This is a genomic window from Fusibacter tunisiensis (assembly GCF_016908355.1).
Lineage (GTDB): Bacteria > Bacillota > Clostridia > Peptostreptococcales > Acidaminobacteraceae > Fusibacter_D > Fusibacter_D tunisiensis.
Map to the genome: position 1 here is coordinate 1 of NZ_JAFBDT010000004.1, position 57,671 is coordinate 57,671.

59 protein-coding genes, 2 pseudogenes and 2 other annotated features (1 of these 63 running past the window's edge) are annotated in these 57,671 nt (G+C 37.6%); of the genes and pseudogenes, 50 read left to right on the forward strand and 11 right to left on the reverse strand.

Annotation, left to right across the window (positions count from 1 at the left end; genetic code table 11):
- Positions 1-169: 169 nt before the first annotated feature.
- The 11 genes from murI to rsmI all read left to right on the forward strand — a co-directional run bounded on the left by murI (position 170) and on the right by rsmI (position 8,727).
- Positions 170-961, forward strand: coding sequence for a glutamate racemase (murI, locus tag JOC49_RS03640; protein WP_204662460.1), 792 nt, complete (start codon positions 170-172; stop codon positions 959-961).
- Complete coding sequence (locus JOC49_RS03645; protein ID WP_204662462.1) at positions 945-1,196, forward strand: hypothetical protein; 252 nt, start codon at positions 945-947, stop codon at positions 1,194-1,196. Before murI ends, JOC49_RS03645 begins: the two co-directional genes overlap by 17 nt.
- Positions 1,197-1,220: 24 nt before the next feature.
- Positions 1,221-1,416: a binding site (T-box leader), on the forward strand.
- Positions 1,417-1,474: 58 nt separating this feature from the next.
- Complete coding sequence (serS, locus tag JOC49_RS03650; RefSeq protein ID WP_204662464.1) at positions 1,475-2,749, forward strand: serine--tRNA ligase; 1,275 nt, start codon at positions 1,475-1,477, stop codon at positions 2,747-2,749.
- A gap of 12 nt (positions 2,750-2,761) precedes the next feature.
- Positions 2,762-2,917 (forward strand): hypothetical protein, encoded by a 156-nt coding sequence (locus JOC49_RS03655; RefSeq protein ID WP_204662466.1) that lies wholly within the window; start codon positions 2,762-2,764, stop codon positions 2,915-2,917.
- Between the two features lie 20 nt (positions 2,918-2,937).
- The gene (locus JOC49_RS03660) at positions 2,938-4,308 is read left to right on the forward strand and encodes an aminotransferase class I/II-fold pyridoxal phosphate-dependent enzyme (RefSeq protein WP_204662469.1); all 1,371 of its coding nucleotides are present in this window, start codon (positions 2,938-2,940) and stop codon (positions 4,306-4,308) included.
- Positions 4,309-4,313: 5 nt separating this feature from the next.
- Positions 4,314-4,874: a signal peptidase I gene (gene lepB / locus JOC49_RS03665; protein ID WP_204662472.1), complete on the forward strand. Its 561-nt coding sequence runs from the start codon at positions 4,314-4,316 to the stop codon at positions 4,872-4,874.
- A gap of 53 nt (positions 4,875-4,927) precedes the next feature.
- A complete protein-coding gene (locus JOC49_RS03670) occupies positions 4,928-5,251 on the forward strand; it encodes a cyclic-di-AMP receptor (RefSeq protein WP_204662475.1) in 324 nt (107 codons plus the stop codon).
- 11 nt (positions 5,252-5,262) lie between these two features.
- A complete protein-coding gene (locus tag JOC49_RS03675) occupies positions 5,263-6,144 on the forward strand; it encodes a DNA polymerase III subunit (protein WP_204662478.1) in 882 nt (293 codons plus the stop codon).
- Positions 6,141-7,049: a PSP1 domain-containing protein gene (locus JOC49_RS03680; RefSeq protein WP_204662481.1), complete on the forward strand. Its 909-nt coding sequence runs from the start codon at positions 6,141-6,143 to the stop codon at positions 7,047-7,049. The genes JOC49_RS03675 and JOC49_RS03680 overlap by 4 nt, the downstream gene beginning before the upstream one ends.
- Before the next feature lie 71 nt (positions 7,050-7,120).
- Complete coding sequence (locus JOC49_RS03685) at positions 7,121-7,897, forward strand: tRNA1(Val) (adenine(37)-N6)-methyltransferase (protein WP_204662483.1); 777 nt, start codon at positions 7,121-7,123, stop codon at positions 7,895-7,897.
- A complete protein-coding gene (rsmI, locus tag JOC49_RS03690) occupies positions 7,894-8,727 on the forward strand; it encodes a 16S rRNA (cytidine(1402)-2'-O)-methyltransferase (RefSeq protein ID WP_204662485.1) in 834 nt (277 codons plus the stop codon). The genes JOC49_RS03685 and rsmI overlap by 4 nt, the downstream gene beginning before the upstream one ends.
- Positions 8,728-8,773: 46 nt before the next feature.
- Here the strand turns inward: rsmI and JOC49_RS03695 are convergent, their stop codons facing one another.
- The 3 genes from JOC49_RS03695 to JOC49_RS03705 all read right to left on the reverse strand — a co-directional run bounded on the left by JOC49_RS03695 (position 8,774) and on the right by JOC49_RS03705 (position 10,003).
- A complete protein-coding gene (locus tag JOC49_RS03695) occupies positions 8,774-9,016 on the reverse strand; it encodes an AbrB/MazE/SpoVT family DNA-binding domain-containing protein (RefSeq protein WP_204662487.1) in 243 nt (80 codons plus the stop codon).
- Positions 9,017-9,110: 94 nt separating this feature from the next.
- A complete protein-coding gene (locus tag JOC49_RS03700; protein WP_204662489.1) occupies positions 9,111-9,557 on the reverse strand; it encodes a methyl-accepting chemotaxis domain-containing protein in 447 nt (148 codons plus the stop codon).
- A 62-nt stretch (positions 9,558-9,619) separates the two neighbouring features.
- The gene (locus tag JOC49_RS03705; RefSeq protein WP_204662491.1) at positions 9,620-10,003 is read right to left on the reverse strand and encodes a YxiG family protein; all 384 of its coding nucleotides are present in this window, start codon (positions 10,001-10,003) and stop codon (positions 9,620-9,622) included.
- Positions 10,004-10,154: 151 nt separating this feature from the next.
- Positions 10,155-10,366 (forward strand) — a binding site (T-box leader).
- Between the two features lie 51 nt (positions 10,367-10,417).
- On the opposite strand from JOC49_RS03705, the gene metG reads away from it, so the two are divergent.
- The 11 genes from metG (at position 10,418) to JOC49_RS03760 (ending at position 23,075) form a co-directional block, all read left to right on the forward strand.
- Complete coding sequence (gene metG, locus JOC49_RS03710) at positions 10,418-12,346, forward strand: methionine--tRNA ligase (protein ID WP_204662493.1); 1,929 nt, start codon at positions 10,418-10,420, stop codon at positions 12,344-12,346.
- Between the two features lie 83 nt (positions 12,347-12,429).
- Positions 12,430-13,197, forward strand: coding sequence for a TatD family hydrolase (locus tag JOC49_RS03715; RefSeq protein WP_204662495.1), 768 nt, complete (start codon positions 12,430-12,432; stop codon positions 13,195-13,197).
- A gap of 10 nt (positions 13,198-13,207) precedes the next feature.
- Positions 13,208-13,756 carry a ribonuclease M5 gene (gene rnmV, locus JOC49_RS03720; RefSeq protein WP_204662498.1) on the forward strand — a complete coding sequence of 183 codons (549 nt, stop codon included), beginning with the start codon at positions 13,208-13,210 and terminating at the stop codon, positions 13,754-13,756.
- Positions 13,749-14,624: a 16S rRNA (adenine(1518)-N(6)/adenine(1519)-N(6))-dimethyltransferase RsmA gene (gene rsmA / locus JOC49_RS03725; protein ID WP_204662500.1), complete on the forward strand. Its 876-nt coding sequence runs from the start codon at positions 13,749-13,751 to the stop codon at positions 14,622-14,624. Before rnmV ends, rsmA begins: the two co-directional genes overlap by 8 nt.
- Positions 14,621-15,178, forward strand: a complete 558-nt coding sequence (locus JOC49_RS03730) for a GNAT family N-acetyltransferase (RefSeq protein WP_204662502.1) — start codon at positions 14,621-14,623, stop codon at positions 15,176-15,178. Before rsmA ends, JOC49_RS03730 begins: the two co-directional genes overlap by 4 nt.
- Before the next feature lie 25 nt (positions 15,179-15,203).
- Positions 15,204-16,058 (forward strand): DegV family protein, encoded by an 855-nt coding sequence (locus JOC49_RS03735; RefSeq protein ID WP_204662504.1) that lies wholly within the window; start codon positions 15,204-15,206, stop codon positions 16,056-16,058.
- 28 nt (positions 16,059-16,086) lie between these two features.
- A complete protein-coding gene (locus tag JOC49_RS13430) occupies positions 16,087-17,286 on the forward strand; it encodes an HD domain-containing phosphohydrolase (protein ID WP_204662507.1) in 1,200 nt (399 codons plus the stop codon).
- A 313-nt stretch (positions 17,287-17,599) separates the two neighbouring features.
- Positions 17,600-18,826: a tyrosine--tRNA ligase gene (gene tyrS, locus JOC49_RS03745; RefSeq protein WP_204662509.1), complete on the forward strand. Its 1,227-nt coding sequence runs from the start codon at positions 17,600-17,602 to the stop codon at positions 18,824-18,826.
- Positions 18,827-18,844: 18 nt separating this feature from the next.
- Positions 18,845-19,609: a helix-turn-helix domain-containing protein gene (locus tag JOC49_RS03750; RefSeq protein ID WP_204662511.1), complete on the forward strand. Its 765-nt coding sequence runs from the start codon at positions 18,845-18,847 to the stop codon at positions 19,607-19,609.
- Positions 19,610-19,870: 261 nt separating this feature from the next.
- Positions 19,871-20,620, forward strand: coding sequence for a lytic transglycosylase domain-containing protein (locus JOC49_RS03755; RefSeq protein WP_204662514.1), 750 nt, complete (start codon positions 19,871-19,873; stop codon positions 20,618-20,620).
- 88 nt (positions 20,621-20,708) lie between these two features.
- Positions 20,709-23,075 (forward strand): ATP-dependent DNA helicase, encoded by a 2,367-nt coding sequence (locus tag JOC49_RS03760; RefSeq protein WP_204662517.1) that lies wholly within the window; start codon positions 20,709-20,711, stop codon positions 23,073-23,075.
- On the opposite strand, the gene pepV is transcribed toward JOC49_RS03760, so the two are convergent.
- Entirely contained in the window at positions 23,068-24,444 is a 1,377-nt protein-coding gene (pepV, locus tag JOC49_RS03765) for a dipeptidase PepV (protein ID WP_204662520.1), read from the reverse strand. The two genes, JOC49_RS03760 and pepV, sit on opposite strands and share 8 nt — an antisense overlap.
- A gap of 132 nt (positions 24,445-24,576) precedes the next feature.
- Between pepV and JOC49_RS03770 the strand changes: the two genes are divergently transcribed.
- Positions 24,577-25,740, forward strand: coding sequence for a class I SAM-dependent methyltransferase (locus tag JOC49_RS03770; protein WP_204662522.1), 1,164 nt, complete (start codon positions 24,577-24,579; stop codon positions 25,738-25,740).
- Positions 25,741-25,823: 83 nt separating this feature from the next.
- Positions 25,824-27,107, forward strand: a complete 1,284-nt coding sequence (locus JOC49_RS03775; RefSeq protein ID WP_204662525.1) for an adenylosuccinate synthase — start codon at positions 25,824-25,826, stop codon at positions 27,105-27,107.
- A 70-nt stretch (positions 27,108-27,177) separates the two neighbouring features.
- On the opposite strand, the gene JOC49_RS03780 is transcribed toward JOC49_RS03775, so the two are convergent.
- Entirely contained in the window at positions 27,178-28,161 is a 984-nt protein-coding gene (locus JOC49_RS03780) for an ATP-binding protein (RefSeq protein WP_204662528.1), read from the reverse strand.
- Positions 28,162-28,174: 13 nt separating this feature from the next.
- Positions 28,175-29,173: a DnaD domain protein gene (locus JOC49_RS03785; protein ID WP_204662531.1), complete on the reverse strand. Its 999-nt coding sequence runs from the start codon at positions 29,171-29,173 to the stop codon at positions 28,175-28,177.
- 173 nt (positions 29,174-29,346) lie between these two features.
- Between JOC49_RS03785 and JOC49_RS13340 the strand changes: the two genes are divergently transcribed.
- The 9 genes and pseudogenes from JOC49_RS13340 (at position 29,347) to JOC49_RS03825 (ending at position 39,457) form a co-directional block, all read left to right on the forward strand.
- Positions 29,347-31,017: a LysM peptidoglycan-binding domain-containing M23 family metallopeptidase gene (locus JOC49_RS13340; RefSeq protein ID WP_204662534.1), complete on the forward strand. Its 1,671-nt coding sequence runs from the start codon at positions 29,347-29,349 to the stop codon at positions 31,015-31,017.
- A gap of 87 nt (positions 31,018-31,104) precedes the next feature.
- Positions 31,105-31,803, forward strand: a complete 699-nt coding sequence (gene yycF / locus JOC49_RS03795; RefSeq protein ID WP_204662537.1) for a response regulator YycF — start codon at positions 31,105-31,107, stop codon at positions 31,801-31,803.
- 548 nt (positions 31,804-32,351) lie between these two features.
- Positions 32,352-33,077 (forward strand): annotated as a pseudogene (locus tag JOC49_RS13495) (sensor histidine kinase); the annotation flags it as partial.
- 165 nt (positions 33,078-33,242) lie between these two features.
- Positions 33,243-33,584: pseudogene (locus tag JOC49_RS13500) on the forward strand (sensor histidine kinase); the annotation flags it as partial.
- A 94-nt stretch (positions 33,585-33,678) separates the two neighbouring features.
- The gene (locus JOC49_RS03805; RefSeq protein ID WP_204662543.1) at positions 33,679-34,494 is read left to right on the forward strand and encodes a hypothetical protein; all 816 of its coding nucleotides are present in this window, start codon (positions 33,679-33,681) and stop codon (positions 34,492-34,494) included.
- 14 nt (positions 34,495-34,508) lie between these two features.
- A complete protein-coding gene (locus JOC49_RS03810) occupies positions 34,509-35,951 on the forward strand; it encodes a hypothetical protein (protein WP_204662546.1) in 1,443 nt (480 codons plus the stop codon).
- Positions 35,952-35,961: 10 nt separating this feature from the next.
- Complete coding sequence (locus tag JOC49_RS03815; protein ID WP_204662548.1) at positions 35,962-36,825, forward strand: two-component system regulatory protein YycI; 864 nt, start codon at positions 35,962-35,964, stop codon at positions 36,823-36,825.
- Between the two features lie 13 nt (positions 36,826-36,838).
- The gene (locus tag JOC49_RS03820) at positions 36,839-37,642 is read left to right on the forward strand and encodes an MBL fold metallo-hydrolase (RefSeq protein ID WP_204662550.1); all 804 of its coding nucleotides are present in this window, start codon (positions 36,839-36,841) and stop codon (positions 37,640-37,642) included.
- Positions 37,643-37,654: 12 nt separating this feature from the next.
- Positions 37,655-39,457: a serine hydrolase gene (locus tag JOC49_RS03825; RefSeq protein WP_204662552.1), complete on the forward strand. Its 1,803-nt coding sequence runs from the start codon at positions 37,655-37,657 to the stop codon at positions 39,455-39,457.
- Here JOC49_RS03825 and JOC49_RS03830 read toward each other — a convergent pair.
- Positions 39,447-39,959, reverse strand: a complete 513-nt coding sequence (locus JOC49_RS03830; protein ID WP_204662554.1) for a DUF1836 domain-containing protein — start codon at positions 39,957-39,959, stop codon at positions 39,447-39,449. The two genes, JOC49_RS03825 and JOC49_RS03830, sit on opposite strands and share 11 nt — an antisense overlap.
- Before the next feature lie 119 nt (positions 39,960-40,078).
- Between JOC49_RS03830 and trhA the strand changes: the two genes are divergently transcribed.
- From trhA to JOC49_RS03845, 3 genes are read left to right on the forward strand one after another with little or no spacing between them, the layout of a single operon-like run.
- On the forward strand, positions 40,079-40,714 hold the full coding sequence (gene trhA, locus JOC49_RS03835) for a PAQR family membrane homeostasis protein TrhA (RefSeq protein ID WP_243423587.1): 636 nt from the start codon (positions 40,079-40,081) through the stop codon (positions 40,712-40,714).
- A gap of 59 nt (positions 40,715-40,773) precedes the next feature.
- Positions 40,774-41,520, forward strand: coding sequence for a GNAT family N-acetyltransferase (locus JOC49_RS03840; RefSeq protein ID WP_204662558.1), 747 nt, complete (start codon positions 40,774-40,776; stop codon positions 41,518-41,520).
- Entirely contained in the window at positions 41,517-42,299 is a 783-nt protein-coding gene (locus JOC49_RS03845) for a CHAD domain-containing protein (protein WP_204662560.1), read from the forward strand. The genes JOC49_RS03840 and JOC49_RS03845 overlap by 4 nt, the downstream gene beginning before the upstream one ends.
- A gap of 40 nt (positions 42,300-42,339) precedes the next feature.
- On the opposite strand, the gene JOC49_RS03850 is transcribed toward JOC49_RS03845, so the two are convergent.
- Positions 42,340-42,492 carry a CDIF630_02480 family spore surface protein gene (locus JOC49_RS03850; RefSeq protein ID WP_204662563.1) on the reverse strand — a complete coding sequence of 51 codons (153 nt, stop codon included), beginning with the start codon at positions 42,490-42,492 and terminating at the stop codon, positions 42,340-42,342.
- Between the two features lie 60 nt (positions 42,493-42,552).
- Positions 42,553-43,239 (reverse strand): coenzyme F420-0:L-glutamate ligase, encoded by a 687-nt coding sequence (locus JOC49_RS03855; RefSeq protein ID WP_204662567.1) that lies wholly within the window; start codon positions 43,237-43,239, stop codon positions 42,553-42,555.
- A 102-nt stretch (positions 43,240-43,341) separates the two neighbouring features.
- Between JOC49_RS03855 and JOC49_RS03860 the strand changes: the two genes are divergently transcribed.
- The 6 genes from JOC49_RS03860 to JOC49_RS03885 all read left to right on the forward strand — a co-directional run bounded on the left by JOC49_RS03860 (position 43,342) and on the right by JOC49_RS03885 (position 47,989).
- A complete protein-coding gene (locus JOC49_RS03860; protein ID WP_204662569.1) occupies positions 43,342-44,094 on the forward strand; it encodes a pseudouridine synthase in 753 nt (250 codons plus the stop codon).
- A complete protein-coding gene (locus tag JOC49_RS03865; RefSeq protein ID WP_204662571.1) occupies positions 44,075-44,959 on the forward strand; it encodes a DMT family transporter in 885 nt (294 codons plus the stop codon). The genes JOC49_RS03860 and JOC49_RS03865 overlap by 20 nt, the downstream gene beginning before the upstream one ends.
- 82 nt (positions 44,960-45,041) lie before the next feature.
- Positions 45,042-46,022, forward strand: coding sequence for a metal ABC transporter solute-binding protein, Zn/Mn family (locus JOC49_RS03870; RefSeq protein WP_204662573.1), 981 nt, complete (start codon positions 45,042-45,044; stop codon positions 46,020-46,022).
- Positions 46,015-46,737, forward strand: coding sequence for a metal ABC transporter ATP-binding protein (locus JOC49_RS03875; RefSeq protein WP_204662575.1), 723 nt, complete (start codon positions 46,015-46,017; stop codon positions 46,735-46,737). Before JOC49_RS03870 ends, JOC49_RS03875 begins: the two co-directional genes overlap by 8 nt.
- On the forward strand, positions 46,721-47,548 hold the full coding sequence (locus JOC49_RS03880; protein ID WP_204662577.1) for a metal ABC transporter permease: 828 nt from the start codon (positions 46,721-46,723) through the stop codon (positions 47,546-47,548). Before JOC49_RS03875 ends, JOC49_RS03880 begins: the two co-directional genes overlap by 17 nt.
- A gap of 15 nt (positions 47,549-47,563) precedes the next feature.
- Positions 47,564-47,989 carry a Fur family transcriptional regulator gene (locus JOC49_RS03885; protein WP_204662579.1) on the forward strand — a complete coding sequence of 142 codons (426 nt, stop codon included), beginning with the start codon at positions 47,564-47,566 and terminating at the stop codon, positions 47,987-47,989.
- Positions 47,990-48,049: 60 nt separating this feature from the next.
- Here the strand turns inward: JOC49_RS03885 and JOC49_RS03890 are convergent, their stop codons facing one another.
- A complete protein-coding gene (locus tag JOC49_RS03890) occupies positions 48,050-49,606 on the reverse strand; it encodes a CAP-associated domain-containing protein (protein ID WP_204662581.1) in 1,557 nt (518 codons plus the stop codon).
- 144 nt (positions 49,607-49,750) lie between these two features.
- On the opposite strand from JOC49_RS03890, the gene JOC49_RS03895 reads away from it, so the two are divergent.
- Positions 49,751-51,097 (forward strand): MATE family efflux transporter, encoded by a 1,347-nt coding sequence (locus JOC49_RS03895; protein ID WP_204662829.1) that lies wholly within the window; start codon positions 49,751-49,753, stop codon positions 51,095-51,097.
- 64 nt (positions 51,098-51,161) lie between these two features.
- On the opposite strand, the gene JOC49_RS03900 is transcribed toward JOC49_RS03895, so the two are convergent.
- Positions 51,162-52,169: a calcium/sodium antiporter gene (locus JOC49_RS03900; RefSeq protein ID WP_204662583.1), complete on the reverse strand. Its 1,008-nt coding sequence runs from the start codon at positions 52,167-52,169 to the stop codon at positions 51,162-51,164.
- Between the two features lie 324 nt (positions 52,170-52,493).
- On the opposite strand from JOC49_RS03900, the gene JOC49_RS03905 reads away from it, so the two are divergent.
- The 7 genes from JOC49_RS03905 to JOC49_RS03935 all read left to right on the forward strand — a co-directional run.
- Positions 52,494-52,970 carry a class I SAM-dependent methyltransferase gene (locus JOC49_RS03905; RefSeq protein ID WP_204662584.1) on the forward strand — a complete coding sequence of 159 codons (477 nt, stop codon included), beginning with the start codon at positions 52,494-52,496 and terminating at the stop codon, positions 52,968-52,970.
- A 66-nt stretch (positions 52,971-53,036) separates the two neighbouring features.
- Positions 53,037-53,723, forward strand: coding sequence for an ABC transporter ATP-binding protein (locus tag JOC49_RS03910; protein WP_204662585.1), 687 nt, complete (start codon positions 53,037-53,039; stop codon positions 53,721-53,723).
- Positions 53,720-54,757, forward strand: a complete 1,038-nt coding sequence (locus tag JOC49_RS03915; protein WP_204662586.1) for an ABC transporter substrate-binding protein — start codon at positions 53,720-53,722, stop codon at positions 54,755-54,757. Before JOC49_RS03910 ends, JOC49_RS03915 begins: the two co-directional genes overlap by 4 nt.
- On the forward strand, positions 54,729-55,499 hold the full coding sequence (locus JOC49_RS03920) for an ABC transporter permease (RefSeq protein ID WP_204662587.1): 771 nt from the start codon (positions 54,729-54,731) through the stop codon (positions 55,497-55,499). The genes JOC49_RS03915 and JOC49_RS03920 overlap by 29 nt, the downstream gene beginning before the upstream one ends.
- 9 nt (positions 55,500-55,508) lie before the next feature.
- Positions 55,509-55,913: a hypothetical protein gene (locus JOC49_RS03925; protein ID WP_204662588.1), complete on the forward strand. Its 405-nt coding sequence runs from the start codon at positions 55,509-55,511 to the stop codon at positions 55,911-55,913.
- A gap of 110 nt (positions 55,914-56,023) precedes the next feature.
- Positions 56,024-57,163 carry an acyl-CoA dehydrogenase gene (locus JOC49_RS03930; protein ID WP_204662590.1) on the forward strand — a complete coding sequence of 380 codons (1,140 nt, stop codon included), beginning with the start codon at positions 56,024-56,026 and terminating at the stop codon, positions 57,161-57,163.
- A 13-nt stretch (positions 57,164-57,176) separates the two neighbouring features.
- Positions 57,177-57,671, forward strand: partial view of an electron transfer flavoprotein subunit beta/FixA family protein gene (locus JOC49_RS03935; protein WP_204662592.1) — the 5' portion only. 288 nt of this gene lie beyond the right edge of the window; the window shows 495 of its 783 coding nt (coding positions 1-495); its start codon is at positions 57,177-57,179; its stop codon lies beyond the right edge, outside the window.

The window sequence follows — 57,671 nt, forward strand, 5'->3', positions numbered from 1 at the left end:
ATGTTAAAATGTAGGAGTAACTACTTGAATTCTTCGTAGGTTCAGCGAAAATATCGATTTTTAATGGTTTTCGTAAAACGACGTAGAATTTAGGTATTATACAAAACTCTCTTTACGTTTACAACGGTTGTGTTATAATGATTCAAGATAAGAAATGGCGGTGACGTATATGGACAAATACAGTAAAATAGGGGTATTTGATTCCGGACTGGGCGGGTTATCGGTAGCGGATATGATTCGTACGATTTTGCCTGCTGAAGATTTAATTTATATTGGTGATTCTTTGCATGCGCCTTATGGTATCAAAACTAAAGAGGAAGTTGTTCAACTTTCTGAAAATGTTTGCAATCAGTTGCTTACAGAAGATGTAAAAGCAATTGTTATAGCCTGTAACACGGCTACAAGTGCTGCGGCGGATAGGCTTAGAGCCAAATATAACTTACCTATAATTGGAATGGAACCGGCAATTAAACCTGCCCTTTTAAATACAAAAGGACGCGTATTGGTTCTTGCCACTGAAATGACATTAAAAGAGCAGAAGTTCAATGCCCTTGCTGAAATGTTTGATGAAGCCCATCGTCTTTTAAGATTGCCCGTACCCGAGTGGGTCGAACTTGTGGAAAATGCGCTTTGGCAACAAGAACATGTAAAACAGGTTGTAACTTCTGTTTTGGACCGGATTAAAGTGCCAGTGGAAGCCGTGGTTTTAGGGTGCACACATTTTATTTTTCTAAAACCTTATATTGAAGCCTACTACAGTGGGCATGTTAAAATATTTGATGGAAATGAAGGGACTGTTCAACACCTCAAAAATGTTCTAATACAAAGAGATATGTTAAATGACCATACTGAATGGGGATGCCTCTCCATTGAAAATACAAAAGGTGCTGATTACCGAATTAAATCTGAAAATTTAGTGGCCTGGCTTGAAAAGGAGCGTCAAAATGAATTCAAATCCTGAATATATCGACCTTATAAATTCAAAATTAGAGGCTATACTTGAGGAAGCTGTTTTTGACGAAAGACAAGCGGCAATTTTTGTACGACATTATGGCATTCAACAACCAAGAATGGCCCCAAAAGATATTGCTAAAGCATTAAAAGTACCAAATAAAAAATTAAAAATTGAACTCGCTAAAATAGAGAACCGGGTATTCAATATAATGAAGAAAAATGATTGGATTGACGGTTTTTAAGATTTCATGTATAATGATTGAAACGAAATGGCGTTGATGAGACATAGTACATGTTATCAGCATTAAGAGAGCCGGTGTTTGGTGAAAATCGGTTGCAAGATGCATGGAATCCACCTCTGAGCTTTTGGGTAATACCAGACGTATTCAAGGCGTTAACTTGATTGAGTGGATGCTTTGCATCAATAAGGGTGGCAACGCGGGTTAACTTCTCGTCCCTAATTGGGATGTGAGGTTTTTTTGTTTTTTTGATTAAAAAAAGATCGGATAGGAGGGACGCTATGTTGGATTTAAAACGTATTCGGAATGAGTATGAAACAGTTGAAAAATTAGTGAGTCTAAGAGGGAAAGGGGATTATGGATTGCCTCAGATCCATGCCTTGGATGAAAAAAGACGTGCACTTATTGGGGAAGTTGAAGAACTTAAGAGTCAACAAAATAAAATGTCAAAAGAGATTCCAGCATTAAAAAAAGCAGGTGAAGACACAACAACACTGTTTGCTGAAATGAAGGCGCTTTCTGAAAAAATAAAAGGATTGGACGCGGATGTAAAAGGGGTGGAAGAAGAAATGAACACACTGCTTTTAGAAGTTCCAAATACCTTGAAAGAGGATACACCAGTTGGAGAAGATGATACTGAAAATCCCGTAGTACGTACATGGGGAACACCAAGAACTTTTGATTTTGACCCTAAAGGGCATTGGGATGTGGGCACTGATCTGGATATTTTGGATTTTGAGCGAGCGACTAAAATTACAGGGACACGGTTTACGGTATTAAAAGGAATCGGTGCACGGATGGAACGTGCCTTGATAAACTTTATGTTAGATTTGCATACTGAGACACATGGTTTTACTGAAATATTGCCACCTTTTATGGTGAATCGAGATTCTATGACGGGAACAGGGCAACTTCCTAAATTTGAAGATGATATGTTTCATATTCCTGCAAAGGACTTTTTCTTAATTCCAACAGCAGAAGTACCTGTAACGAATTTATATCGGGATGAAATTTTAGATGAATTGGCGCTTCCAATCTATCATACAGCTTACACACCTTGCTTTAGAAAAGAAGCGGGATCAGCTGGAAGGGATACCCGCGGTATCATCCGGCAGCATCAGTTCAATAAAGTTGAACTTGTTAAATTTGTGCGTCCTGAAACCTCATATGAAGAGCTTGAGCATTTGACAATGGCTGCTGAGGAAGTTCTAAAAAGACTTGAACTGCCTTATCGTGTTGTAAGATTATGCAGTGGTGATGTTGGATTTTCTTCTGCCATGACTTATGATATTGAAGTTTGGTTACCAAGCTACAATGCATATAAGGAAATTTCAAGTTGTTCAAATTTTGAGGATTTTCAAGCAAGACGCGCTAATATTCGGTATCGGGATGCAGAGACAAAAAAGGTTAACTTTGTGCATACATTAAACGGGTCTGGACTTGCAGTTGGAAGAACTCTAGCCGCGATTTTAGAAAACTATCAAAATGAAAATGGCAGCGTGACAGTGCCTGATGCCCTAAGACCTTATCTTGGTGGTAAAACTGTGATAGAATAAATGGAGTGGCAAATGTCTATTATTGAATGGGTTTTTGTAATCATGCTTGCTGCTTTGATGCTTGGGGTTATTTTCTACGTGACTTTGGATTTATTTAGAGATTTAAAATATTATAAAATGAAGCAAAAAAATGTAACATCAATTCAGTCACGCTCAAAACGGAAATAAGAATCAGAAAGGATACCAGGATGCGATTATTGAAAACCCTTGAAAAGATGAATCAAGACAATCTGATATCCTTTCATATGCCCGGTCATAAAGGTGGACGTTTAATTTCAAACTTACTGGAAGATTTTTTAAAGAAAGATATAACGGAAATACCAGGTGCAGACAATTTGCACAATGCCAGTGGGTGTATTTTGGAAACAGAAGCATCAATTTCAAGTTTATATGAATCACGTAGATCCAGACTTTTAGTGGGTGGGAGCACATCCGGTGTATTGGCATCAATACTTGGGATTGTGCCCCAAAATGGCCGGATTGCCATGAATCGAAATGCCCATCAATCCGTCTATAATGCTGTAGAAATTGGTGGACTGGAGCCTGTTTATATCGCCCCAACTTTTGACAATGAACGCGGTATTGTGACAGGCATTTCTCAATATATTTTGGAGCCGCTACTTGAGAATGTATCTGCGCTTATGTTGACTTATCCGACCTATGAAGGCATATGTTACCCCATAAAGCCGTTGATTGAGTGCGCTCATAAAGCCGGGATTCCTGTTATTGTAGATGAAGCACATGGGGCACATTTAAAATTTTTTGACACGTCACACGTATCGGCTTTGGATTTGGGTGCCGATCTTGTGATTCAAAGTTTTCATAAAACCTTACCGGCAATGACACAAACAGCCTGTTTACATGTTGGTAAAGATGCTTTATTGACAGACCATCAATTGGAAAATGTAATGTGGTATTTGGCATCTTTGCAAACAAGTAGCCCTTCTTATGTTTTAATGGCTTCAGTTGATGCCATGTTATCTGTAATGGAAACGAAAGGGGCATCGCTTGTTCAAGATTTGATAAATCGTTTGTCTAGCTTTTATGAAAAAATGTCCAGGCTTAAAGCGCTTGAGATCAAGAGGTTACCCAATCAAGAAATTACAAAGATTATAATTTTTTCAAAGTGGCTTTCTGGTAAAGCAATAGACTCAAAATTGCGTGTAGAATTCGGTATTCAATCTGAGTATGCTTCTGATCAAATTTGTTTATTAATGACAAGTGTGGCAACGACTTCTGAAGATTTGGATTTCCTTGAAAGTGCGCTTTTAGAAATTGATGCATCAATTTCTAAAGAAAAGCCTCAAGACACGGGACTTAATTTTGATGAAATTTACACCTTTATATCAAAAAAAGAACATAGAGTTTATAGTGCTTCAGAAGTTCGAATGATGGCCTGGGAGACGGTATCAAGTGAAACTGCACTTGGAAGAATCTCTAAAGATTATATAATTCCATATCCACCTGGAATTCCTATTGTGGTTCCTGGCGAAAAGATAACGGATGTGGTAATGCCACTTATACAAAAAGAAACACAAACGATTAGAATATTGAGGTGAAGCAGATGGGAAAATTAAAAAAGGAATTGTTTGAGTGGCTTCAAGCAATTTTGACAACAGTTGTGGTCTTTCTTGTGTTGAATATTTTCTTTGCCACAACGACTGTATACAGCACATCCATGTTTCCTACATTGGTGGAGAAGGACATGCTTTTCATGTTAAAAGTTGGTGAGATTGAAAATGGAGATATTGTATCTTTTAAGTCTCAGTTGACACTCACAGAAGCTGACTATGAGGGATTAAATGTCCTGCAAAAACTCCTTCATAAAGAAGGTGAACGTAAAAATTTAATAAAACGTGTGATTGCTGGTCCTGGCGATTCCATAGAAATAACTTCCGGAGTTGTTAAAGTTAATGGAGAAACTTTAGAGGAGCCTTATGTGAACAGCGAGACAACAAAAGATGTTCCCTATCAGGTTGTTCCAGAAAACAGTTATTTTATGATGGGTGATAATCGAATGGTAAGTTATGACAGCAGAGATTTAGGATTTGTTGTGGAATCAGACATCATAGGGAAAGTGTTGTTTCGATTCATGCCAATTCAAAAAATTGGAACTGTGAATTAAAGGTTAAATTTGTGGTATAATTATACTAATAAACTATAAAAGGGGGCATTACGATGAAACTCATTATAGCAATTGTACACGATGAAGACGCACATGCACTCGTAAAAAAACTCACTGCGAATGACTTTGGCGTAACAAAATTAGCGTCTACAGGTGGTTTTCTAAAATCAGGGAATACAACACTTATTATAGGAACACCAAAAGAGCGCGTTGAAGTTGCAACAAAAATTATTGAAGAGACTTGTCGAACTCGAAAAGAAATTACAACGACCACTTCATTAATGGGTGACAATAGTGTTATGGGGATGCCACTGGAAATTTCAGTTGGTGGTGCTACTGTATTTGTTGTTGATGTTGAAGACTACATCAAATTATAGGAGTGTGTCACATGCAAGCATACTCCGAACAGTTGTCTTTTTTAGTAAATGCACTTAAACAAGATAAACTGTCTCACAGTTATATTTTTTCAGGAACTGAGCATTTGGCTTTTGCCAGACAATTTGCAAAGATAATTTTATGTAAACAGGAACACACAGGTTGTGATTCCTGTTCGTCTTGTGTAAAAGTGAATTCTGACAATCATCCAGATTTAATGGTGGTTGAACCAGATGGTGCATCGATTAAGAATGCGCAAATTGAAGCTTTACAGGAATTTATGATAATCAAGCCTTTTGAAAACGAGAAAAAAATTGCCATTGTACATTTGAGTCATTTAATGACTGAATCTGCACAGAATCGATTGTTAAAAGTACTTGAGGAACCACCGGCGCATGCAGTTTTGATTTTTTTGACAAAGCACATGGAAGGCCTTTTGGAAACTGTTAAATCCAGATGTCAGATTGTAGGATTTAATGGTGAAATGGAAGTTGAAAGCAGTGACGTAGCATATGAAACGTTATTAAATCAAGCGGCGGATTTTGTACTAAGCTTGGAAAACAGAGATGTTGGACGTTTGCTGGCATTTGGTGTTTATGCCAAGCAGGAAAAGAAGCATTTTCCTATGTTTTTATCCATGGTGGCCGTTTTATTGAGGGATTTAATGATTTATCGTGAAACTGGAAATAAAGAATTGATTCATAAAGAGAATTTAACTATACTTGAAACAAGAGGACAATTGATGAAATCAAGTGGTCAACTCTCAAAGAAGGCCATGATTGATTTTATATTAACCATAGATCAAGTTGAACAAAAAATAAAAAACAACATGAATTTTGACCTTACTGTTGATAATTTATTGTTTCATTTTATAGAATATGAGGAGGGAAAATGATTCCTGTAATAGGTGTGCGTTTTAAAAAAGCTGGAAAAATATATTATTTTGATCCAGGTGATATAGATGTTGAAAAAGGACATCACGTTATTGTTGAAACAGCTCGTGGTATTGAGTATGGTGAATGCGTTATTGGGAAACGCAATATTTCTGAAAGTGAAATTGTAAGTCCGTTAAAACCGGTTGTAAGAGTTGCTAATGATACGGACGATGCCGTTCATTTGGAAAATAAGGCTAAAGCCAAAGAAGCTTTTGGTGTTTGTGAAGAAAAGATTCACGCACATAAGTTGGAAATGAAACTTGTGGATGTGGAGTATACTTTTGACAACAATAAAGTGATTTTTTATTTTACAGCAGAAGGCAGAATAGACTTTAGAGAATTGGTAAAAGATCTTGCGTCTGTCTTTAGAACGCGAATTGAACTAAGACAAATTGGTGTTCGAGATGAATCAAAAATGGTAAAAGGACTAGGTCCATGTGGCCGTGAAATCTGTTGTGGAAGTTGGCTTGGTGATTTTGCACCAGTTTCCATTAAAATGGCAAAAGATCAGAATCTTTCATTGAATCCTGTGAAAATATCAGGACTATGTGGACGTTTGATGTGTTGTTTGAAATACGAACATGACACTTATGTTCAAATAAGAGTAGGTATGCCAAATCGTGGAGACAGGGTTCAGACGCCTGACGGTCCTGCCTATGTATTTGACACCAATATTTTACTTGAGGAAATAAAAGTGCGCCATATACTTAAGGAAAAGCCGGAAGAACTGGGCGAAGATCTAATTGCCTATAAGAAAGACCAGATTGAAGTGGTACACATAAATCGCGGTTCTTCTAAGCATTCAAAATCAAACAATAACGATGAACCTGTTGATTTTCGTGAACTCAAGAAATTGGAAGATTAAAGAAAAACGCTTGACTTCAGTTGGAGTTCAAGCGTTTTTATTGTAAATTTGGATTAGAAATGGAGAAATAGATGGTTTTGGTACATGCACATGAACGCGTGGATGACCTCCAATTAGATGGATTAAAAGTCATTCAAGACCCTTCTGGTTTTTGTTTTGGCATTGATGCTGTTTTGTTAAGTAATTTTATTAAACTGAAAGCCAAGGATGTAGCGGTGGAGTTTGGAACAGGAACGGGTGTCATTCCAATTTTACTTTCAGGTAAGGCAACGTTTAGGAAAATTATGGCATTTGAAGTTCAATCACAAATGGCAGATATGGCAAATAGAAGTGTCCTTTTAAATAATTTGCAAGAACGCATAGAGATTGTAAATGCAAATTTAGTTGATTCACTGGACTATATAGGGGCGGGTAGTGTGGATGTTGTTTTTTCTAACCCACCTTATATGACGGGATCAGGCGGTCTTAAAAATCCGTCTGACTTAAAAGCAATTTCAAGACATGAAGTTTTGTGTACTTTGGAAGACATTGTGGATAAAGCCTCTAAGTTGTTGAAATTTAGAGGGAATTTCTATTTAATCCACAGGCCTTCAAGGTTAGTGGACATATTTGCTTTAGCACGGCAGTATGGCTTGGAGCCAAAGGTTCTGCGGATGATTCAGCCGTATGCCCATAAAAAACCTAATATTTGTTTGATTAAGTGTGTAAAAGGTGGAAATTCAGAACTAACTGTTTTGGAACCACTTGTGGTATACACGCCAGAAGGAAATTTCACAGATGAAATCTATGATATATATGGCATGGAAAATATAACCGCTTTTACAAAGGAAGAAGAGGGTACAAGATGAGTGGAAAAGTGATGCTTTGTGGAACCCCAATAGGCAATTTAGAGGATATAACATTACGCGTTTTGAATGCCCTTAAGGGTTGTGATGTTGTATACGCTGAGGATACCAGGCAAAGTTTGAAATTGTTGAATCATTTTGACATTAAGAAGCCTATTTACAGTTATCATGAACATAATAAAAGCATAGCTGGTCCTGAAATAATAGAAAAAGCTTTAAGTGGACAAAAAATTGCACTGGTAACAGATGCCGGTATGCCAGGTATTTCTGACCCAGGTGAAGATTTGGTGCTTCTTTGCATTGAAAAAAATGTACCTTTTGAAATTGTACCGGGCGTAACAGCTTTTTCAACAGCACTCGTTGGGTCTGGGTTTTCGACAGCCCAGTTTGTATTTGAAGGGTTTTTAAGTCGGGATAAACGCCAAAAGAAAAAACATATTGAAAGGCTTAAATTTGAACAGAGAACTTTAATTTTCTATGAATCCCCACATCGACTGAAAGAAACCTTGAAATTATTATTAGAGGGTATGGGGAATCGAAATGCTGTAGTTGCCCGTGAACTTACCAAACGCTACGAGACGTTTCGTAGAGGTTTATTGTCAGAACTAATCGACTTCTATGAGGGTGAAACAATTAAGGGCGAAATTGTCCTCTTGCTTGAGGGCAACTCCGAAAATGAAGAGAAAACGGAATCAAATTATACAGAGCTCAGTGTTCAGGAGCGTTATGACATGCTTCTTGCAGAGGGAATGGATCGAAAGAGTGCTATGAAAACAGTAGCCGCGGAGCGTCATTTGAAAAAAACGGAAGTGTATTCGATTTTAAACCGATAAAAAAAGTCCGAAACTCAGCAATTATCTGCTGGATTCGGACTTTAAATTATGCGTTTTTGATTTCATCCATACAAGCTGGACAAATATTTTTTCCTTTAATGTTTTTAACACCTTTTGCTTGACCACAAAAAACACATGCAGGTTCATATTTTTTAAGTATGATGGTATCGCCTTCCGTGAAGATTTCAAGTGCATCTTTTTCGCCAATTGCCAGTGTTCTTCTTAATTCAATTGGAATAACAACTCTACCCAATTCGTCAACTTTTCTTACAATACCCGTGGATTTCATAATTTCCTCCTTAGCTAAATACGCTTTACAAAATGTATCATAATATAAAATTTACCAAATGTCAATAAAAATGGTAGAATTAAACAATTAGAAATTATTTTGAATTCATGACGTCATCCACTTCGTCAACGACATCTTGAAAATCATTGACTTTACTCTTGAAATATTTGTCATAAAAAGCTTTGCCAAGGGCTACAGTGTGCATTGTTGAAGATAACGCCTCTACCATGCCTTTGTTTTCATTAATAGATGACGAGACAGAATGTGTGGTCTCTGCAATATTGTCTACAGTAGATCTAAATGCAGAAACATCATGTGCCACTTCTTCTGTTATGGATTCAACATTTTTGGCAAGTCCAGGGACAATATCCAGTGTCGCGTCAATGCTCTTTTGATTGGTTTCTACGATTTTGTTGACTTGCTTTACAATCAATAAAGCGCGTCTTAAAATCAGAATGACGTAAATGAGTAAGAGGACTAAACATCCCCATAGTACAAACACTAAAAAATCTTTCAGGGTGAAAATCATCTGGCTGTCCATTTGTGGCCTCCTCAGAATTCATGTTAGTGACATTATACCCTAAAAAAGATTTTGTAACAAGTTTAGCGAACGCTGAAAGCCTTATTGTTGATTCTAATTTTATGGGCATCAATGTACAGAGAGGAGTCGTTTAAATTAACTGCGAAATTTGGAATTGAGACGAAAATATCCTCGTCTGAATTTGTTTTAACAGTGGCAAACTCTCCAAAGCCCAAATCATCATAAGAGATGATGTTTAAATTTTCATTGGATATGTCAAGTTCGTTTTTAAGATCGTGATCTATATAATAAAATGCTTTAACGTCTTCAAAGATGATTTCAACAGGAATCAAATGGTCCTTGTTGCTAATGCCAACAGAAATTTTCTCAAAGTCAGTGTCAATGTTGATGGAATTGATTTTTCCTTTAGCATAAGCGTCTAAAACAGGATTTACGCTATGAGTCATGGGTCTCACCTCCTAAATGAATTTAGCAAGTATATTAATATCATAAAGTATAGACCCTTGCAACTGATTTTTATTAGAATTCATATTTCAATTAAAAAAGTTGCACTTCGTTCAAAGTTGTGTTACAATTTGCCTAAATTATTAAGGCATGTAAAAGGTTGTGAAAGGAAGAGTAACTACGGAGAAATCTATAGAGAGTCGACGGATGGTGAAAGTCGATGATTGAGAAGTAGTGAAGATGGCCCTGGAACTTCTTTGCTGAGCAAAAGCTAGGCAAAGACGTCTGTGCACGTTATCGCACATATGAGCGCTGCAGTTGCAGAATCTGGGTGGTACCGCGGAATTGTTACTTTCGTCCCTTTGGGATGGGAGTTTTTTTATTTTTTGAATTATTATAATAGAGGAGTGATCTAAATGGAAAAGGGAAAATTTTATTTAACGACGGCAATTGCATACACTTCAAAGATTCCACATATTGGGAATGTTTATGAAGCTATCTTATCAGATGCTTTGGTACGCTTCAAAAAAGAACAGGGGTACGAGACCTATTTTTTGACAGGAACCGATGAGCATGGGCAAAAAATTCAGCAGCAAGCAGAAGAAAGTGGGAAAACACCCAAGCAGCATGTTGATGAAATTGCTGGTGAAATCCAGAGAATTTGGGACCTTATGAATGTAAACTATGACCAGTTTATTCGAACAACTGATGAGAAACATGTTCGTACGGTTCAAAAAATTTTTAAAACCCTTTATGAAAAAGGCGATATCTATAAGGGTAAATATGAGGGACTCTATTGCACACCTTGCGAATCTTTTTGGACGGAGTCGCAATTGGTTGAAGGGAATTGTCCTGATTGTGGTAGACCTGTTGGAAAAGCAAGTGAGGAAGCCTATTTTTTAAAACTTTCAAAATATCAAAAGGCGCTTGAAGAACACATAGAAGCGAATCCTACATTTATTTGGCCGGAATCCAGAAAAAATGAGATGTTGAACAACTTTATCAAACCAGGCCTCCAAGATTTGTGCGTTTCAAGAACTTCTTTTTCATGGGGAATCCCTGTGGACTTTGATCCAGGACATGTGGTTTATGTATGGCTTGATGCGCTTTCAAACTATATTACAGCGATTGGATATGACCCAGAGGGTTCATCGGATCACTATAAAAAGTTGTGGCCTGCAGATGTCCATGTGATTGGAAAGGATATTGTACGGTTTCATACCATTTATTGGCCAATTATTTTAATGGGACTTGGAGAGCCACTTCCGAAACAGGTTTTTGGGCATCCTTGGCTTTTAACAGGCAAGGATAAAATGAGTAAATCTAGAGGGAATGTCATTTATACAGATGATTTGGTAGATTTGTTTGGTGTAGATGCGGTTAGGTACTATGTGCTTAGAGAAATGCCTTATGCTTGGGATGGCACAATTACCTATGAGATGATGATCAATCGTATTAATGCAGATTTGGCCAATGTTCTAGGCAATCTCGTGAATCGTACTGTTGCTATGGTAAAAAAATATTTTAATGGTGAAATTCAAAGACCGCTTAAAATGGAACCTTTAGATAGAGACCTAATTGAACTTGCACTTGGAACGCCAGAAAGAGTTGCTGAAAAAGTAAATGCTTATCACATAGCAGATGCTCTAGAAGAAATATGGGTCCTTCTTAGAAGGAGTAATAAATATATTGATGAGACAACGCCATGGATTTTGGCAAAAGATCCTGAGAACCATGAGAGATTGGGAACGGTTCTTTACAATTTGCTTGAAAGTATAAGATTTGCAGGTGTTCTATTAAAAGCCTTTATCCCTGAAACTGCCAATAAAATATTAGATCAAATCAATGCGGAAGCTAGAGCCTTGTCTTCTTTAGAAGGATTTGATGGTACACGATCTGGTAAATATGTTGGAGAAGCCAGTGTTTTGTTTGCACGACTGGATGAAAAGGAAATTATGGCTTCAGTAGAAAAAATTAAGGCAAGAGACGCGGTGGCAATGCCAGAACCCGAACCGCTTGTTATAAAACCTGAAATCACAATTGATGATTTTGCAAAAATAGACCTTAAAGTTGCAAAAGTTCTTTCAGCTGAAAAACATCCAAAAGCAGATCGATTATTGGTGTTACAGCTGGAAATTGGACCTGAAGTTCGCCAAGTGGTTTCAGGTATAGCTGGTGCCTATAAGCCTGAAGAATTAGTTGGTCAAAATGTAATTTGGGTGGCAAATTTGAAGCCGGTTAAACTTAGAGGGATAGAATCTCAAGGTATGATTTTGGCTGCAAGTGATTCTGATTCATTAAAATTATTGACTGTAGATATGAAAAGTGGCACTCAAGTGTCTTAAGACTTGGAACCGCATGTGAAAAGCATGCGGTTTTTTCTTTGATCTATGGTAAAATAAAGGTAATTGGAGATTTGGAGGAAAATATGCTATTTGATTCACATGCACATTTGGATGCATCACAATTTGATAAGGACCGTTCACAAGTCATTGAGAGAGCCCGGGAAAATGGCGTTGCATTTATAATGAATCCAGGAGCAGATTATGCATCAAGTGTGGCAGCGCTTGAGCTTGCAAAAACTTATGACTTTATATATGCTGCCGTGGGTGTTCATCCGCATGATGCGGAAACGGTAACCCCCGATCTTATGAAAAAACTTGAAGAATTGGCCCGCCATGAAAAAGTAAGGGCTATAGGCGAAATTGGTTTGGATTATTATCGAGATCTATCCCCTAGATCTATACAAAAAACAGTATTTAGAGAACAGATTCAGCTGGCGAAACGTCTTGGATTGCCCATTATCATACATGATAGAGATGCCAATCAAGATGTTCTAGAACTATTGAAGTTGGAAAGTGCATTTGATACGGGTGTGCTGATGCACTGTTTTTCAGGGTCTCATGAACTGGCTGTTCAGTATGTTAAACTTGGTGCTTTTATTTCCATTGCTGGCCCAGTTACTTTTAAAAATGCACGAAAGACGGTTGAAGTTGTAGAAAGAATTGGACTTGACCGTTTGATGATTGAAACGGATGCGCCATATTTAACACCGGAACCTAATAGGGGAAAGCGAAATGAGCCTGCATATGTGCGGTATACATGTTCAAAAATTGCGTCAATACTCAATGTTTCGGAAGAAAGTGTTGCGCAAAAAACATTAGAGAATGCAAAAAGATTTTTTTCAATAGAATAGGAAGAAGAATATGGAGAGAATTAAAGAAAGTATAGTAGTAGAAGGAAAAGATGACGAATCTGCTGTAAAAAAAGTAGTTCAGTGCGATTGTATTATTACACATGGTTTTGGCATACGCGAAAGCACGTGGAAACGCATTGAAAAAGCGGCGGCTACGGTAGGTGTCATTGTGCTTACAGATCCTGATTTTGCAGGTGAAACAATTCGAAAACGGATTAATGCTCGAGTTCCGGGGTGTAAACATGCTTTTATCAGTCGAGAGGACGCAAGGGCGGGTTTGGATATAGGGGTTGAAAATGCATCGCCTCAAATTATTATGGATGCCCTCTCAAAAGTTAAAACTGTAAACCCTTTAAGCGAAAATATATTTAGCCAAGCAGACTTAATCCGTGATGGTCTTAGTGGTTCGAATGATGCGGCAGAGAAACGTGCCAAAGTAGGAAAAATACTTGGAATTGGCTACTGTAATGCCAAACAATTTTTAAACAGATTGAATCACTATGGCATAACAAGAGAACTTTATGAAGATACAATTGTAAAGGTGGGTGAAAATGAATAAATTAACATCACCTAGAACCATCCGGGATATTATGGATCGTTACGGGTTTAAATTTAGCAAGCGTTATGGCCAAAATTTCATTATTGATGAACATGTTTTGGATAAAATAGTTGAGGGCGCTCATATTACAAAAGAAGATGCTGTGCTTGAAATTGGTCCAGGTATAGGGGTTATGACAAATACGCTCTGTGAAGCAGCAGGTCAGGTTGTTTCAGTTGAGATTGATAAGACACTGATGCCAGTTTTATCTGAAACAGTTGGACACCATGAAAATCTTCATATTATTGAAGGGGATATTCTCAAGATTGATATAAAGGATTTGTTCGAAAGGCATTTTAAGACTAAAAGGCCTAAACTTGTGGCAAATTTGCCTTACTATGTAACCACACCAATTATAATGAAATTTCTAGAAGAACATATACCCGTGACAGATTTGGTTATCATGATTCAGAAAGAGGTTGCAGATCGAATTTTGGCTTCTCCATCGACATCTGATTATGGTGCACTTTCAGTTGCCGTTCAATATTTTACAGAACCCTCAATTGTAACGCGTGTTTCCAGAGATTCTTTTATGCCAGCACCGAATGTGGATTCAACTGTACTTAGACTTAAGGTCAGAGATAAATCACCAGTAAAACTTGCAGATGAAACTGTATTTTTTATGACTGTAAAAGATGGCTTTGGGAAAAGACGAAAAACACTTCTGAATGCATTGACAGGTGGGTTTTTAGGACTCACAAGAGATCAGGCAAATGAGGCGCTCGCGTGTTCAGGAATATCACCTCAATTGCGGGCTGAAACACTTGGTATAGAAGAATTTGCAACTTTATCGAATTGTATTGTCGATGTTATTGGGGCACTCAAATGATCAAGCGGGTATATGAGACCGAACGGCTGGAACTCAGGGTTTTAACCCCTGAATTTGCAAGCGTAGTTTTAGAGTTTTACAAAAAAAACGAGCGTTTTTTAATGCCATGGGAATCTCAAAAACCACAAGGTTTTTATACAGACTCTTTTCAAACCAAGATGCTTGAACTTGAGGAGGATGCCTTTCTTAAAGGCCACATGGTACGCTATTGGCTCTTTCTAAAAAACAATTTGAGTTACGCTATAGGATCTGTTTCTCTTACAAATATTACTAGAGGTGCTTTTCAATCCTGTTATTTGGGGTATAAACTCGATGAAAACTGGACTGGAAAAGGGTATATGACAGAGGCACTTACACTTGTAACTGAAATAGCATTTAAGGCCTACGGGTTACACCGGATTGAAGCCACTGTTATGCCTAGAAATATTAAGTCATTAGCACTTTTAAAAAGATTGGACTTTAGGAATGAAGGCCTATCAAAGTCTTATCTTAAGATTAATGACGTGTGGGAAGACCATTATCGTATGGTCAAGTTAAATGAGAACATGTTATAATATATAAAAATGGGGGGAGGAATTTATGGCACTTAAAATCATAACAGACAGTGCTTCAGATTTACCGCAAGAATTGGCAAATAAACTAGGTGTTGAAATTTTACCTATTCTTGTTTATATAAACGGAGAAGAACATTTAGATTCAGTTACCATTAAACCCGATGATTTATATCATGCCATGCTCAAGGGTGCAGAAGTTAAGACAGCACAAATTCCATTGAACCATTTTATTGAGCATTTTGAAAAATTTGCTCAAACAGGAGATGAGTACATTTATTTGGCATTTTCATCAAATTTATCTGGTACATACCAAACATCAGTATTGGCATACGAAACTGTTAAGGCATCTTTTCCAAATTTCAATATGACAATTGTAGACACTAAGTGTGTTTCCCTAGGCCTTGGTGTTATTGTTGCAGAAGTTGCTGAAATGGTACAACAAGGTGAGACTTTTGAAGTGGTGATGGAAAAGATTAACAGAGATATTGTGCATATGAAGCATGTTTTTTCTGTGGATGATTTAAACTATTTGCTAAAAGGTGGCCGTGTGAGCAAGTCTCAAGCGGTATTTGGGAATCTTCTTAATATAAAACCAATTCTTAAAGTAGAGGATGGGTTTTTGGTGCCATTTGACAAAGCAAAAGGTAAAAAGAAAATGCTTTCTAAAATTTATGACTTTATTTCTGAAAATGGAAAAAATCTCGACCGGCAAACTGTGGGCATTGCACACACTTTAAATAGTGAGACAGCAAACGAAGTTAAAGCACATTTTGAAACGGTTTACGGAACGGGGAAATTTATAATTAACGCTTTAGGATGTGCCGTAGGTGCCCATTGTGGCCCGGGGATGATCACTATATTTTTCAAGGATGAAATTTAACGGATTGAGTATTGGATGGTGAACGATTGTGAAAAGACTCAGAACAGATCAACTGAAAAAAGGCATGGTTTTAGGAGAATCTATTATTGATGCCAGTGGTGTTGTTGAACTCTTGAGCAAGGGGACAGCACTTACAGACCGTCATATTGAATTGCTGAGCAATATGTCGTATGAATCTATTGTAATTTTGGAAGATCACGACGAGCTGGTTAAAACGGTGGACCTTGACGTCAACAAATTGAATTCTGAAGCTCGAAAAAATGGTGAAGCATTTGATATTGAAAAACTTCTTAAGGACCTTGAAGAAGTAGATGGTCATGTCTATGAACCCACTGAAAGAAGTGCCGTTAATCGAAATATGGAGATTCACGTTCTTACAGGAGAAGGCAATATTCCTATAGATGTGCGTCACGAAAAAACACTTGAATCTACCAAGGAGGTGTTTAAAAAACTCCAAGATACAGGGGATCTTGATTTAGACCAAATTAGAGAAAACGTTGAAGATATCTTGCCGGATATGATTCGAAATAACGATGTTCTGATGAGGTTGAATCAACTTAAGGCTTCCGATGATTATACGTTTCAACATTCACTTAGGGTGTCTATTTTAGCTGCGATGGTTGGAAAGTGGCTTGGGTACTCTCATGAAGAACTTGTTGAACTTGGCGAAGCGGGACTCTTATATGATATTGGAAAGATGAACATTCCAGATTATTTGTTGAAAAAAGAGACGCATATATTGCCTGAAGAATTTGAACTCCTAAAAAAACACGCTCAATTGGGCTATAGTATTCTGCTTAAAACCAAAGGGGTTACAACAAATATAAAGTATGCTGCTTTGCATCATCATGAACGTATGGATGGCTCTGGGTATCCGCTCAGGCTAAGAGAAGGACAAATTCATGATTTTGCAAAAATTATAATGGTGTGTGATGTTTTCGATGCAATGATTACCGACCGCCCGTATAAAAAAGGCGTGTCACCACTTTTAGCGGCAGATTATTTGTCGTGGTCCAGCGGTAAACTTTTCGATCCTGAAGTGGTTTATGTATTCACAAAAAAATTGTCTGAGTATTATACAGGGAAAAATGTTCGGCTGACAACTGGGGATGTGGGCAAAATTGTGTTTGTAGATCAGAATTATCCAACGAGACCAATTGTCCAAGTGGGTGAAAAGTTTGTTGATTTGATCAAAAATAGGTCTATTCATGTGGAAGAACTCATGTAAACCTTGACAAAAAGACTTAAGTTTACTATAGTAATTGTAATTTGATAATGGGCTTGTCCCATAAGGCGTTAAGTGATTTAAGTAGAAGCGGATATTGAGTTGTAGAGAGGCTTGCGGTTGGTGAAAGCGGGTCCGGTATTCGATTTGAAATACGTGTCATTAGCCTTGACAGGAAACTGTCACGAAACTGCGCGTTAAGCGGATAGAGGTGATTTTTTAAATCATGAAGCAAGGTGGTAACACGGGTACTCTCGTCCTTCGAGGATTAGAGGCCCGTTTTTTTTTATGTCAAATATTATGTGAGAGGTGACTTATGAAAAGTGTATATGATGTGTTAATGGAAAGAGGGTATATAGAACAGATTACGCATGAGGAAGAAGTAAAAGCACTTCTGGAGAAAGAACGTGTTACGTTTTATATAGGCTTTGACCCAACTGCAGACAGTTTGCATCTTGGACATTTTATTCAAATTATGGTAATGATGCACATGCAAAATGCTGGGCATAGACCCATTGCCCTTATTGGTGGGGGGACTGCAAAAATTGGCGATCCATCTGGGAAAACGGATATGCGAAAAATGCTTACACCTGAAACCATTGTGGAAAATGGAAACGCCCTACAAAAACAAATGGAGAAATATTTGAATCTTGATGGCGAAAATGGATTCGTGGCAAATAATGCCAAGTGGCTGGATGAACTTAAGTATATTCCATTTATCCGTGAAATTGGAAGTAAATTTTCAGTAAATAGAATGCTCACAGCTGAATGCTTTAAACAGCGATTGGAAAAAGGATTGAGTTTTCTTGAATTCAACTACATGATTATGCAAGCCTATGACTTTTTAGAGTTAAACCGCGAACTGGGCTGTCAAATGCAACTGGGTGGTAACGATCAATGGTCTAATATTATTGCAGGTGTTGATTTGGTGCGTCGAATGGAAAGCAACCAAGTTTATGGGTTGACATTCAAATTGTTGTTGACCAGTGATGGGAAAAAAATGGGGAAGACGGAATCAGGTGCTATATGGATGGATCCGGAAAAAACGTCGCCCTACGAATTGTTCCAATATCTTAGAAATATTGAAGATGCAGATGTTGAAAATTGCTTAAAGCTGTTAACGTTTTTACCAATGGATGAAGTTAGAGAACTGTCTGCACTTGAAGGGTCTGAAATTAATAGGGCCAAAGAAGTGCTGGCATATGAGTTTACAAAAATTGTTCACGGAGAAGAAGCGGCAGAACAATCACTTGAGACTGCACGGTCACTGTTTTCTAATGGAACAAAGAACGAGAATATGCCAACAACTGAAATGAAAACAGAACTTTTTGAAGCGGGTATGGGGATTTTGGATGTGATGCTTGAAATTGGACTAATCCCTTCAAAAGGTGAAGGTAGACGGTTGATTCAACAAAATGGTGTGGCAATCAATGACAGTGTTGTAACAGATTTTGCAAGAACGCTTGATATTTCGGATTTTGAGTCGGGTGACGTGGTGATTCGTAAAGGCAAAAAAGTTTTTCATAGAATCAAATTGATTTAAGCCTGAAAGGTGGCACAGATGGAGTTTTGGGAAACCATTGAAAGGGAAGTTTTTGAGAATACAGAATTAGATGTTTATGAAAAAATGTGTTTGTTGGTTTTAATGAGTAGGGATGAAAATGCAAAACTCACATCCGAAGCATTGGCAAAGTTCATGGGGTGTGGAAAAGTAACTGCTAAACGTGCTTTTGACTCTTTGCGTTTAAAAGGATATTTGGAGAAAGATTATCAATCAAATCCCCCTAAAAAGTATGGCAGTAAAGTGATTCGAGACCAAGACCGAGTCGATGAAATTACAAAAGTGCCCGATACGTTTGAAGATGACTTTAAACCCGGTTTTTTTACAGCTGATTCTCAGGCTTCTCGCTCGGAAATTTTGGCTTCGGATGAGGATTCTGAAACAGAACGACTTAGAGATATGGCGGCTTACCTTCTTGGAGATTCTTCAGCACCAGATGCACCTGTACCAGTTTTTAAAAGTCAAAAGGAAAAAAATGCTGCCATGGTAGACCAGGTGATTGAATTGGTACAGGAAAAAATAAGTTTCAAAGAAGCCAACATCATATTGGCAATTTCTGGTAATGACTTTGATAAAATAAAACGTGCTTATCAAAAAGCAAAAGCGTCACAAGTTACAGACACAATAGCTTATATGATACAAGTGTTACAACAACCAGAGTCCTATGTAATCAAGTCGGAAAGTACTACGAATTCAGACACTCAAATTGATTCCAATAGGCTTAGAAAGATGCAGGCATACAATAATCTAACACCTAAAAAGTAAAAAAATGGGAATTTAATTGTGGTAAATATACAATACAATTTAGTGCAATTTAACCCTAGCATAGAATAACGCTGAATTTACAACGTTTTAGAGCGTGGAAAAAAATGGGTATTCTCGAGTGGTTTGGATTAAACCAACATAAGTTACATTTTCTTAATTGACACATTATGAACTTGTGCTATAATTTGAAAAGTCAAATGAACATGGCCATGCCGTGTTCATTCTGTTTTTTAATAAAGCATGTTAAGGAAAGGTGAACTTATGAAATCAGTAAATAAGATTTTGCTTGTTGTTCTGGTGATTCTCGGGGTTGGATTGGTATCAACTGCAGAAAAATTCTTAGAAGCAACAAATGAAATCGACTTATTAAGAGCGGAGAGTGAGCGGATGTCACAGTCACTTGCTGCACGAGATGAAGAAATTGATAACTTAATTATACAAGTAGAACAGGCGAATGCCGTAATTGAAGCGCAAGCGCCAATTGTGGAAGAGTTTAAGCAGATATCCAGATTTATTGATTTGGATGCATTTGAAACCACTCAATTGGAAAATGTTAAGGCAATTTCAGAGCAAACGCCCTTGGATTATGAGGGTGCCTTATCACTTGTTAAATATGCAGACCGTTTTGATATTCCTTATTCTTTGGTTTTGTCTATTATTGACCTTGAGAGTAATTTTGACCGTGAAATCGTCGGGGCAGATCAGGACAGAGGCTATATGCAGATTATTCCGGGGACAGAAAAGTGGTTGGCCACTGAATTTGGTGAGGAACTGGGACTTGAATACGATCCATCGCGGATATTTGAATCCGAGTATAATTTGGCGCTTGGAATAAAGTATTTGGATTTGCTGATGGATTCATATGGTTCTAATTATGAACGCATCCTATCTGAATACAATAGAGGACCTACAAATTTAGCAAAATATTATGAAGCGTATAAAACGTATTCCACCTCATATTCTAGAACCGTACTTTCTAGAGAAAAAAAATATGTTGCTTTGAATGATTGATTTAAAAGAACCGGTATGAACCGGTTCTTTTTTATTGGGTTATGTGGTACAATTAGAGCGAACATACGTTCACGGGGGGGAGTTGTTTATGGGATATGAAGGTAAAATATCTGTTCGCGGCTTAGTGGAATTTGTGTATCAATCTGGAGACTTGGATACACGCTTTACTGGTAAGAGCCGTATGACAGATGGTATAAAAGTGCATCAAAAAATTCAAAAATCTCAAGGAGATGCCTATGAAGCAGAAGTGCCTCTCTCAAAAAGAGTTTGCATTGATTTGGATCGAGAAATATATCTGACTGTGAGTGGGCGGGCGGATGGCGTGTTGTCGACACCGGATCTGCAAATTATTGATGAGATTAAAGGGACTTCTGTATTTTTAGATAAAATAGATGCAGATACATATCCAGTCCATTGGGCTCAAGCTAAAATGTATGGTGCTATTTATTCCGAACTGCATGGCCTAGACGAAATGGGCATTCAACTTACATATGCGGATTTCGATTCTGGTGCTGTGAAGCGCATTAAACAGGTTTTTCAAGCGACGGAACTAATGAACTTTTTACACCACACCATTAACCTATATAAAAAGTGGTTAATTTTTAAAATGGATTGGCGCATTAAACGCAATTCTAGCATTGAAAATTTAGATTTCCCGTTTGGCGCTTATCGTAAAGGGCAAAGAGAACTGGCGGTGTCGGTTTATAATACAATAAAAAATGGTGAGATATTATTTGCACAAGCGCCTACAGGAATTGGTAAAACCATGTCGACGCTTTTCCCGGCGTTAAAGACAATGCCTGCTGATTTTACCGAAAAGATATTTTATTTATCGGCTAAAACCATTGCAAAAACAGTTGCGGAAGAAGCAACAATAAGAGTTAGAAGCAGTTCTGAATCCGTTTTTTTAAAGCAGGTGACTTTGACTGCAAAGGATAAAATTTGTATAAATGATGACGTGATATGTAATCCAGATAAATGTCCCTACGCTAAAGGTCATTTTGATCGTACTTTAGATGCGCTATGGGATGCTGTATCGCATGAAGATGTTTATAAGAGGACTTCTATTGAATTTTATGCTCGAAAACATCAAGTTTGTCCTTATGAATTTTCTCTAGACTTGGCACTTTTTTCAGATGTTATCATATGTGATTACAATTATGCGTTTGATCCGCGTGTTTACTTAAGACGTTTTTTTGACATGCCAACAGAAAACTTTGTTTTTTTAGTGGATGAAGCCCATAATATGGTAGATCGTGCGCGAAATATGTATTCTGCAGAACTCAGTCGTGAGAAAATAAATTTCGTTAAAAAAGAACTTACAGATCGGGATAAAAAATTAAAAAACGCCTTGGAAGCTGTGAACCGAGCACTTCTAAAAGTTCGGAAGAACTGTGATGAAACAGGAGAATGGGTTTCGGAAACTGGAGATGACACTTTGGATCCGATTGTAAGAAAACGGGCATTAGTCATTGAAAAATGGCTAACAGAGAATCAAAATGTGTCGTATTATGAGTCTGTGTTGGACCTTTATTTTGACTTTTTAGGATTTTTGAGAATTAGTGATTTGTACAGTGCGGGTTATTTAACCTACATAAAAAACGGTCATCTGCCACAGATGGTGTATAAGTTATTTTGCATTCACCCTGCGGAGAATTTGAAAAGGTTTATTTCAAACGCCCGTGCTGTTGTGTTTTTTTCTGCAACCTTGTCACCTATGTCCTATTATAAAAAAATGCTGCTGGGAGATTCAAATGCGAAAGCTTTAGATTTACCCTCTCCTTTCGATGAGGCAAATAGGGTGATGCTTTTTTCAAAAGATATTTCTGTTAAGTATAAAGATCGAGATGAATCTATTGAAAATGTCGCGCGCTACCTGTTTCAAATGGTGAGCACTAAACGGGGAAATTATATGGTTTTTTTTCCGTCGTATCACTATATGGAAAAAGCGTACACTTTGTTTGTAAAAACCTATCAGGGGGATTGGAACATTTTAAGACAAGAACGTGATATGACAGATGAGGGGAAAGAGGCTTTTTTATCAGAGTTTGATTTTGAAGAAAATAAAAAACCCGTTATTGGGTTTGTGGTTATGGGCGGACATTTTTCGGAGGGGATTGACTTAAAAGGACAATCCCTAATTGGTGTTATGGTTGTAGGTGTTGGGCTTCCTATGATATCCTTTGAAAATGAATTGATTAAACGCTATTTCGATACATCGGGCGGAAATGGTTTTGAATTTGCTTATCAGTTCCCGGGCATTAACAAAGTGATGCAAAGTTCGGGCCGTGTGATTCGGTCTCAATCAGACAGAGGTGTAATCCTCCTAGTGGATCAGAGGTACACCTCTGGTTATTACAGACGCCTGCTTCCTAAAGATTGGGGCAAGACATTTACAAGTTTGCTGACATTTCAAGATCAACTGAACAGTTTTTGGAATGGTGGGCCTATTTAGAAAGTTCGTAAATAGCCTGTGTATATATTTCTGTTATTTTCATTAAATCAGGTATTCTAATGTATTCGTTTTTTTGATGCATGGTATCTTCCTGCCCCGGGAATAAGGCGCCAAAGGCCACTGCATTGGGCATTGTCCGTGCATATGTGCCGCCTCCAATGGTAATAGGTTTTGCATTTTCATCGCCCGTGCACGTCTTGTAGACGGTCATTAAAGTTTTTACTAAAGGGTGATCTGGTTTAAAAAATAGAGGCGGTGCACAATGCCAATTTGTAAGCTCGATTCCAGTGCCTCTTATGGCAGAATCGATAGCTTTTTTTAATTTTCTTTCTTTATACGTAATTGGATATCTAATGTTTAGGACCATTTTCCCAGAATTCTCCGTGATGTGAAGCATGCCTAAATTTGAAACCAAAGCATTAAAATAGTCTTTATGTGCAATTCCCAAGGATTCTCCATCGGTTTCAGTTCCGATTCGTTCAGCAATGTATCTTATAAAATCGGAAGTATCGCCAATCTGTAAATCTAATATACTTAAAAATTGAATCAGTTGAGAAATGGCATTCACACCTTTTTCGGGCGTGCTGCCATGAGCGCTTACGCCGTGACACTTAATATGAGAAACTGAACCTTCTTGTGTGAGGACCAAATCCGCTTTGTCATAAAGTGCTACAATTTCACTTAAATCAAAGGGTGAAACGACACTTGCTGTTGCAAGTTCTGGAACCATATTTGGGGCTGTCCCCCCTTTTATTTCTAAAACTTTAATCCCGCCATCCTCATCTTGTGGACCGAATTTTTTTGTGAATTCTGCAAGGACAATGCCCATTTCGCCATGGATTACAGGGAAGTCCGCATCGGGGCTAAAAGCCACGGTGGGTTTTTCTGCTTTTTCTAAATAATATTTCATACAATTGCTGCCGCTTTCTTCATCGGTTCCCAAAATAAGGCGGATCCTTTTTTGAGGTGTAAAGCCAGAATCTTTTAATATTTTCATGGCGTATAGGCAGGCAACCATTGGCCCTTTATCATCCAAAGTGCCACGGCCATAGAGTCGATCGTCAACTACAACACCTGCATAAGGTGGGTGTGACCAACCGGTTCCTTCGGGGACGACATCTAGATGGCAAAGAATGCCTAGCATTTCTTTACCTTCTCCGAATTCAATATATCCTGCATGATGGTCGACATTAACAGCCTTAAACCCCATTTTTTCGCCAATTTCAAGGGCAGCATCAAGTGTCTTTGAAATTTCTACCCCATAGGGGGCATTTGGACCCGGGGCATCCTTAACGCTTTTAAATTTAACTAATGTTTGAAGTGTTTTGATAAGTTCTTCCTGATATTTTGGAATGTTGGTTTCAATCATTTTAATAGCCTCCCCATATAATGATTTATAGCATCAAATTTTTGCGAGATTCAGTGTCAGGTTATCATCCGTGATATAATAAGAGATGAAATAGGACTAATTCTATTATACATGATTTTTTTGGAGGCGCCTATGAAACAAGACTTATATAAAAGTATAAAAAATAAAGAATTGATATTAGGAGTTGTGAGCAATTTAAAAAAAGGCATTGAATCTGCTGCACATAAAATTGAAATTCGGCCTGTTACTGTACAAGATGAATTTAAGTATCAGGTAACTTCTTATGTGGATTCAAAGGTTTTTCACGACAATATGGATGCCAATGCTTTGATTTCATATTTGGAAAATTTGCTGGGTATTTTCTTCAGACAAGGGGTCTTTTTCACTTCGAGTGCAGATTATCAAATTTTATACAGTAAGAAAATGAAGGAGAAGATCTTGAAAAAACCACCCTCTAAGTTTTTAACTCAGCCAACTCATAATCGGGTAAAACGTTACTTAATCCCAGAGGGTGAACCTTGTGATTTTATGGTTTATCTTGGTGTTATGGATGCGAGTGGGAAAGTGTTCAAAAAAAGATATGATAAATTTAGGCAGTTAAATAAATACCTAGAGTTCGTGTCGGATAGCCTTAAGGCATTAGATTTGTCGCATAAGATACGAATTGTGGATTTTGGATGTGGAAAGGCTTATTTAACATTTGCCCTCTATTATTATTTGGTGACGACATTAAAACTAGATGTTGAAATTGTAGGTCTTGATTTGAAGGCAGATGTTATTGAATTTTGTAACGAGACTGCAAATGCTTTGAATTACAAGGGATTGATTTTTAAAAAAGGAGACATCAGAACCTATAATCAGAGTGAAAGAGTAGACATGGTTGTTTCATTGCATGCTTGTGATACAGCGACTGATGCAGCTCTTGTGAAGGCTGTGGAATGGGGTGCCGGTGTTATTTTTGCAGTGCCTTGTTGCCAGCATGAGCTTTTTAAACAGATTGATCATCCAGCCATGATGCCGCTGCTTAAACATGGTGTTGTTAAAGATAAATTAGTGACACTTGTAACAGATACACTTAGAGCGACTGCACTTGAATCTAGAGGTTATGAAGTTCAATTACTTGAGTTTATTGATTTGGCGCATACACCTAAAAATATTTTGATACGGGCTTATAAGTCTCAAGGGACTGATGCAACTCAAGAAAAAGCACTTGAAACTTATAAAGCCTTTAAAAGAGAATGGCATGTTGAGCCGGCGATAGAGGCTTTGATTGAAAAATCGAATAATAAATTGTAAATTTTAGAAATAATTCGTGGTTTTATTGACTTTGATGAACACATTTGTTACGATGTCAATGAAAGAAAAGGATGAGGTGAGTTATGTCTACAGTTGTGATTCTAGGCGCTCAATGGGGCGATGAAGGCAAGGGAAAAGTCATTGATTATCTGGCGAGAGAAGCGAATGTTGTTGTAAGAGGACAAGGTGGTAATAACGCCGGACATTCGGTTGTTGTCGGAAAAGAGAAGTATGCCTTGCATTTGATACCATCTGGTATTTTAAATGAAGATACAATTAATGTTATTGGCAATGGTGTCGTATTTGATCCGGAGGGATTTTTAAATGAAATTGATGGACTAAAGCACAAGGGTTTATCTGTGGATTCTATAAAAGTTTCAGATCGTGCCCATGTGGTTTTCCCGTATCATAGGGAAATTGATCGACTGGCTGAAGAAGCTCGTGGTCAGGACATGATTGGTACTACAAAAAAAGGTATTGGCCCATGCTATATGGATAAAGTAGAACGCAGTGGGATTCGAATGTGTGATTTTATTGATCCAGAAATATTTGAGCCTCTTTTCAGAAGCCGGATTCAGTCTAAAAACGAAATTATCGTTAAAATATATGGTGGTGAGCCTTTACCTGAAGATGAATTGGTCGCAACATATACGGCATATGCTAAGCGTATAAAGCCTTTTGTTGCCGATACATCAGTTATTGTCTATGATGCTTTAAGACGAAATGAAAAAGTGCTTCTTGAAGGTGCTCAAGGTACTTTGTTGGATCTTGATTATGGAACATACCCTTATGTAACCAGTTCCCATCCAACTTCTGGTGGCTTTACAATTGGTTCTGGAATCGGACCGGGTGAAATTGGCGAAGTTATAGGCATTACCAAGGCTTATACAACACGAGTTGGTCTCGGGCCCTTTGTAACAGAACTCGATGATGCGGTTGGCGAGCGTATTCGGGTTGCGGGCAATGAATTTGGAACGACCACGGGTCGGCCAAGAAGATGTGGTTGGCTTGATACGGTTATGGTGAATTATTCAAAACGTGTGAATGGTATGACCTGTATTGCTTTGATGTTAGTAGATGTTTTGACTGGATTTGATGAAATAAAGATTTGTACAGCTTATAAATATGGGGACGAAGTCATTGAACATTTTCCTGCGAGCTTGAATGTTCTGGCAAAATGTGAGCCGATATATGAAACCCTTCCAGGATGGAAAGAAGATATTTCTGGTATTGAGTCATTTGAAGCGCTCCCTGAAAATGCGCAGAATTATGTGCGCCGCATAGAAGCTTTAGTTGGCCTTCCTGTTAAAATTGTTTCTGTTGGACCAAAGAGAACAGAAACCATCGTGCGGGGGAATTTGTTTTAAAAGAAAAGAACCTATGGATTCAGGATTCTGAATTTATAGGTTCTTATTTTATATGTGATGTTGCGAACAGTTATACTTCCCAACGGATATCTGGACCAAAAAATTTAAGCAGTTTGTAGTGGCCTTTAATACGGGAATCAATTCGATCGTTGTAGAATGAAGATATTTCAGACAGTTTTATGTTGGTGGATATGATGGTACTTTTATTTGCAAGAATGCGAGAATTAATAATGTTGTAGAATTCGCTTATGGTAAAGGAATTTGGTGTTTCAGTTCCCAGATCATCTATTATTAAGAGGTCTGCTTCAGTGAGCTGGGCATAGGCCATTTGTACAAATGTATTTGATTTGTCAGTAAAAGTTTTCTTTTCAATGATGTTGATAATGCTAAAAGGTGTCTGATAGATGACAGAATGACCTGAATCTAAAAGTGATTTGGCAATGCAATTGCAGAGATAAGTTTTCCCAAGACCACTTGCACCATAGAAAAAAAGATTTTGACTGTTGGGAAAATCCTGAACAAATGATTCGGCTTCTGACAAAATTTGCTTCATATTGTCTCTTTGTGATATTGCGTCCTTAGCGCTTTTTTCAAGCGAAAAAACAGTTAGGTCAAAGTGTTCAAAATTTTGAACAGACAATTGCTTTTCAATGTTAGACATGCCATATGCCCGTTGGATGAGTTTTTGGGTGAAGCAACTGCATCTTTTATTGTTTTCTGTGAAGCCGGTGTCCTTGCACTTGTCGCACTTATAAGTTAGCTCCAATGCGTTTGGACTGATTTTATTGTTGATTAGAATCATGGCCCGTCTTTTTTTGAGTTGTTCTAGAGAGGCTTTGAGTTCCATGAGCATAATCTCAATATTTTGTGGTTTTTTTAAAATAGATTTTGATATTTCAGCGCCAATCTGACTCATTTGCAGATCAATTTCTGCAAGTTCAGGGTACTTTTCATACAAGACTTGTTTACGTTCTTTTAAAGCCATAGCATTTTGATCTCGTTGTCTTGCATAGTCATCCATAATATCTGAAACTCTTTGCTGGGTTACGTCCATAAAAGGGTCCTTTCTATTCTTTTTTGTTCAAAAGTAAGGCCTCTAGTTCTTCTTCGGAATAGGACCTATGCTTTTCCACAATGTGTTGATTTCGTTTATGTGTATTGGGCTTAGGCTTATTTTTGTCTTTGCTTTCTAATTTTGTAAAATCCGAATAAGATTTTATGCCTTGATCGTAGAGGTTTTTAAACCGATTTTCTAAAAAATTAAAATTTAGGGAATTGGTTTTAAGCGCAAAGGCTTTAATAAGGTCTAAAATAGTGTCTAAAGAAAATTCGTAATCATCCAACCATCTGTCAATACATTCCATTTCCGCTTCATTTGCCAAGCGATATGGGATCCCCAAAGTTTTTAGAACGTCTTTGTACATACTGTATCTTGTGTTGGTGTTTTTAATATAGGTTTCAATAGCTGTTAAATCCTTAAGATCTAGTTCTAACCATTTATTTAATAGGTTGCGGACTGCTTTAATATCTCTTATATTCCGTTCCTTATATGTGATTTCAAAAGCTTTTGTAATAATGGTGGCATCGGGATAATAATTGTCATAAAAATCTCCAATGTCACGATATAATGTGTACGAAAGTGTCTGTCCGATTACTTTTTCAACAGAATCATAGAGTTTTTTATAAGGTGTTTGTCTTTTGGTGTTTGGTTTGGAAATGGGTTTTTCCATTTTAGAGGTAAAATTGGATTGGATGTAGAGTTCTCGTACTGAAATAAATTCCACATCTGGTTCATCGCCTGGATCTGTTTTAATCAATTTGACAATGCCCTGTTTTTCCCAGTAAACCCAAGCATCTAAAACATCTTGTATTGGGAGGTTCAGCAGAGAAGCTAATCCTTTTTGTGTCATTCGCAGCCCATCGGTACTGGATTTTGAGAGCATGAGGCCCATTAAGTAGACTTTGACGTAAGTTCCACTGGCAGAGGGCATAAAATCTGTAATGAATAAATTTTCGACACTCATTTCACCGAGATCAAATGTTGTCTCACTTTGATAAAACCCCATAGACATTGTCCTTTCTAAAAGTATTTGATATCATTATAACATCAAAGTGTAAAGGAACACTAAAAATTATAGAATAAGATAAAATTTAATTTATCAAAGGGAAAACTTGTGTTATAATTAAAAGGGTATTTTTACAATACTATTACAATAAAGCCAGAGATGAGGAGAATAGGATGGGGAAAAGTCCAAAGCGAACGTCTAACAAGCACAAATACAAACGTTCAAACGCCAAGTTCTATGTCAAAGGCAATAGCAAAGTAGAGCGCAGTGAAAAAATTGCGGAAACAGGTGCACGTGTGATTGCACTTTTATTTTATCCAGCTTACTTGGCTGTTAATGGCGTAAAGAAACTATTTAAGTCAAATGAGAATCAATCGAAGAAGCATCAAGCTTCTTATGTTCATAAAACTAAGAAATCATTTAACTTTTCTATGGATGTACATCAGATTACCGAACGTGTTTCAGGGGTTTTGAGAACGAAAATCCTGCCGTATATTTCAGATCATAAAATTGTTTTAGCCTCTGTAACTGCAGCAGTCCTTGTAACAGCTGTAGGACTTTATGGGATTGGTAAGCTGAAACCAAATGATCAAATTGCTTTGGATGAACAGCCAACACATGTGGTTAGTGTCGCACCCAAGGCATCAGACGAAACAGAAAATTTAGAAAAAGAGGCGCTTACCACTGAGCACGCAACACTTCAGGGTGTTGAAGGTGCCGTTGTATCTGAACCTTCAGAGAGGGTTGGAGATGCTGTTCAAGAAATACCTCAAGTGAAAGTGTTAAGTGCGGCATCGGTTAAGACCTATCAAGTGCTTTCAAATGGAAAACCAGTTGCAAATTTCCGGACAGAAAATGAAGCTGAACGCATGCTTGATGCACTTAAAGCAGAATTTACATCTGGAACTGAATCTGAAATTTTAGAAGTTTATTTTTATGAAAATGTGACAATTAAGCCAGCCTATTTAGACATCGTTGGCTTTGAAGGATATGATGAAGTTTCGGATGCCTTGACTTATGTTAGAAAAGGAACGAAGCAAGAAAAAACGCATAAAGTTCAAAAAGGTGAGAACTATTGGGTAATTGCCCAATACTATGGCGTTACACCTGAAGATTTGGAAGCGGCAAATCCCAATGTAAAACCGGAAGCCCTTCAAATTGGAATGGAGATCAGTCTGGTTGTACCAAAACCTCTGATTACAGTTGTAACAGTAGAAAATGAAGTTTATTCAGATCGAATCGCTTTTGATGTAACCTATGAGTCCACAAGTTCTTTGTATAAGGGTGAAAGCAAGACAAAAGTCAGCGGCTCTTATGGTGAACGTGTCATAGAAGCAGAAGTTTTAAAACAAAATGGACGTGAAATTGTACGTAAAGTGCTTTCAGAGGAAGTGGTAAAAGAGCCTCAGACGAAAGTGGTTTATCAGGGGACAAAAGATCCACCACCCCGTATAGGAACAGGAACCTATATTCATCCGACGTCTAGGGGGCCAGTTACTTCAAACTTCGGATGGCGAACGTTGAGAGGTAAAAGTGATTACCATACTGGTATTGATATAGGAATTTCCACTGGAACCAGTGTAAAGGCTGTTGACGGTGGTGTCGTAACTGCAGTTGGTTATAACAAATCTTTGGGGTATTATGTTTTTGTGGATCATGGTGCAAATGTAAGTTCAAAATACTTGCATTTAAGTAAAATTTTAGTAAGCCGTGGCGAGAAAATTTTTCAAGGACAGACGATTGCTAAAAGTGGTAATACAGGAAATAGTACAGGCCCACATTTACATTTAGAGATTTTGATCAACAATGTGCCGCAAAATCCAAAGAATTATATTAAATTTTAACGAAAAAGCGGGTCATAGACTCGCTTTTTTTTAATATATCCTATAGAATTGTATTGAAGAGTGTTGTCCTAGTGAAGGAGGCGTACCATGAGTAAAAGAATTTTAGTTGTAGACGATGAAAAACCGATATCAGATATTATTAAATTTAATTTAGTTAAAGAAGGATATGACGTGGAAACTGCTTTTGATGGCGAAGAAGCGCTCAAAAAAGTATATCAATTTCAACCGGACTTGGTCCTTTTAGATGTGATGCTCCCTAAATTGGATGGCTTTCAGGTGCTCAGAAAAATTAGAGAGGGTTTTAGCATGCCAGTCATTATGCTTACAGCCAAAGAAGAAGAAGTGGATAAGGTTCTTGGATTTGAGCTGGGATCAGATGATTATATAACAAAACCATTTGGGATGCGGGAATTGATTGCTCGGGTGAAAGCAAACTTGAGACGTATGGATATTGCTGCAGTTGATTCTCAAAATGGGAGTGGACATGTGGTAACAGCCAGTGGCTTAAGCATAGATATAGACCGGTATGAAGTGACTAAAGAAGGTGAAGTTGTTGAATTAACATTACGTGAATTTGAACTTTTAAAATTCCTGGCCACACAAGCCAACCAAATATTTACAAGGGAACAACTTTTAAAAGATGTTTGGGGTTATGAATATTTTGGTGATATCAGGACTGTTGATGTTACAGTGAGACGACTTAGAGAGAAAATAGAACCAGATTCGAGCAATCCTACTTATATTGTGACTAAGCGGGGTGTGGGTTATTATTTTAAAAAGAATTAGGCGGCGTCTATATGTTTAAAAGCATTCGTATGCGTTTTACAATTATATATTTTATGCTGGTATTTGTTGCAATGATATTTGCCGGCGTATTTATTGTGCGCGCATATGAAGCGTATAATCTGGATATTGTTTCCACAAGATTGGATGATATTTCAAAAATTATGCAATCCGAACTTACAAAAATTGAAACGGATGATTTGTCATCGGTAAAAGTTCTTTTAAAAGAGACCATTGACAGACATGCAGATATTGGGTTGCGAGAAGAAATCTATATCGTTGATCAGAGCACTCAAGAAATTTTGGCAACCAGTACAGAAAATACTGGAAGGCCTGTTTCAGAAGTTTTAAATACGGAACTTGTTGTTGAAGGGTTAATTGGCAAAACTGTGGAACGCAACTTCGAACTTTCAAATGAGGTTCGGACCAAAGATAAAGTCTATCCAATTTTTTATCGAAATGATCAAATAGGACTTATGTATTTAAGGTATGACTTAAATGATATATACGGGACTCTTGAACGGACGCGTATGATTATTATTCAGTCATTGATGCTGTCATTGATCTTGGCCATTGTCATTGGATTTTTTCTTTCAAAAAGCATCACGGATCCAATTAATGAGATTACACAACGTGCTGGTAAATTGGCCGAAGGAGATTTTAATCAAACTGTAGAAGTTTATTCAGATGATGAAATTGGAACACTTTCTCAAACCTTTAATTTCTTAACAGGGGAATTGAAAAAATACGTTTCTGAAATTTCCAGTGAGAAAAGCAAACTTGAAGCAATTATAAATTATATGGAAGATGGCCTTATCGCTATTAACGCAGAGGGTCAAATCATACACTGTAATCCTAAAGCTGGAGCCCTTTTAACACTAGACGGTGACTTTGATGAAGATATCATTGGAGACTTACTATCGATATACAGTTCTGGGAAATTGACCAATGGTATTGGGTCTAAAAATATCACGTACAATAGACGCATCTTAAAGGTGAATTTTGCCCCATTTTTAGACGAATCTTCAAATAAGATGGGGGTCGTTTTTGTACTTCAAGATATTACGGAGTCAGAAAAGCTGGAAAATATGCGCCGAGAATTTGTTGCAAATGTCTCGCATGAACTTAAAACGCCTCTTACAAGTATCAAGAGTTACACCGAAACCTTACTTGAAGGTGGGGTGGATGATCCTGAGATGCAAAACACTTTTTTAGGGGTTGTGAATTCAGAAGCTGATCGTATGTCCAGATTGGTCCGAGATTTACTTGAACTGAGTAATTTTGATTCGGATACTGTTCAACTGAAATTAAATAAAGTAGACATAAATCAGTTGTTGGATCAGTGCATCTTAAAACTAAAAGCAACTGCCGATCAAAAGGGACATGTATTTATAAAGAGATACCATGACTATCAAGTAAATGCTAATTTAGACGGTGACAAAATTGAACAACTGCTTTTAAATATTATGTCAAATGCGATAAAATATTCTGACGCCAAGTCTGAAATTGTTGTGGATTTAAGAGAAGGACATACGGAGACTTTTTTTGATATTGTTATAACGGATAATGGAATTGGCATACCTGAAACAGATTTAAATCGAATTTTTGAAAGATTTTACCGTGTGGATAAGGCAAGATCTAGAGAACTTGGTGGTACTGGATTGGGACTTTCCATTGCAAAAGAAATTGTTGAATCTCACGGTGGGTTAATACACATTGACTCTGAATATGGCTTTGGAACAAAAGTAACCATATCACTTCCCTTTGACCGAAAAAATGTGTAATTGTGTTTTAAATCGTATGTAATGGTGTTGTAATATAAATTGTGTATAATTAAAAGGATTACAAGGTAACTATTTTTGATTTTGGAGGCAAAGGATGTTTCGTAAAACCACACTCACAATTTCATTATGTGTGCTATTGAGTTTGATGATTGGCACATTTGGTTTTGCAAGTGAGACTGGACAAGGTCGGTCTGTATCTGCTGAAGATATCATCGTTGCCGAGCCAATTTCTACTGAAATAATGGCAGATAAAACGATTTTTATAAATGTAAATATAGTAGATACAATTGTAGATGAAACGCCTGTTCAGGTTTCTCTGGTGCGATTGAATCAGAACTTAGATATTTTGGAAGCGATTAGAGACCGTCTTAATGTTTCAATTATGCGAGTTATGCCTGGATCTGCTTTAAACAATAGGTCGGTTCAAATGAATCGTGTCTATTCAATGGAAGAAAGCCAAGATTCTGAGACTTATGAAACTGAAGTGACGCTCATTAATCGATATTTTGAAATAAAAGATCAAATGGACAAAAATCAAGCATCTTTACTTGAGATTAATAGTGTCTATGGGTTTGATTCCATGCTTGAACGGTCAGAAGAAGCGTCCAAGTTATCGCCTGAAGCACTAGAAGTTTATATGGACTGGATGGATTTGAAAACAGAGCAGACTTTGCTTAAAAATGAGTATATACAAGTTGCAGGACAGTACCTTGAATTGTTTGAAACTGTTATTTACAGTAACCAGATAGACCGTATGAACTTTAGTGATGAACTTAAGCCACTTTCTGTAGGCACATACGCTTTAAGATTTACAGATTCAGAGGGCAAACTGATTAAGCAAATTGATTTAAAAGTTACTGTAAAGGAGTCAAGCTTAGTGCCTTTAATGCCATTAAATTCTGCGAACTGATAAAGGAGCATTACATGGGATTTTCCAAAGAGAAAATAAAGTCCATGGTGATTATTGGATTGTTTTTCATAACCCTGATTTTAACACAGTGGGTTATGTATGATGGGTTGTTCGCAGGCAACATCGATACGTCAGATGTTGAAGTGAAGTCGACTCAATTGTCTAAGTATATAAACCCTCAAAGTTATCAAATTAGCTTTGGGGGTCTTTCATATACACGGGTTTATGACACACGGGTTCAAAATGAAATTTGGCAATCCGTACACCCCGTTTTACGCGACGTCTTTATGAACTATAAAACTTTAGAAGCTGTTGAATCATTTGAGTATATTCAATATTTTAAAGATCAAAGTATACTTCTTGAAATGCCGATAGACTTAACGATTCAGCAATTTTGTGAAGTCTATGGTTTAGAAGTGCCACCACTTGATGTTTCAGATATTTATTTAACTGAATTTATTTTAAACAATCGAAATCGTCAGTTGGTATTGGTCTATGATGGTGTGACGGAAACCTATTATAAGTTAGATTATGGCACAATTGCTTTTGATTTAAGTGAGGTTATAGAAAAGGTTGAACAATCGGATTTTATTGAATACCGAAAAATTTCGGACAGGTACAGTCTTTCAAGTACTGTAGATGAAAGTTATAATCAAGATAATTACCAATTGATTCCCTTCCAATATGGAAAAGTCGTGCCAATGATTCGCATACAAAATGAAATTGTTTTTGTGGATCAGGAACCGGCTACTGGATTTGGAGACATTTCAAGAACTGTATTTGGGAACAGAATGGATTTTGTTAAAAAATTAAAAGATGTAAGTGGGTCTACCATATACATGTACGGCTATGGGGAGAAAATATTAACACTTTCACCGAGTGGTCCAATCGTGTTTCAAAAAGAAGTTGAAAACGCCAGTGAAATACAGTTGACGTTCATCGAGGCTTTTCACATTGCAGCTGGAAAACTTGAGCGTTTTGGGTATTCTCCAGAGCATATTTTTTTAACGGATTATCAACTGACAGACGACGTTCATACTTTTGCTTTCAATTATAAGATTGGGGATTATGCTGTTGCCATAGAAAATTCAGGTGGAAATCCAATTCAAATCACCGTTAGTGGCGACCAAGTAACGCGTGTTTATAAGGATTTAAAGAAATTTGTTGTGCAATTGGGCAACACAGGTGTAGACCGGTTGTATGCAATTGATGAATGTATTGAAAATAACTATTTGGAAGTAAGCCTTTATTATTTACAAGACAACAACATTTATGATTCAGCGCTTGAAAATATGGCATATTATTTCCCAATTAGAAGTGCGATTGAACATGTAGAGTTGGTTTATACGAAAGTAAATGTAATGGATGTTATGACACCCGCTTGGCATGTGGAAATTAGCGGACGGGTTTACGTGTTTAATGCCTACACTGGGACATTGATTAAAACATATCGGTAATGAGGTGCTTATGGATTGGCCAAAGATTAAGAATATTATCATAGGACTATTGGTTATTACCAACCTCATGTTGGGTTTCATTATAATGGAAGATTTAATTTTATTTAATTCCATGAGAACTTCAAATATTCGGGATGTTATGACCCTGTACCATCAAAATGGAATTGACAGTTCTGTAGATTTGGAAGAACTTAGGTTTCCACTTTCAGTTTCCTCTGTTGAATTAGAATTTATACCGATACCAGAGCAGACAATTCAGTTGTTTTTGGGACCAGGTTATGTAGCAGAATCGAATCGGTTTTTAAATGAGAATTCGGTTGTGTACCATAATAGAATGACATTCGTATGGGCACTCACTGCACATGAAGGCCGAGTCTTGCAGGATAAGGGACAAAATTTAAGGTGGTTTAAAACACTATCTGAAGCTGAAAGTCAAGCTTTAATTTTGTTGGCTGAAGAATTTTTTACCCAGAAATCGGTAGAGGTTGAATATGATTTGGTAAGTGCCAGACAGCTAGGAGACTACAGTTTGGTGGAGTTGGTCCAAACAGTTAATGGGTTAATACTTGAAGAAAATAGAACTCTAATATGGTTGTATCAGGATGAAGTTGTAGGCTACAAATTAAGTTGGCCTGTTACGGTTCATGGCACTGATGTGGCAAAATATGATATAATTCAATTGGATGCTGCACTTTATTCAGCGCTTTCTTATTTAAGTGAAGGCGACTCAATAGAAGACATTTCTTTGGTTTATAAGTTGAATGACAGTCGTTTTCAAGTGAGTAATTTAATTTCTGGAGAAGCACTTCCATATTATCGAATACAGACAGTAAAAGGTGAGATTGTTTATATACAGGCAGTCGAGACGCCTTAGAAAGAGGTAACATATGGCATTGTCCTTTTGTTCCCTGGCAAGTGGGAGTTCTGGCAATTGTCAACTTGTGGCATCTGAACAAACGAAAATTCTCGTGGATGCTGGAATGAGCGGCAAATATATTAAAGGATCTTTGGAACATATTGGAATTTCCATTGAAGATATAGATGGTATTTTACTGACACATGAACATGCAGACCACATAAGCGGCCTGGGTGTTCTTATGCGTCGGTATAAAATGCCTCTTTTTGTGACTGAAAAAACATGGGATGCAGTTAAGTCCAAAATTGGCAACATTGATCCAAATTTATTGCGACTTTATCCACATATTGATGATTTGGCGATTGGGGATATAATGGTTCAAAGTGCACGTATTTCACATGATGCTGTGGATCCACTGTGCTATGCTTTTATAAATGATGGTACAAAAATAGGAATTGCAACAGACCTTGGTACAATTTCAGATGAAGTTGTGGCAAAATTTAAAGATTGTGACTTATTAATGATAGAATCCAATCATGATATTGAAATGCTGAAAACTGGAAATTATCCAATGGTGCTTAAGAGGCGGATACTAAGCGAGTTCGGCCATCTTAGCAACGACGATGCAGGGTATATTGCCCGTGAAATAATTGGCTTTGGAAAAACGAAGCATATTTTACTGGCGCACTTAAGTAAGGAAAATAATTTTCCAGATTTAGCATATGAGACGGTGAGAGGGATACTAGAAGAGGGTTCAATAGAAGTTGGAAAAGACATCATACTAGACATGACTTATAGGGATCGAGTCAGTAAATTGTATAAAATCAATAAATGAAAGAGGCATTTTGTGAAGAATTTTATTGGCATTCTAATGGCGTTTATCTTAATCTGTGCGCAACCCATAGGGTTTTCTCAGACGAGTGAAATAGACCCACTTGAAATGGAAGCTATAATGAATCGAATTATGGTGACACACTATCTACCTGGGCTGACACTTTCAGTCGTACAAGATGGTAACAGCTTGTATGAAGAAGCCTTTGGGCGTGCAGCCCTACAGCCAAATTTGCCGTTTACAACGGATAAGACCTTGATTCAAACAGGGGCAATAGGAAAAGTGTTTACATCATTTGCCCTACTGGATTTAATGGTGGCGCAGAATATACAGCTGGATGATGAAATTTCTGTTTATTTAGAGGGGCCATTTGACAAATTCAAGGACCTTACATTTAAAAATGTGCTGACGCATACAACTGGAATCCCAAGTGTTCGTATGAATTCGGCTTATCGTGAGTTGCCTCTTGTGACGCAAAAAAAACCATTTTCCGAAGAAGTGGCTTCTTTTTTTGATGCTTATGAACTGAATCCTGTGATTGAATCTGATCGGTATATTATGACATCGAATGTGAATTCGATTTTAGCGGGTGTCCTTATTGAAAGTTTGTCAAAAACATCTTATGAAGCCCATATGGCAAACTTTTTAGAAGATGAATTTGCGATGACTGGGGCGGCCTCTTTTTACAAACAAGAGGTTAAAAGTGATATGGCGCTCCTACAGAATTACGCGATATCTGGCGGTAGAAGTGAAGCTTTAAGTCCGTTTAGAACAAAATTTTTGGCTTCCGATGATTTCATTACAACGACCAATGATATGACTGTCTTTATGGAAAAGATCACATCAAAAGCATCGGAAAGTATAAGAGAGAGGGTGTTTAATCGGCAATTTGGCGTTTACACTGGTAGAAGCAATGCCTTTTCAATTGTACATTTTGGTGATTTAGAGGTCTATATTCAAGATGGTGGTATTCCAGGCTCTACGGCTAGACTATTGTTTATTCCTGAAAAGAACTTTGGCCTATTTTTGGCCTATAATACAAATGATGTAGCAGCTCGGACAGAACTGACAAGGCAAGTCTTACAATTGCTATTTCACATTCCGGAAAGTGAAAAGGGAATTGAAACCGATAAGCCAGAGCAGTTCGATCAACTTACTGGCATTTATGCACCTGTTAATGCAACGCCGGAAACACTTGAAAAATTGACAAAATTGATACATCAAATCAAGGTGGTTGGCGACAGTGGTAAAATCACCATTGACAAAATCCCCTATATTCAAATTCAAGATCGGTTTTTTTACAGTTCAGAAAAAGACCAGTTGGCAGAAGTTCACGTTGATGCCGAAGGAAAGTTGGAAGCCTTGGTAATCGGAAATGATGTTTACCAAAAGGTATCTGTTTTTAGGAATTTCTACATGGAAGTATTTCTAATGGCACTGGGTGTGTTTTTCAATGTGGCAGCACTTTTTGTTTTTTTAAGAAAATGGCGTGATATGAAAGTCAATAGAATTCATGATACCCCAAGAACAGTCCTTTTAATTTTTACACTTGTGAACTCAGCTTTACTTATGGCAATTTACGTTGCAGCCAGTCAATATGGTTTCTGGCAAGTGATTTATGGCGATATGGCATCATTTAAGGCGGTTAGGTACTTAGGGTATGCAGCTATAGTGATGTGGCTACCAGCCTTTTCTATGTTAAAACGTGCAAGGCAGGATTTTAGATGGACTTCCGGAATGACATTTGTCTTTATGATTCAGTGTTTTACAGTCTTATCTACAGTTTTGTGGCTTTATGCCTACAATTTTATTCTTTAGACTCTTGGGTTTCAATCAACTGGTCGAGTAAACGCTCGGCCAGTATTTTTTTTGATGAAGCCTCTACGCTTAATTTAAATAATTGTTCAATTTGTGCTTGCTTACTGCCTTCAGTTAAAATTTCGCTTTTGATTTTTTCATGTGTTTGCGCCTGAATCTCTGTAAAAAGTGTATAATAGATTTGATTTTCCGACCTAGCAAGATCTATGATTTTTTTTGTATCTTGAATGGAAAACACTTGCTTTAAATGGTAGACAAGAAGCAAATCTGCAATGGCATCTTTTGAATATTTCTTTTTTTCAGGTGGTGCAATAACGCTTGCTTTTACATAATTATTGACCATTGTTTTTGTAAAAATTGAGTCAGACTCACTTCGTGCAAGTGGGTCAAGGCTTGATTTTAGGTAGTCTAAAAGTTGATCCATGTAAAGGGGAATGTTCGGAATCATTTCGTAGTTAGGGTCTACGAATTCCAATATTTTTTTAATTTGGTTTTTTTGCATGTTCGCCTCCAAGAGATTATATAAATATAGTATATCATGTCTTGTACTTTTTACAATTACATGTTAGTATATCAATATAGTGTTATATAGTATTTAAAACTACTTGAATGGAGGTGCACATGCGAGAACCTGTAAATACATGGACCCACTTGGTGGGCATATTGCTTTCGATAGCAGGGCTAATTACAATGATTGTAACTGCGGCATTAAATGAAAATCTGATTTCCATTATTGGAGGGGCAATATTTGGCATCAGTATGATCCTGTTATATACGGCTTCCACCGTTTATCATGGCTATAATGGCACTGATTCGGTGATTCTAAAATTGAAAAAAGTAGATCACGCAATGATATTTGTTTTAATCGCTGGAACCTATACACCTATATGTATGGTGGCCTTGGGAGGCGCTTTAGGCTATGGATTACTGGCTGGAATTTGGACACTTGCAATTATTGGGATGGTTGCAAAAATTAAATTTATCCATATGCCTCGTGTCTTATCGGCAGGTATTTACGTTTTTTTAGGATGGATTAGTGTTGCATTTATTCACCCGCTTTCAGAGGCTTTATCGTTTGGTGGATTTTTTTGGCTAATTGCAGGAGGCCTTTTTTATACAATTGGTGCCATATTTTACGCAACAAAGTCCGAAAAGATAAAGATTGGCGTTTTTGGGTTTCATGAGATATTCCATTTGTTTATTCTTGCCGGAAGTTTGGCACATTTTATATTAATACAATCTTACCTAATGCATTGATACATTGAAAAATGTATCTTTTTTTTGTTATAATGATAAAAAACAGGATGGTTAATTCTATGAACTTTGAATCTGTTAAATATGTAAATATTAAAGGTAGACTATGGAACCCAAAGAATCAAGTTCAATTTTATGAGGATGGGTCTTTTTTTGTGGCTGAACATAATGGGTTTGCCATTCCTTCTGATGAAGTCCCAGAGACATTCAATGAACATTTTGATCGGTATTTAAAATTAAGGTCAATGCATGGTGAAATAAGTTTAGCAGGTATTCCAATCAGACAATATGAAGCGTTAAAATCAAATTATAAAATAAACTGGACTGAAATTTGTTGGCTTTACTATTATGATGGGACAGGATATGAGGGGCTGACCTCTGAATATACATTTGAATCAAAGGCTTATACTTTGGATGTTCTAAGAAAATCGGATATTTCAAAAGTTTTTGAGCATTATACCTATAAAGATGATGGGATTGGGTATATTGAATCTATTATCGAAAACCAACCTACTCAATGTGCAAGATATAAGGGCTTGCCGGTTTCTTGGGTCGTTCAAAGGGAGGATGGTTCTCTAGGGATCATGTATACTTTAGAATCACATAGGAGAAAAGGCCTTGGCGAATGGCTCTCAAAACATTTGATTCATCAAGTGATTCAAAAAGGTGAAATGCCTTATTTGCATATTGTCGTAGGAAATGCCGCTTCTGTCGCATTGGTTGAGCGACTTGGCTTTAAAAAATATGGTAAAATAGTGTGGTTTGGCGTTCAAAATCCATACTATAAAACAGGGGGCGTAACGGATTGAATGCCTATGAAATAGAAGGACTATTTACAATCCATTTATCTGAAATGGATGAAAAACTAAAAGAGATGATCAGGCTTGATTTTAATCATGATAGTATACATGCCTATCGGGAGAGTATCCGATTATTTAGAGCCCTTCTTTATTTTTATAAACCTGCTATGCGTGCTGGAGATTACCGCTATCTTGATATCCAATCGAAGAAATATTTTGATAAAACGTCACGCATTCGAGAGTTAGATGTATTCATTGACGGCTATGGCTCTTCTATGAATCGCCAAACTTTAAATATACTAGAAGACTTAAAACAACCTTTAATGGCAAGGCTTAAGCTGGATGTTCGGCGGATGATTCCATTTAGATTCTCAAGACTTTCTGTTAAATTACCCTATTTAAATCCTGACAGTATGAAATCTTTTGAATTAGACCGTCAATGCGAGCTTTTTGAAGAGTTTATGTATGTGGCGCCTGAATTAGAAGATTTACAGGAAAAGTATATCCATTCAAAACGCATGCTTTCAAAGAAGATCCGGTATATTCATCAAATAATCCTCAGTAATGATGCGTCTTTGGTTTTGCTAAACAAAAGATTGGAGTCCTTTCAAGCGATTGCTAAAAATCTACATGATACATGTGTCAATCTTAGGCTTGTTGGGACTTACAAATTGGAAGATTCCAATTTGATAGAAGTTTTAGTTGAAAATCACACCAGATATACAAAAATATCTACAGAGGCTTATGCAATATTGATTGATGAAATGCAACTTATTTTAAAAAAATAACAGCTCCAAATTTTTTGGAGCTGTCTCTTTGTCGGTTTTTTTATTTTTCGTTTTCTTCAACCCATTCTTTTGCATCTTCTACGGCAGTTTGGGATGGGATGTTAACTTTACTTTCTTTTTCAAGTGTCTTAGTATCTGCCCAAGCTTCAGTTTTACTAGAACCAAGCTTTTCGACTTTTTGACTTTTATCCATGGAAACACCTCCGATTTAATGATAATTATTATCATTATTACCCGAATGTCTTATGCTTAATCAAATTTTTCGAATTATTCCAATGGGCGTTTGCTCCAAATGTTGACCTAAGGGGTTGTCTATTAGAATTTTTCGAAGTGTACGTCGATTCATACTGTCATGTGATGCACCAAGGATTTTTAGATTATGCGCATCTCTATGAATGATTGCAACTTTTACATCATCATATAATTCGCTTAATTCTACAGCGACAGAGTCCGGCATAAGAGGAGCCATGATAATGTGTGTATTAAATGGGGGAATATCATCAGGAGAAGGTGGGGCAATAGCAATTGCCTTATAACCTGCAATGTCATCAAAAGCATCTTTTTTGCCTAATTTCTCAAGAATCCATCCAGCTGTAAAGGCTCGAATCATTTTTAATCGACCGCACTCATTGACAGCAACTTGCATGGTTTCAGGTGTACATAAACCAGCGCGCTTTCTGAACGTCCGGCAAAGAAACTCAGCCAAGTGTCCTGAATTAATTTTAGAAACAGGGATTGAACGTCCCTGCGTTATCGCCACCACTTTTTCTGCAATACAGATGATATCACCTGGCAATACTAAATCGTGTGTGTATTTTTGAACCACTTCCATCAAATTGTCTTTACGGGTTATCAGATGGGTTTTTACGGGTATCCGCACATAGCATTTGCCATCAACTAAAATGTTTGTGGGGGTGTATTCGAGTTTGGGATTTGTCATGGCATCCTCCAAGTTGTTTGCTCAATCATTTCATTATAGCATTGTTCTTGGTATGGATTCAAATGAAGGTAAGATTTAATATATTAAGGGAGAGTAATCATTTTGAGATTGAACAATTACATCAGTGCTTCTGGATTATGTTCAAGAAGAGAAGCCGATAAATTCATTTTGGAAGGCCGTGTTTTTGTAAATGGTGTAAAGGCAATTTTAGGACAAGATATCAAAGGATCTGATCGTGTTTTGGTAGATGGTCAGCTGGTGGTTCCTGCCCAAAAGCATATTTATTTGATTTTAAATAAACCAGTGGGCATTACTTGTACCACTGAACGCCACATTGAAGGGAACATTATTGATTATATTGGTCATAAGGACCGTATTTTTCCAGTTGGGCGTTTGGATAAGGATTCAGAGGGACTGATTATCTTGACAAGCGATGGTAGTATTGTCAATGCAATTTTAAGAGAAGAAAATAACCATGATAAAAGGTATGTTGTATCTGTAAATAAACCACTTCAGAAAGATTTTACAAAGCGGATGGGCAAAGGGGTTCGTATTTTTAATCCAGTTAAGAAAGAACATGTTGTGACCAAACCTTGCAAAGTCAGAAAACTGTCAGAAAAAACCTTTGAAATCACTTTAAATCAAGGACTCAATAGACAAATTCGCCGAATGTGTGCGGCGCTTGGCTATCAAGTGGTAAAATTGAAGCGGACACGGATTATGCATATTCAATTAGAGGGTCTTAAGGAAGGTGCTTGGCGGTACTTGACGCAAAGTGAGCTTACAGAACTTATGAAATTTGTAAAAAATAATAGGGATAAGGGGAATCGTCATAATGGTGAAACTAGGAGATAAACAAAAGAAATATTTATCTGATTTAAGCCTTTTATTTGTGGCTTTTGTTTGGGGTGGTGGTTTTGTAGCTGTTAAAGATGCGCTTAATACGGTTACACCAATGGTTTTAATGGCACTTAGATTTGTTTTGGCGACGTTAGTACTCTATCTCTTTTTATTTAAATGGATTGGGAAAATTAGCAAGTCGGACTTAAAGCATGGAAGTGTGGTTGGACTTTTGCTGTTTTTGGCGTTTACAGCTCAAACTTTAGGGTTACAATATACAACAGCTTCAAAGCAAGGATTTTTGACGGCAACCTATGTTGTAATGGTCCCCTTTCTATTTTGGGCTTTTTACCGCAAAAGGCCAAAACTCAAAGTTTTTGCTGCCAGTTTTATAACACTTGTTGGAATTGGTTTAATTGGTCTTGATGGTGTTACGTCATTGAACATTGGTGACTATCTAACGCTTATATGTGCCTTATTTTTTGCAGCACATATAATTGCTGTGGAGTACTTTGCGAAAGATATGAATGTTTTTAAGTTGGCTTTTCTACAAATTGCAGTGGCTGCGGTTTTGTTTGTGATTACGGCACTTATAGTGGAGCCAATCCCAAGTCAGTTACCCGGAAGGGCTTGGGTGGCAATTGTATATTTGGCTGTCTTTTCTACATTTTTGTGTTTTACAGTTCAAACAGTTGCACAAAAATATACGGCATCGTCACACGTTTCCATTCTCCTTTCGCTTGAGTCCGTATTTGCAGCACTATTAGGTGTTTTACTTTTAAATGAAGTGATGACACCAATTATGATTATCGGATGTGGCCTTATTTTCGCAGCTATATTGATTATTGAACTGAATGTGTCTAAAAAGAAAGTCGCTTGACAAAAATAGAGAAAGTGCTATAATAAACGCAAATGCAAATCACTTGCATTTGCGTTTATTAAATTTATACGGAGATTAATCTATGAATAAGATAGGACTTTTATTGATAATACTATTGATTAGTATGGGAATCTCAGCATGTGCTGTAGACCAAGAAGAAACACCTGTGGCTTCACCAGAACCACTGAATTCTAATGAAGATACTTTAACTGTTGTTGCTTCTTTATTCCCTCAGTATGATTTTGCCAGACAAGTTATTGGAGATAAGGGTGAGGTGACACTGATTTTACCACCAGGCATCGAACCACACTCATTTGAGCCGACACCTCAAGAAATGGTCTCACTTTATGGATCGGATTTATTCTTGTATACTGGAGATGTTATGGAACCTTGGGCAACGCGATTGGTTGGGGATTACGAAGGTGTCATTGTGGACCTTAGTGAGAATATTGATTTAACCAGTGTTCATGAAGGTCATGTACACGTGCACGAGGATGAACACACACATGAAGATGAACATGCACATATGATGGATCCTCACTACTGGACAGATCCTAATTTTGCAATTGTTATGGTAGAAACCATACGGGATGCAGTGATCCAAATAGATCCTGAAAATCAAACGTTTTATAAGGAAAATGCTGACGTTCTTATACAAGAGTTAACAACCTTGGACGAGGCAATTCGCCATGTGGTTGAAAATTCAAAATCGGATACGATAATATCTGGGGGTCACTTTGCTTTTGGATATTTTGTGGACCGGTATCATTTAAAGCATATTTCGCCTTATGAAGGGTTTTCGCCAGATGCCGAACCTTCGCCTCAGAAGCTTGCACAACTCATTGAAACCATTCGAGAAACTGGTGCAAACGCTCTATTTTTTGAAGAGTTAATTGACCCTAAGATTGCAAAAATAATCGCTGAAGAAGCAGGTGTTGAAATGCTTTTGCTACACGCTGCTCACAATGTAACCAAAGATGAGAAAGATCAGGGTAAGACGTACTTTGACTTTATGTATGAAAACTTAGACCGATTAAAGATAGGACTGGATTATAATGAATAGTTTGATTCGTGCTGAAAATGTAACGGTGCGTTACGGTGAAAATATTGTATTAACAGATGTAAGCTTTGACGTTCAGGCAGGAGATTATATTGGATTGGTTGGCGCTAATGGGTCTGGAAAATCCACACTAATGAAAGCGATTCTAGGCCTGGTCCCAATTGAGAAGGGGAAAATTCAGTACTCAGGTGTTGGAAGAGGCCATACTGGTATCGGCTATTTGCCTCAAGTTGCTGTAACTGGCAATACGCTTTTTCCAGCTGAAGTTAGAGAAATTGTAGGAATTGGGTTACTTGGGGGAAAGAAATTCCCCAAACGCATTACAAAGAATGATGAGCTTGCCATTGAGTCGATTTTGGAAAAACTGGGAATCTTAGGCCTTAAAAATAAAAAAATAGGTGATTTATCAGGTGGGCAGCAACAACGAGTTCTATTGGCGCGGGCAATGGTGAGCAGGCCAAAACTTTTAATTTTGGATGAACCAACCAGTGCGTTAGACCCACGCGTTCGATCAGAATTTTTTGCACTCATTAAGTCCATCAATGAAAATGATGGGACCACTGTCATATTGGTGTCTCACGACTTGTCCAGTATAAAAAGGTATTCTAAAAAAATGATGGTATTGGACCGAGAACTTGTTTATTATGGGTCAAGTGCTGCATTTGATATAAATTTCAGTATGGCGAGGGGGTTGCATCATCATGAACTCAACGATTAATTTAATTCAAGAAGCTTTGTCATATGGCTTTATGCAACGCGCCTTAATTGTTGGCGTTTTAATTGGATTAAGCAGTGCTATGTTGGGAATTTTCTTGGTCCTCAAGAAATTTTCAATGATTGGAGATGGACTTGCCCACGTGAGTTTTGCAACAGTAGCCATTGCACTTTTTTTAGGCGCATCACCACTTTTTGTTTCAATCCCAATTGTCACAGTGAGTTCAATTTTGATTATGAATCTCAATGAAAAAGCCGGTATACATGGGGATGCAGCCATTGGACTTGTTTCTTCATTTTCAGTTGCGCTTGGCGTTCTAATTTCAAGTGTTTCAGGCGGATTCAATGTGGACTTATTCAGTTACTTGTTTGGGAGTATTTTGGCCATTCAAAAGACCGATTTATGGCTTTCCGTTATTTTGGCTATAGGTGTAATCTTCACAGTAATTTTTTATTATAATGATTTATTTGCAATCACCCATGACGAAGCTTTTTCAAGTGTAATTGGGATTCCCACTAAGCGGCGAAATTATTTGATTGCAACTTTGACTTCCGTTACAATTGTATTGGGCATTCGCGTTGTTGGAACCATGTTGATTTCAAGTATGATTATTTTTCCAACAGTATCGGCACTTCAAATTTCAAAGAATTTTAAATCAACAATTATTATAGCGGCTATTATTTCTGTGTTTTCTGTTGTCGTAGGCTTACTAGGGTCCTATGTTTTGAATTTGCCGTCAGGTGCTGCCATTGTCATGATTAATGGTATTATTTTAGGAATTATGATGCTCTATAAAGGCATTGTTCAAAGGTAGAGGAAGGGGGCTCTTATGACATCTGAATCCATGAAGGCGATCTTTAAAAAAGTGGGTATAAAAAACACATCTCAAAGACAAAGCGTTTACTTATATTTGCACGATTCGGAAGAACCTTTAAGTGCAGAACAAATCTATATGGGCATGTCTGACACTGAATCGGTAAATTTATCAACGGTTTATAGGGTGTTGGATTTGTTTGTGAAAAAAGGGTTGGTCTTGAAGTCAAATTTGTCTCTTGAAGATAAAGCAACATATGAGATTAACCATATGGAGCACAGACACCATTTGATTTGTGTTAAATGCAAGGCTGTGGTTCCAATAAAAGGGTGTCCACTGTCTGGATACGAAGTGAAGCTTGCCCAACAAACACAGTATAAGATTCTTGAGCATCACTTGGAAATCTTGGGAATCTGTCCAGAATGTCAGAAAAAAGAATAAAAAATGCCACCTTGGGCCCGTAAGCCTTCAGGTGGCATTTTTAATGGAGGAATCCAAAAATCACTTTGAAAAATAATTTTGTGTGTAATAGATTTCATATGGGCCACCGAAGTAGACGCCAACACCTAAGTTTTCAATATTGCGCAAAAGGTTTTCTCTATGACCAGGTGAGTTAACCCAACCGGCATGTGCAGCAAATGGATTTAAGTACCCAGCTGCAATATTTTCTGCGGCAATGGTAAAGTCAATACCATCGGAAGCAATTCGATCAAAAGGTGAAAAGTTACTTGGGTTGGTATGATCAAAAAACGCACGCTTCGCCATATCTTCACTGTGTTTTCGCGCTGTGGAAGCAATTGTCTCGTTCCATGTCAAAAGGGTTTTGCCATTGGCAACTCTATAGACATTGTTGAGATCAAAGACCTGCTTTTCATAGGCGACTCTTACAGAGTCATTTAGACTGCCATAAAGGCTGTTTGTATTTTTTTCAGTAGCAGCGTCAATAATAAATGTTGAGAACATAGTGGCATTTCCTGTAGGGGATAAGTCAAAATAAGCGGTTAAATAGACATTGTCTTTTAAGAAGACAGCTGATTCTGCATCATTGATCTGAAGGTACTGATCTTTACCCTTGGTAATTACGTCTATTGGATTTCCAAGGGCTGCTGTGAGTTGCATTTTTGAATCGTACATGTCAATGGATACAGATGAATCCAGTTGGTCGGAGGCTGTATAGAGGGCAACTACTATGCCGTTTGAATTAACCCCCACCATAAAATAGTCGAAATAATCTGTATGGTAGACCCACCACTGAAAACCATATGGGCTTAGGTCCTTACGCACAGGCACCCCATAGATTTCTGTCACCAATGAAGCAGCATCCCCTATTTCAATGTCTGCAATGGAAAATGTACTAGAAAGTGTTGAAAAAGGGTGGCTTTCAGAGTAAGTATGGCTCGCATCTACTTGACCAGTTGGTTCAGGATTCTCCATAAGATTGAGCCATCGTTCCAGTACAATAGTTGCTTCAGCTCTTGTGGCTTTCCCTAGAGGTTTAAAAACGCCTTCAGGATAGCCAGTTATTAAACCAAGTGCAACGGATGATATGGTGCTGTCTAAAAATTGTGAACTGGCTGTATTATAATCTGTTAAATGGTCACTGGCTTTAATAAATAAGTCTGAATCAATGGTGTAATCATGGACCATATAAGCCCTGACAACAATATAAGCCATTTCTTCGCGTGTGATTTCAGCCTCGTATACTTCAAAAGCAGAACTTCCAAAAGTGTCAGCGTCAAGATAGCCGGCATCTAGGGCAGCTTTTACATAGGGGGCGCCCCAATATTGATCTGTATTTTCAGTACCAATTTCAATGTTGGATGCCCGAATCATTAAGGCTATAAATTCAATGCGTTTTATTTCATTATCAGGTTTAAAGGACCCATCATCGTACCCTTTTATAATGCCTTGTTCAACCATTTTTTCAATGGAAGCTTCTGCCCAGTGACCTTCAATATCATTTAAAATAGCTGCAAAAGCTGGTAGTGTGGTGAAGACAAGTAATATCATTATAAAAAGCACGATGCTTTTATTTCTTAAAGAAACAGTTATCCGCATAAATACTCCTTTCACAGGTTACCTTATTATTATAGCGCATTTTGCTTACAGGGGTATTACAAAACCATAAACAATCTAAAACAATTGTGGTATAATGGTTGAGATTTAAGTCATGTGAGGTGTGTTGTGATAAAAAGCAAAAAGATGGATTTAACAACAGGGGATATTTTTAAGAGTCTAATTGTTATGGCTTTGCCAATTATGGGAACCAGTTTTGTTCAAATGGCCTATAACTTGACAGATATGTTTTGGATTGGATTTTTAGGGTCAGATGCAGTTGCAGCGGTCGGCATAGCAGGTTTTTTTGTTTGGTTTTCACAGGCCTTCATCATCCTATCAAAAACAGGTACAGAAATAAGGGTTGCACAGACAACAGGGAAAAAAGAAGATCTACAGGCAGAAAAATATGCCCGGAATGGTTTGGCTTTGGTTTGGATTATTGCTGTATTATATGGGCTAGGGATAGTGGTTTTTAGAAATCCTTTAATTGGATTTTTTAATACAGGCGATTCTCATGTAGAATCAATGGCAACTTTATATCTGGCACTTGTGGGCCTGGGGATGATATTTCCATTTTCAAATCAAGTTTTTACAGGGATTTTCAATGGTAGAGGTGACAGTAGGACGCCTTTTCAGTTCAATGTTACGGGCCTTTTGATTAACATTGTATTAGACCCAATATTAATTTTGGGGTTGGGACCATTTCCAAAAATGGGGGTTGCAGGTGCAGCCGTTGCCACAGTTATTGCACAAGGCATTGTATTTGTTCTTTTTGTGTATAATATAAAGTTTAAGCATGCTTTATTTGACCACTTTGTCTTTTTTAAAGGGATTCAAATATCTAGGTTTAAAGAGATTATGAAACTTGGAAGTGCGCCGGCTTTACAGAGTGGGTTTTTCACTTTGATTTCAATGGTAATTGCACGCATTATTGCTGTGTATGGACCTGGTCCAATTGCAACTCAGAAAGTGGGCTCTCAAATTGAATCCATCACTTGGATGACAGCAACGGGTATATCGGTTGCCTTAAGTGCTTTTGTAGGTCAAAACTATGGTGCAGGTCAATATGGACGTGTTGTAAAAGGGTATAGAACAGCCATTAAAATTGCATTTGCACTCGGTATTTTTAATACGTTTATTTTGTTTTTCGGTGCAAAATGGTTGTTTATGATTTTTATTCGGGAGCCAGATGTAATTCCACTTGGCATTGATTATTTAAGAATTCTAGGCTTGTCTCAACTTTTTATGTGTATAGAAATCACAACGACGGGTGCGTTCAATGGCATTGGTCATACTAAGCCAGCAGCACTTATTGGAATTGCCTTTAACATATTGAGGATTCCAATGGCCTTATATTTTAGTCAGATGACTTTTTTAGGGCTCAATGGCATTTGGTGGAGCATCAGTATCAGCAGTTTGTTTAAGGGTGTCATTGTATACGCTATATTTGAAAAATTGATTCGAACCAGACGTGAGTTTGTGACCCGTTAAAAAAAGCCTCTATTTACTTAAACCCGATGAGGGCGTAATGCAAATAGAGGCTTAACTTATAGTCTTAGATATAGTTAAGTGCCAGATAGGCCAAATAGAGGCCTGTTAAAAGGAAGCCTTCTTTTCGGTTAAGGGTATGGCCTTTGTTTAATGTAAAAATTCTAAAGAAGACCAATATAAGCATCATAGCTGGGAAATGCAGGCTATAGAAATTGGATGGTACTGTAATTCCAAGTGGTGTGGCTGCTGCAGAAACCCCAAGCACAAATAAAACGTTTAGTATATCTGCACCAATTATATTTCCAATAGCCAGGTCTCCATGCCCTCTTAAGACTGCTTTTACGCTTGTGGTTAACTCAGGAAGACTGGTACCAAAGGCAACGAGTGTAGCTGCAATAATACTTTGAGGGACGCCAATTCGGATTGCAGAGATTTCAACTGCAGGGATTAAAACTTTAGACGACAGAATAACAACTGCCATACCAAAAGCCATGAAGACCAATTGTTTGATTAAATTCTCATTGGTATGTTCTTGGATTTCAGCATCGATTTCACTAAGTTGTTCTTTTTTAGAGTTTTTAAAGGACCAGTAGAGGTATATGCCTAAAAAGGCAACCATTACGAATCCCATAGACTGTGTGATAACACCTGTGCTTCCGCTTGAAAAAATTGGGAGGGCAAATACAACGAGCAAAGCGCCAGCTGCAAGTTGCAACCAACTTTGAACTCTAACGGCATTGTAATCAATAACGATAGGTCTTAAAATTGCGGCAATACCTACAATTAAACCTGTATCTGCGATAATGGATCCCACAGCATTTCCAAGTGCTAAGTCGGGGTTGCCATTGATTGCGGCCATTACTGAAACAGATACTTCAGGGAGTGTTGTCCCGAGTGATACAATTGTTGCACCGATAACTGCTTTTGGTATCCGCAATTTAGCTGAAATTGCAACAGCTTCATCAATTAAAACATCGGCCCCCTTGCTTAAGGTAAAGAGTGTTCCTGCAATAATAAGAAACAGAACCAGTGTGGGTAGGGGTGTTAAAAAACTCAGAATTAATTCTTCCATAAAAATCTCCTTTTTTTTGGGATCACGGGCATAAAAAAACCCTACAATTCACCCGGAATTGTAGAGTCTCACACGATTTTACAATCATCCAAGCCGGGATGTAAATCCGTTCTGACGACTTGAATTCCCTTATGGGCAGTTACTCCCTCTATCTCATTTCAATTTAGCACATAATTGAAGGTGTGTCAAATAAAAGGTTTAGAGCAATTGTTTAGAAATAGTCAGATAATTATTACCAAATCGTATGACATTCTTAACAAGTCGTTTATTGTATTTCCAACCTTCTTGTGATAATTTTGTTACAAGGATGGGACGGTGTGACATATGACAATTAATGAGATTAAAACAATTAATCCTACAGCTTTTCAAAGTGTAGATCAAATCGTAATATGGCGCGATAGCCATGTCAAAATGGTTATGCCAGATGGAAAAACGCAATCTATTGATTATGTAAACCAAAGATTGGATATTATGCCTGAAAGTATTGACAAAGTAGTAATCCATTGTACACGAGGATTTCTATGGGCACCAGAGGCAGTGATTTATGAAGCCAGAAGGATCTTACGCAGAAATGGGCGTATTTTTTTAACGTTTTATCATGATGAAGAAATAGGGCTTATTTCTAAATGGATTTCAAAAATTCGTTCTAAAAACCAATGGAAAATGGACCATGTGGTGAACATTATCAATGCTTCAGATTTGCTAATTGATAAAAACATAATTATTGAAAATGATTTGATGTATTTTGAAGTGATAAAAATGGAAAATGAAAAACTTGAACGTTATATTTTCAGTTCGTAACCGTGCGCATTGTTGCACGGTTTTTTTTGTGCTACAATGAATTGAAAACCGATTGGAGAGGGTAAGATGCTTGAATTACATCAGATTTCAAAAGCCTATCAGGGGATGCAAGTACTTGAATCACTGAATCTTAGCATTAAAGAAGGTGAAATATATTGTATACTGGGTCCATCTGGCGCAGGAAAATCTACTTTGTTGCATATCCTAGCAGGCATTGTGCATCAAGATTCTGGAAAAATGATTCTAGGCACAAATCGTATAGGGTATGTCTTTCAAGAGGACAGACTTCTGCCTTGGCTTACAGTTGAAGAAAATATATGCCTTGTAAATGAAACGCTTTCATCTGAAGCTTTAAACCATTTATTAAGTGAAATGGATCTTGAATCGGTTAAAAATCAAAAACCAGATGTTTTGAGTGGTGGGATGCGTCAAAGAGTATCTATTGCCAGAGCTTTTGCCATTGAACCAAGTTTATTATTATTGGATGAACCTTTTAAATCCTTGGACTATGCGCTTAAAGCAAAAATAATTGAAACCCTGCTAGGCGTATGGCGTGAACGAAAAATAACAGTGGTTTTTGTAACCCACGATATAGAGGAAGCCTTATGGACGGCGGATCGAATCGCAATACTAGGCAAACATCCTGTTGGACTTAAGGATGTTATAGAAGTAGAACATCCAAGGCGATTGGATGAAAACGAGCAGGTTCAATTTAAGAAAAAATTACAGTTGTATTGGGAGGAAAACTTATGAAAAAAAATTTAGTGATACTTGGTGCGCTGATTGCACTTGTCCTAACGGGTTGCAGTCAAGATACGGTGGTTGAAACAGATGTTTTAGAAACTCAGCCAGCGACTATTGCTGAAAGTACAGAAGTCGAAGAAACGGCCCCACCTTTAGACATTCGAGTGATTACACCAGAAGGTGCCACAACCATTGCCATGCTTAAAATGATTTATGAGCAACCTGAAATGGGCGATAATTTTAAAGTCCACTATGAAAGTATAAACTCCACAGATTTATTAGCATCACAAATTATTGCTGAAGAAGTTGATTTTGCAATTATTCCAACGAACTTGGCAATTAAGTTGTACAACAAGGGAATTCCTTATGAGTTCGTCAGCGTCAATACACACGGAAACCTTTATATGGTCACTTCTGAGGACATATCCACATGGGAAGCGTTAAAGGGTAAAGATGTCTATATGATTGGACAGGGGCTTGTACCGGATTTGATCTTTAGAAGCCTTTTGACAGCCAATGGGTTAGACCCTGAGACGGATTTAAATTTAATTTATTTGGCGGGTACAACAGAAGTGGGCCCAACTTTTATAGCGGGTAAGTCTACAATTACAATTATGCCTGAGCCAGTACTCTCAACGCTAAAAATTAAGGATGTTGAGTATAAGGTGCTTTTTGATCTTCAAGAAGAATATGATAAAATTTCAGGATTTGATGGTGGATTTCCACAATCGGGTTTGGTTGTGAGAAAGGCAATTGCTGAAGCTTATCCAGAATTGGTCGATGCGTTTGAAAAAAATCTTACGGATTCAGGTTTGTGGCTTCACCTAAGCCCTGACATGGCGGCGTCTTATGCAGAACAACTGGAACTTGGAATTCCGACACCTGTTTTTTTAAATGCAATTCCAGGGATGAATATTCGGCATGAAAATGCTTATGAGAATAGAGAAAAAGTTGAACATTTTTTTGAATTGTTGATGCAAGATGCGCCAGAATCCATAGGAGGGAAAATGCCTGATGAAAACTTCTACTACAGAGGTGAATAATCCGCGTGAATCTCATAACAAAAAAATTGGCATCAGTATTTCTACAGGGGTATTGGTTTTAATTTGGCATTTGGGTGCTGTGGCGCTTAATAAGCCGTTTATATTGCCAACCCCTTTGGAAACCTTAAAGGCCGCAGGTATTCTTTTAAAAGATCTAGATTTTTTTAAAGCGTTGGTAGGCACTTTGGGCCGAGTTCTTATTGTGACTTTTATCAGTACTTGTCTGGGGATTCTCATGGGAATGCTCTCGGGCAAGTTTAGGTTTATAGACTATTTACTGGCCCCTTTGATGCTCCTTATAAAAACAATTCCAACGATTGTTCTAATTGTCTATGTTGTCCTTTGGATGTCAGGGTATTGGGCACCTGTTTTTGTAACCGTTCTTATCACCTTTCCTGTAATTTATGGGAATGTGCTTGAAGGCTATCGGAACATAGACAAAAAACTCTTGGAGATGGCACATGTTTTTAGGCTGAGCCGTTTTAAAACACTTTCACAGATTACCATACCTTCAATTAAACCTTATATTCAATCCGGTGTATTAACCATTGCCAGCTTGAGCTTAAAAGTAGTGATTGCATCTGAGGTATTGAGTCAAACCAAGGACTCAATGGGTCGTTCTTTTCAAATTGCTAGAATTAACATAGAAACGCAAACTGTGCTTGCACTTGCACTTGTTACAGTTGGACTTGCCCTTGTACTTGAGTATGTGTCAAGATGGCTTCTTGGCCGGATGAAATAGGAGGCTTTTATGCAACCAACTTCGATAGAGGACTTATATAAATGGCAGAAAATTAAGGCGAAAAAAAATGAAACAGATGAAAAATGTTTTTTAGAAGAGGAACTAAAATTGACGCACTCTGGGATTCGTACACGTGTCATCTTGGCGTCACAAGAAAATGAAATGCAGTTAAAAGTACCGCTTAAAGATTCTAAAGTCGCACAGGATATTATCAGTGGCGAAGTGGTGGAAGTGGTAGATGTCCAAACAGAGACCTATCATGTGTTTGAAAGGGATTTAAGTTTTAAAAATGACCGTTTGTATGAAGACAAATACCACCGCAATGTAAAGAGCAGTTGGCTTAAACCCCTTTTTATTATTGCAATTTTATTGGGCATGCTTCTGGTGGTTTTGAGATTTGTAAATTTTTCGTGACAATATAGGGATTTTATAGTCAATAGAAGAAAAGAGTGTTAAAATATTGACAGAGGGATTGCTATTTTTTTGTGCTTATAAGTTAAATAATTAACAAACGGAGGGCGAAAATGAATTTTATTATGACAGATGAAGATCTCATGATGCGAGATCTGTTTAGACAGTTTACGAAAAATGAAGTGGAACCAATTGCTGCGGAGATTGATGAAGCGGAAGTTTTTCCTTATGAAACTGTTAAAAAAATGGCGAGATTTGGGATGCTGGGCATTCCATTTCCAGAAGCCTATGGTGGTGCAGGTGGAACAGTTCAACAGTATATAAGTTTGGTTGAAGAATTGGGAGTCGCTTGCGGAACGACTTCTGTAGTGGTATCGGCACATACGTCGCTATGTGCAGCACCAATCTATGAGTTTGGAACAGAAGAACAAAAACAAAAATATTTAGTGCCACTTGCAAAAGGTGAGAAACTTGGTGCATTTGGGTTGACCGAGCCTAATGCAGGAACAGATGCTGCGGGGCAACAAACGACAGCAATTAAAGATGGAGACGCTTATGTCTTAAACGGCAGTAAAATTTTCATTACCAATGCTGGTGTAGCTGACGTATATGTGGTTTTTGCTATGACAGATAAAAGTCTTGGTCTCAAAGGGATAACAGCCTTTATTGTAGAATCAGGGTTTGAAGGCTTTAAAATTGGAAAGAAAGAGGCGAAATTAGGTATTAGAGGGTCTAGTACTTGTGAACTTATTTTTGAAGATTGCAGAGTCCCAGAAGAAAACATGCTTGGTGGCGTTGGTAAAGGGTTTAAAATTGCCATGATGACGCTAGATGGCGGACGTATTGGAATTGCAGCTCAGGCTTTGGGAATTGCTCAAGGCGCTCTTAATGAAACGGTCAAATACGTTAAAGAACGTAAGCAATTTGGAAGACCGATTTCAGCGTTCCAAAATACACAATTTGAAATCGCAAATATGAAAACGCAAATTGAAGCGGCTAGAATGCTTGTTTATCATGCTGCCTATTTAAAAGAAAATAAAAAACCTTATTCTCAAGAGGCTGCAATGGCAAAACTAATGGCTTCTGAGGTTGCAATGGAAGTAACAACGAAAGCAGTTCAACTGCATGGTGGCTATGGCTATACGAGAGACTATCCTGTAGAGCGGATGATGCGCGATGCGAAAATTACAGAAATTTATGAAGGCACTAGTGAAGTTCAACGTATGGTCATTGCGGCTGCTGAATTGAAGTAATGGAGGATAAGACATGAAAATAATCGTTTGCATAAAACAAGTACCGGATACCAACGAGGTTAAGTTGGATCCTAAAACAGGAACGTTGATTCGTGAAGGTGTTCCGAGTATTATCAATCCAGATGATAAGGCAGGACTCGAAGCGGCCCTTAGATTGAAGGATGAATTTGGGGCCCATGTAACTGTGCTCACAATGGGACCACCTCAAGCAAAAATGGCGCTAAAAGAAGCATATGCTATGGGGGCTGATCGTGTGATTTTATTGACAGACCGTGTTTTTGCAGGGGCAGATACACTTGCAACTTCAACGGCGCTTGCAGCTGCTATAAAAGAATTAGAGTATGACTTGATTGTTACTGGTCGTCAAGCAATTGATGGAGATACAGCTCAAGTTGGGCCTCAGATTGCTGAACACCTAAAATTACCACAGATTTCATATGTATCTGATTATGAACATATGGGAGATCATGCTGTCGTTAAGCGTAGTTTTGAAGATGGCTATCAGATG

Coding starts and splice junctions, on each gene's coding strand:
- murI (WP_204662460.1), top strand. CDS start 170: ATGGACAAATACAGTAAAATAGGGGTATTTGATTCCGGACTGGGCGGG.
- JOC49_RS03645 (WP_204662462.1), top strand. CDS start 945: ATGAATTCAAATCCTGAATATATCGACCTTATAAATTCAAAATTAGAG.
- serS (WP_204662464.1), top strand. CDS start 1,475: ATGTTGGATTTAAAACGTATTCGGAATGAGTATGAAACAGTTGAAAAA.
- JOC49_RS03655 (WP_204662466.1), top strand. CDS start 2,762: ATGTCTATTATTGAATGGGTTTTTGTAATCATGCTTGCTGCTTTGATG.
- JOC49_RS03660 (WP_204662469.1), top strand. CDS start 2,938: ATGCGATTATTGAAAACCCTTGAAAAGATGAATCAAGACAATCTGATA.
- lepB (WP_204662472.1), top strand. CDS start 4,314: ATGGGAAAATTAAAAAAGGAATTGTTTGAGTGGCTTCAAGCAATTTTG.
- JOC49_RS03670 (WP_204662475.1), top strand. CDS start 4,928: ATGAAACTCATTATAGCAATTGTACACGATGAAGACGCACATGCACTC.
- JOC49_RS03675 (WP_204662478.1), top strand. CDS start 5,263: ATGCAAGCATACTCCGAACAGTTGTCTTTTTTAGTAAATGCACTTAAA.
- JOC49_RS03680 (WP_204662481.1), top strand. CDS start 6,141: ATGATTCCTGTAATAGGTGTGCGTTTTAAAAAAGCTGGAAAAATATAT.
- JOC49_RS03685 (WP_204662483.1), top strand. CDS start 7,121: ATGGTTTTGGTACATGCACATGAACGCGTGGATGACCTCCAATTAGAT.
- rsmI (WP_204662485.1), top strand. CDS start 7,894: ATGAGTGGAAAAGTGATGCTTTGTGGAACCCCAATAGGCAATTTAGAG.
- JOC49_RS03695 (WP_204662487.1), bottom strand. CDS start 9,016: ATGAAATCCACGGGTATTGTAAGAAAAGTTGACGAATTGGGTAGAGTT.
- JOC49_RS03700 (WP_204662489.1), bottom strand. CDS start 9,557: ATGGACAGCCAGATGATTTTCACCCTGAAAGATTTTTTAGTGTTTGTA.
- JOC49_RS03705 (WP_204662491.1), bottom strand. CDS start 10,003: ATGACTCATAGCGTAAATCCTGTTTTAGACGCTTATGCTAAAGGAAAA.
- metG (WP_204662493.1), top strand. CDS start 10,418: ATGGAAAAGGGAAAATTTTATTTAACGACGGCAATTGCATACACTTCA.
- JOC49_RS03715 (WP_204662495.1), top strand. CDS start 12,430: ATGCTATTTGATTCACATGCACATTTGGATGCATCACAATTTGATAAG.
- rnmV (WP_204662498.1), top strand. CDS start 13,208: ATGGAGAGAATTAAAGAAAGTATAGTAGTAGAAGGAAAAGATGACGAA.
- rsmA (WP_204662500.1), top strand. CDS start 13,749: ATGAATAAATTAACATCACCTAGAACCATCCGGGATATTATGGATCGT.
- JOC49_RS03730 (WP_204662502.1), top strand. CDS start 14,621: ATGATCAAGCGGGTATATGAGACCGAACGGCTGGAACTCAGGGTTTTA.
- JOC49_RS03735 (WP_204662504.1), top strand. CDS start 15,204: ATGGCACTTAAAATCATAACAGACAGTGCTTCAGATTTACCGCAAGAA.
- tyrS (WP_204662509.1), top strand. CDS start 17,600: ATGAAAAGTGTATATGATGTGTTAATGGAAAGAGGGTATATAGAACAG.
- JOC49_RS03750 (WP_204662511.1), top strand. CDS start 18,845: ATGGAGTTTTGGGAAACCATTGAAAGGGAAGTTTTTGAGAATACAGAA.
- JOC49_RS03755 (WP_204662514.1), top strand. CDS start 19,871: ATGAAATCAGTAAATAAGATTTTGCTTGTTGTTCTGGTGATTCTCGGG.
- JOC49_RS03760 (WP_204662517.1), top strand. CDS start 20,709: ATGGGATATGAAGGTAAAATATCTGTTCGCGGCTTAGTGGAATTTGTG.
- pepV (WP_204662520.1), bottom strand. CDS start 24,444: ATGATTGAAACCAACATTCCAAAATATCAGGAAGAACTTATCAAAACA.
- JOC49_RS03770 (WP_204662522.1), top strand. CDS start 24,577: ATGAAACAAGACTTATATAAAAGTATAAAAAATAAAGAATTGATATTA.
- JOC49_RS03775 (WP_204662525.1), top strand. CDS start 25,824: ATGTCTACAGTTGTGATTCTAGGCGCTCAATGGGGCGATGAAGGCAAG.
- JOC49_RS03780 (WP_204662528.1), bottom strand. CDS start 28,161: ATGGACGTAACCCAGCAAAGAGTTTCAGATATTATGGATGACTATGCA.
- JOC49_RS03785 (WP_204662531.1), bottom strand. CDS start 29,173: ATGGGGTTTTATCAAAGTGAGACAACATTTGATCTCGGTGAAATGAGT.
- JOC49_RS13340 (WP_204662534.1), top strand. CDS start 29,347: ATGGGGAAAAGTCCAAAGCGAACGTCTAACAAGCACAAATACAAACGT.
- yycF (WP_204662537.1), top strand. CDS start 31,105: ATGAGTAAAAGAATTTTAGTTGTAGACGATGAAAAACCGATATCAGAT.
- JOC49_RS03805 (WP_204662543.1), top strand. CDS start 33,679: ATGTTTCGTAAAACCACACTCACAATTTCATTATGTGTGCTATTGAGT.
- JOC49_RS03810 (WP_204662546.1), top strand. CDS start 34,509: ATGGGATTTTCCAAAGAGAAAATAAAGTCCATGGTGATTATTGGATTG.
- JOC49_RS03815 (WP_204662548.1), top strand. CDS start 35,962: ATGGATTGGCCAAAGATTAAGAATATTATCATAGGACTATTGGTTATT.
- JOC49_RS03820 (WP_204662550.1), top strand. CDS start 36,839: ATGGCATTGTCCTTTTGTTCCCTGGCAAGTGGGAGTTCTGGCAATTGT.
- JOC49_RS03830 (WP_204662554.1), bottom strand. CDS start 39,959: ATGCAAAAAAACCAAATTAAAAAAATATTGGAATTCGTAGACCCTAAC.
- trhA (WP_243423587.1), top strand. CDS start 40,079: ATGCGAGAACCTGTAAATACATGGACCCACTTGGTGGGCATATTGCTT.
- JOC49_RS03840 (WP_204662558.1), top strand. CDS start 40,774: ATGAACTTTGAATCTGTTAAATATGTAAATATTAAAGGTAGACTATGG.
- JOC49_RS03850 (WP_204662563.1), bottom strand. CDS start 42,492: ATGGATAAAAGTCAAAAAGTCGAAAAGCTTGGTTCTAGTAAAACTGAA.
- JOC49_RS03855 (WP_204662567.1), bottom strand. CDS start 43,239: ATGACAAATCCCAAACTCGAATACACCCCCACAAACATTTTAGTTGAT.
- JOC49_RS03865 (WP_204662571.1), top strand. CDS start 44,075: ATGGTGAAACTAGGAGATAAACAAAAGAAATATTTATCTGATTTAAGC.
- JOC49_RS03870 (WP_204662573.1), top strand. CDS start 45,042: ATGAATAAGATAGGACTTTTATTGATAATACTATTGATTAGTATGGGA.
- JOC49_RS03875 (WP_204662575.1), top strand. CDS start 46,015: ATGAATAGTTTGATTCGTGCTGAAAATGTAACGGTGCGTTACGGTGAA.
- JOC49_RS03880 (WP_204662577.1), top strand. CDS start 46,721: ATGAACTCAACGATTAATTTAATTCAAGAAGCTTTGTCATATGGCTTT.
- JOC49_RS03885 (WP_204662579.1), top strand. CDS start 47,564: ATGACATCTGAATCCATGAAGGCGATCTTTAAAAAAGTGGGTATAAAA.
- JOC49_RS03890 (WP_204662581.1), bottom strand. CDS start 49,606: ATGCGGATAACTGTTTCTTTAAGAAATAAAAGCATCGTGCTTTTTATA.
- JOC49_RS03895 (WP_204662829.1), top strand. CDS start 49,751: ATGGATTTAACAACAGGGGATATTTTTAAGAGTCTAATTGTTATGGCT.
- JOC49_RS03900 (WP_204662583.1), bottom strand. CDS start 52,169: ATGGAAGAATTAATTCTGAGTTTTTTAACACCCCTACCCACACTGGTT.
- JOC49_RS03905 (WP_204662584.1), top strand. CDS start 52,494: ATGACAATTAATGAGATTAAAACAATTAATCCTACAGCTTTTCAAAGT.
- JOC49_RS03910 (WP_204662585.1), top strand. CDS start 53,037: ATGCTTGAATTACATCAGATTTCAAAAGCCTATCAGGGGATGCAAGTA.
- JOC49_RS03915 (WP_204662586.1), top strand. CDS start 53,720: ATGAAAAAAAATTTAGTGATACTTGGTGCGCTGATTGCACTTGTCCTA.
- JOC49_RS03920 (WP_204662587.1), top strand. CDS start 54,729: ATGAAAACTTCTACTACAGAGGTGAATAATCCGCGTGAATCTCATAAC.
- JOC49_RS03925 (WP_204662588.1), top strand. CDS start 55,509: ATGCAACCAACTTCGATAGAGGACTTATATAAATGGCAGAAAATTAAG.
- JOC49_RS03930 (WP_204662590.1), top strand. CDS start 56,024: ATGAATTTTATTATGACAGATGAAGATCTCATGATGCGAGATCTGTTT.